The 56915-nt window shown below is 67.4% G+C and carries 51 protein-coding genes (1 of these 51 running past the window's edge); 18 read left to right on the top strand and 33 right to left on the bottom strand.

From position 1 onward, the window contains the following. Both R1L06_RS10565 and R1L06_RS10560 read left to right on the top strand, forming a co-directional pair. A protein-coding gene (locus tag R1L06_RS10565) for a methyl-accepting chemotaxis protein (RefSeq protein ID WP_317217671.1) crosses the window boundary here: on the top strand, positions 1 to 1650 show its 3' portion. It extends 573 nt beyond the left edge of the window; the window shows 1650 of its 2223 coding nt (coding positions 574–2223); its start codon lies beyond the left edge, outside the window; the stop codon is at positions 1648 to 1650. Positions 1651 to 1816: 166 nt separating this feature from the next. Further along, positions 1817 to 2185, top strand: coding sequence for a glycine zipper 2TM domain-containing protein (locus tag R1L06_RS10560; protein WP_032127541.1), 369 nt, complete (start codon positions 1817 to 1819; stop codon positions 2183 to 2185). A gap of 125 nt (positions 2186 to 2310) precedes the next feature. On the opposite strand, the gene R1L06_RS10555 is transcribed toward R1L06_RS10560, so the two are convergent. From R1L06_RS10555 to R1L06_RS10535, 5 genes are all read right to left on the bottom strand, one after another. Further along, the gene (locus R1L06_RS10555; protein WP_317217670.1) at positions 2311 to 3438 is read right to left on the bottom strand and encodes an ABC transporter permease; all 1128 of its coding nucleotides are present in this window, start codon (positions 3436 to 3438) and stop codon (positions 2311 to 2313) included. Beyond that, entirely contained in the window at positions 3435 to 4622 is a 1188-nt protein-coding gene (locus R1L06_RS10550) for an ABC transporter permease (protein WP_317217669.1), read from the bottom strand. Before R1L06_RS10550 ends, R1L06_RS10555 begins: the two co-directional genes overlap by 4 nt. Continuing rightward, positions 4607 to 5620, bottom strand: coding sequence for an HlyD family secretion protein (locus R1L06_RS10545; RefSeq protein WP_317217668.1), 1014 nt, complete (start codon positions 5618 to 5620; stop codon positions 4607 to 4609). The genes R1L06_RS10550 and R1L06_RS10545 overlap by 16 nt, the downstream gene beginning before the upstream one ends. Beyond that, positions 5613 to 7013 carry a TolC family protein gene (locus R1L06_RS10540; RefSeq protein WP_317217667.1) on the bottom strand — a complete coding sequence of 467 codons (1401 nt, stop codon included), beginning with the start codon at positions 7011 to 7013 and terminating at the stop codon, positions 5613 to 5615. The genes R1L06_RS10545 and R1L06_RS10540 overlap by 8 nt, the downstream gene beginning before the upstream one ends. Positions 7014 to 7091: 78 nt before the next feature. Next, positions 7092 to 7985 carry a LysR family transcriptional regulator ArgP gene (locus R1L06_RS10535; protein WP_317217666.1) on the bottom strand — a complete coding sequence of 298 codons (894 nt, stop codon included), beginning with the start codon at positions 7983 to 7985 and terminating at the stop codon, positions 7092 to 7094. A 106-nt stretch (positions 7986 to 8091) separates the two neighbouring features. Between R1L06_RS10535 and R1L06_RS10530 the strand changes: the two genes are divergently transcribed. Further along, positions 8092 to 8712: a LysE/ArgO family amino acid transporter gene (locus R1L06_RS10530; RefSeq protein ID WP_317217665.1), complete on the top strand. Its 621-nt coding sequence runs from the start codon at positions 8092 to 8094 to the stop codon at positions 8710 to 8712. 175 nt (positions 8713 to 8887) lie between these two features. Further along, positions 8888 to 9556, top strand: a complete 669-nt coding sequence (locus R1L06_RS10525; RefSeq protein WP_032127534.1) for a hypothetical protein — start codon at positions 8888 to 8890, stop codon at positions 9554 to 9556. Here the strand turns inward: R1L06_RS10525 and map are convergent. The 15 genes from map to R1L06_RS10450 form a co-directional block, all read right to left on the bottom strand. Then, positions 9553 to 10335 (bottom strand): type I methionyl aminopeptidase, encoded by a 783-nt coding sequence (gene map / locus R1L06_RS10520; protein WP_317217679.1) that lies wholly within the window; start codon positions 10333 to 10335, stop codon positions 9553 to 9555. The genes R1L06_RS10525 and map overlap by 4 nt on opposite strands. A gap of 10 nt (positions 10336 to 10345) precedes the next feature. Continuing rightward, positions 10346 to 10558 carry a ParD-like family protein gene (locus R1L06_RS10515; protein WP_012510456.1) on the bottom strand — a complete coding sequence of 71 codons (213 nt, stop codon included), beginning with the start codon at positions 10556 to 10558 and terminating at the stop codon, positions 10346 to 10348. 68 nt (positions 10559 to 10626) lie between these two features. After that, a complete protein-coding gene (locus R1L06_RS10510; protein ID WP_317217664.1) occupies positions 10627 to 10986 on the bottom strand; it encodes a bleomycin resistance protein in 360 nt (119 codons plus the stop codon). 174 nt (positions 10987 to 11160) lie between these two features. Continuing rightward, positions 11161 to 12045: an arginase family protein gene (locus tag R1L06_RS10505; RefSeq protein ID WP_253143358.1), complete on the bottom strand. Its 885-nt coding sequence runs from the start codon at positions 12043 to 12045 to the stop codon at positions 11161 to 11163. 3 nt (positions 12046 to 12048) lie between these two features. Next, positions 12049 to 13113 (bottom strand): GNAT family N-acetyltransferase, encoded by a 1065-nt coding sequence (locus R1L06_RS10500; RefSeq protein ID WP_317217663.1) that lies wholly within the window; start codon positions 13111 to 13113, stop codon positions 12049 to 12051. Between the two features lie 29 nt (positions 13114 to 13142). Further along, positions 13143 to 14543 carry an aspartate aminotransferase family protein gene (locus R1L06_RS10495; protein ID WP_032127529.1) on the bottom strand — a complete coding sequence of 467 codons (1401 nt, stop codon included), beginning with the start codon at positions 14541 to 14543 and terminating at the stop codon, positions 13143 to 13145. Between the two features lie 62 nt (positions 14544 to 14605). Beyond that, positions 14606 to 15322 (bottom strand): MtnX-like HAD-IB family phosphatase, encoded by a 717-nt coding sequence (locus tag R1L06_RS10490; protein WP_032127528.1) that lies wholly within the window; start codon positions 15320 to 15322, stop codon positions 14606 to 14608. 174 nt (positions 15323 to 15496) lie between these two features. Then, a complete protein-coding gene (locus tag R1L06_RS10485; RefSeq protein WP_317217662.1) occupies positions 15497 to 16699 on the bottom strand; it encodes a DegT/DnrJ/EryC1/StrS family aminotransferase in 1203 nt (400 codons plus the stop codon). 10 nt (positions 16700 to 16709) lie between these two features. After that, positions 16710 to 17108: a DMT family transporter gene (locus R1L06_RS10480; protein WP_317217661.1), complete on the bottom strand. Its 399-nt coding sequence runs from the start codon at positions 17106 to 17108 to the stop codon at positions 16710 to 16712. Continuing rightward, entirely contained in the window at positions 17105 to 17464 is a 360-nt protein-coding gene (locus tag R1L06_RS10475) for an EamA family transporter (RefSeq protein ID WP_012479558.1), read from the bottom strand. The genes R1L06_RS10480 and R1L06_RS10475 overlap by 4 nt, the downstream gene beginning before the upstream one ends. A gap of 1 nt (position 17465) precedes the next feature. Continuing rightward, complete coding sequence (locus R1L06_RS10470) at positions 17466 to 18302, bottom strand: alpha/beta hydrolase (RefSeq protein WP_317217660.1); 837 nt, start codon at positions 18300 to 18302, stop codon at positions 17466 to 17468. A gap of 79 nt (positions 18303 to 18381) precedes the next feature. Next, on the bottom strand, positions 18382 to 19761 hold the full coding sequence (locus R1L06_RS10465; protein WP_005412674.1) for a sensor histidine kinase: 1380 nt from the start codon (positions 19759 to 19761) through the stop codon (positions 18382 to 18384). Then, positions 19758 to 20441 carry a response regulator gene (locus tag R1L06_RS10460; protein WP_317217659.1) on the bottom strand — a complete coding sequence of 228 codons (684 nt, stop codon included), beginning with the start codon at positions 20439 to 20441 and terminating at the stop codon, positions 19758 to 19760. Before R1L06_RS10460 ends, R1L06_RS10465 begins: the two co-directional genes overlap by 4 nt. A 134-nt stretch (positions 20442 to 20575) precedes the next feature. Then, positions 20576 to 21703 carry a metallophosphoesterase gene (locus R1L06_RS10455; protein ID WP_317217658.1) on the bottom strand — a complete coding sequence of 376 codons (1128 nt, stop codon included), beginning with the start codon at positions 21701 to 21703 and terminating at the stop codon, positions 20576 to 20578. A 73-nt stretch (positions 21704 to 21776) separates the two neighbouring features. Beyond that, on the bottom strand, positions 21777 to 22226 hold the full coding sequence (locus R1L06_RS10450) for a winged helix-turn-helix transcriptional regulator (RefSeq protein WP_317217657.1): 450 nt from the start codon (positions 22224 to 22226) through the stop codon (positions 21777 to 21779). Between the two features lie 77 nt (positions 22227 to 22303). Between R1L06_RS10450 and R1L06_RS10445 the strand changes: the two genes are divergently transcribed. After that, entirely contained in the window at positions 22304 to 23521 is a 1218-nt protein-coding gene (locus tag R1L06_RS10445) for an MFS transporter (protein ID WP_317217656.1), read from the top strand. Positions 23522 to 23616: 95 nt separating this feature from the next. Here R1L06_RS10445 and R1L06_RS10440 read toward each other — a convergent pair whose 3' ends face one another. Further along, positions 23617 to 25032, bottom strand: coding sequence for a GGDEF domain-containing protein (locus R1L06_RS10440; RefSeq protein WP_049399641.1), 1416 nt, complete (start codon positions 25030 to 25032; stop codon positions 23617 to 23619). Between the two features lie 289 nt (positions 25033 to 25321). On the opposite strand from R1L06_RS10440, the gene R1L06_RS10435 reads away from it, so the two are divergent. Both R1L06_RS10435 and R1L06_RS10430 read left to right on the top strand, forming a co-directional pair. Continuing rightward, positions 25322 to 27571 (top strand): TonB-dependent siderophore receptor, encoded by a 2250-nt coding sequence (locus R1L06_RS10435; protein ID WP_032127522.1) that lies wholly within the window; start codon positions 25322 to 25324, stop codon positions 27569 to 27571. 180 nt (positions 27572 to 27751) lie between these two features. After that, entirely contained in the window at positions 27752 to 28732 is a 981-nt protein-coding gene (locus tag R1L06_RS10430; RefSeq protein WP_107432646.1) for a cation diffusion facilitator family transporter, read from the top strand. Positions 28733 to 28770: 38 nt separating this feature from the next. Here R1L06_RS10430 and nfi read toward each other — a convergent pair whose 3' ends face one another. Beyond that, the gene (nfi, locus tag R1L06_RS10425; RefSeq protein ID WP_153856864.1) at positions 28771 to 29445 is read right to left on the bottom strand and encodes a deoxyribonuclease V; all 675 of its coding nucleotides are present in this window, start codon (positions 29443 to 29445) and stop codon (positions 28771 to 28773) included. Positions 29446 to 29539: 94 nt separating this feature from the next. Between nfi and gpmA the strand changes: the two genes are divergently transcribed. Together gpmA and R1L06_RS10415 are read left to right on the top strand one after the other, a co-directional pair. Then, a complete protein-coding gene (gene gpmA, locus R1L06_RS10420; RefSeq protein WP_004150217.1) occupies positions 29540 to 30289 on the top strand; it encodes a 2,3-diphosphoglycerate-dependent phosphoglycerate mutase in 750 nt (249 codons plus the stop codon). Between the two features lie 208 nt (positions 30290 to 30497). Next, positions 30498 to 32591, top strand: a complete 2094-nt coding sequence (locus R1L06_RS10415) for a M13 family metallopeptidase (RefSeq protein ID WP_317217655.1) — start codon at positions 30498 to 30500, stop codon at positions 32589 to 32591. 99 nt (positions 32592 to 32690) lie between these two features. On the opposite strand, the gene R1L06_RS10410 is transcribed toward R1L06_RS10415, so the two are convergent. The 4 genes from R1L06_RS10410 to R1L06_RS10395 form a co-directional block, all read right to left on the bottom strand. Continuing rightward, positions 32691 to 33308, bottom strand: a complete 618-nt coding sequence (locus R1L06_RS10410) for an HD-GYP domain-containing protein (protein ID WP_094000233.1) — start codon at positions 33306 to 33308, stop codon at positions 32691 to 32693. Positions 33309 to 33354: 46 nt separating this feature from the next. After that, positions 33355 to 36819, bottom strand: a complete 3465-nt coding sequence (gene mfd / locus R1L06_RS10405) for a transcription-repair coupling factor (RefSeq protein WP_110711665.1) — start codon at positions 36817 to 36819, stop codon at positions 33355 to 33357. Positions 36820 to 36967: 148 nt separating this feature from the next. Next, positions 36968 to 37513, bottom strand: a complete 546-nt coding sequence (locus tag R1L06_RS10400) for a GNAT family N-acetyltransferase (protein WP_004150340.1) — start codon at positions 37511 to 37513, stop codon at positions 36968 to 36970. Positions 37514 to 37608: 95 nt separating this feature from the next. After that, positions 37609 to 38466: a 23S rRNA (adenine(2030)-N(6))-methyltransferase RlmJ gene (locus R1L06_RS10395; protein ID WP_014036453.1), complete on the bottom strand. Its 858-nt coding sequence runs from the start codon at positions 38464 to 38466 to the stop codon at positions 37609 to 37611. A 35-nt stretch (positions 38467 to 38501) separates the two neighbouring features. Here R1L06_RS10395 and creB point away from each other — a divergent pair, with 35 nt between their 5' ends. The 7 genes from creB (at position 38502) to R1L06_RS10360 (ending at position 46316) form a co-directional block, all read left to right on the top strand. Further along, positions 38502 to 39227, top strand: a complete 726-nt coding sequence (gene creB / locus R1L06_RS10390; RefSeq protein WP_317217654.1) for a two-component system response regulator CreB — start codon at positions 38502 to 38504, stop codon at positions 39225 to 39227. A 3-nt stretch (positions 39228 to 39230) separates the two neighbouring features. Continuing rightward, positions 39231 to 40691, top strand: coding sequence for a two-component system sensor histidine kinase CreC (gene creC, locus R1L06_RS10385; RefSeq protein WP_317217653.1), 1461 nt, complete (start codon positions 39231 to 39233; stop codon positions 40689 to 40691). A gap of 81 nt (positions 40692 to 40772) precedes the next feature. Next, a complete protein-coding gene (gene creD, locus R1L06_RS10380) occupies positions 40773 to 42092 on the top strand; it encodes a cell envelope integrity protein CreD (protein WP_317217652.1) in 1320 nt (439 codons plus the stop codon). Positions 42093 to 42102: 10 nt separating this feature from the next. Then, the gene (locus tag R1L06_RS10375) at positions 42103 to 42513 is read left to right on the top strand and encodes a hypothetical protein (RefSeq protein ID WP_317217651.1); all 411 of its coding nucleotides are present in this window, start codon (positions 42103 to 42105) and stop codon (positions 42511 to 42513) included. Between the two features lie 142 nt (positions 42514 to 42655). Next, the gene (locus R1L06_RS10370) at positions 42656 to 44233 is read left to right on the top strand and encodes a M20/M25/M40 family metallo-hydrolase (protein WP_317217678.1); all 1578 of its coding nucleotides are present in this window, start codon (positions 42656 to 42658) and stop codon (positions 44231 to 44233) included. Positions 44234 to 44386: 153 nt separating this feature from the next. Further along, positions 44387 to 45790, top strand: coding sequence for a glutamate--tRNA ligase (gltX, locus tag R1L06_RS10365; RefSeq protein ID WP_317217650.1), 1404 nt, complete (start codon positions 44387 to 44389; stop codon positions 45788 to 45790). Positions 45791 to 45824: 34 nt separating this feature from the next. After that, the gene (locus tag R1L06_RS10360) at positions 45825 to 46316 is read left to right on the top strand and encodes a Fur family transcriptional regulator (RefSeq protein WP_004150412.1); all 492 of its coding nucleotides are present in this window, start codon (positions 45825 to 45827) and stop codon (positions 46314 to 46316) included. Positions 46317 to 46425: 109 nt separating this feature from the next. Here the strand turns inward: R1L06_RS10360 and R1L06_RS10355 are convergent, their stop codons facing one another. The 4 genes from R1L06_RS10355 to R1L06_RS10340 form a co-directional block, all read right to left on the bottom strand. Further along, positions 46426 to 47586 (bottom strand): HlyD family secretion protein, encoded by a 1161-nt coding sequence (locus R1L06_RS10355; RefSeq protein ID WP_317217649.1) that lies wholly within the window; start codon positions 47584 to 47586, stop codon positions 46426 to 46428. A gap of 10 nt (positions 47587 to 47596) precedes the next feature. Continuing rightward, positions 47597 to 49270 (bottom strand): MFS transporter, encoded by a 1674-nt coding sequence (locus R1L06_RS10350; protein ID WP_004150416.1) that lies wholly within the window; start codon positions 49268 to 49270, stop codon positions 47597 to 47599. After that, a complete protein-coding gene (locus R1L06_RS10345) occupies positions 49270 to 49836 on the bottom strand; it encodes a TetR/AcrR family transcriptional regulator (RefSeq protein ID WP_317217648.1) in 567 nt (188 codons plus the stop codon). The genes R1L06_RS10350 and R1L06_RS10345 overlap by 1 nt, the downstream gene beginning before the upstream one ends. A gap of 229 nt (positions 49837 to 50065) precedes the next feature. After that, positions 50066 to 52270: a TonB-dependent receptor gene (locus tag R1L06_RS10340; protein ID WP_317217647.1), complete on the bottom strand. Its 2205-nt coding sequence runs from the start codon at positions 52268 to 52270 to the stop codon at positions 50066 to 50068. 136 nt (positions 52271 to 52406) lie between these two features. Here R1L06_RS10340 and R1L06_RS10335 point away from each other — a divergent pair, with 136 nt between their 5' ends. Together R1L06_RS10335 and R1L06_RS10330 are read left to right on the top strand one after the other, a co-directional pair. Next, positions 52407 to 52820: a MerC domain-containing protein gene (locus R1L06_RS10335; protein ID WP_008264835.1), complete on the top strand. Its 414-nt coding sequence runs from the start codon at positions 52407 to 52409 to the stop codon at positions 52818 to 52820. Between the two features lie 110 nt (positions 52821 to 52930). Beyond that, a complete protein-coding gene (locus R1L06_RS10330; RefSeq protein WP_004150462.1) occupies positions 52931 to 53110 on the top strand; it encodes a 30S ribosomal protein THX in 180 nt (59 codons plus the stop codon). A 98-nt stretch (positions 53111 to 53208) separates the two neighbouring features. Here R1L06_RS10330 and R1L06_RS10325 read toward each other — a convergent pair whose 3' ends face one another. From R1L06_RS10325 to R1L06_RS10315, 3 genes are all read right to left on the bottom strand, one after another. Further along, entirely contained in the window at positions 53209 to 54462 is a 1254-nt protein-coding gene (locus tag R1L06_RS10325; RefSeq protein ID WP_317217646.1) for an alkaline phosphatase family protein, read from the bottom strand. A 291-nt stretch (positions 54463 to 54753) separates the two neighbouring features. Continuing rightward, positions 54754 to 55245: a methylated-DNA--[protein]-cysteine S-methyltransferase gene (locus tag R1L06_RS10320; RefSeq protein ID WP_317217645.1), complete on the bottom strand. Its 492-nt coding sequence runs from the start codon at positions 55243 to 55245 to the stop codon at positions 54754 to 54756. Beyond that, on the bottom strand, positions 55242 to 56720 hold the full coding sequence (locus tag R1L06_RS10315; protein ID WP_317217644.1) for an AlkA N-terminal domain-containing protein: 1479 nt from the start codon (positions 56718 to 56720) through the stop codon (positions 55242 to 55244). The genes R1L06_RS10320 and R1L06_RS10315 overlap by 4 nt, the downstream gene beginning before the upstream one ends. Positions 56721 to 56915 lie beyond the last annotated feature (195 nt).

Raw genomic sequence — 56915 nt, 5'->3', positions numbered from 1 at the left:
ATCGCGTTCGGGGCACTGAGCCTGTTGCTGGGGACGTTGGCGGCCTGGGCGATCACCCGCAGCCTGACCCGCCCGCTGGAAGGAGCGGTGAAGCTGGCCGACGGCATCGCCAGTGGCCGCCTGGACAGCAGCATCGACGCCACCGGCAACGATGAGGTGACCCAGCTGCTGAAGTCGATGCAGCGCATGCAGGCACAGCTGCAGTCGGTGATGGCGGCACAGGGGGAGCTGGCCCGCCAGCACGATGCCGGCAGCCTCAGCTACCGCATGGACGAGAGCGCGTTCCCCGGTGACTACGGGCGCATGGTGCATGAGACCAATGCGCTGGTTGGATCGCACGTGCAGGTACAGAACCGGCTGATCGAGGTGATGAAACACTACGCACGCGGCGATCTGTCGGTGGACATGGACCCGCTGCCCGGCGAGAAGGCGGCGATCACCCAGGCGATGGACGAAACCAAGTCCAGCCTGTCGGCGATCAACAGCGAGATCCGCCGGTTGGCGACAGCGGCTGCGGCAGGCGACTTCAGCCTGCGCGGCGACGAAGATCGCTTCGCCTATGATTTCCGCGACATGGTGGCCGGGCTCAATCGCCTGATGCAGACCACCGACGAGAACCTGGTGCAGGTCTCGACCCTGCTGCAGGCCATCTCGCGCGGCGACCTGACCGTGCGCATGCAGGGTGATTTCCATGGCGTGTTCGCGCGCATGCGTGATGACTGCAATGCCACCGTCGACCAGCTCAAGCAGATCGTCGGCCGCATCCAGTCCAGCGCCTCCAGCATCAATCTGGCCGCAGGTGAAATCGCTTCGGGCAACACCGACCTGTCGCGGCGTACCGAACAGCAGGCGGCAAACCTGGAAGAAACGGCAGCATCGATGGAGGAACTGACCTCCACCGTGAAGCAGAATGCCGAGCATGCACGGCAGGCCAACCAATTGGCCATCGGCGCGCATGGTGTTGCTTCCCAGGGCGGTGAAGTGGTGGGCCAGGTGGTCACCACGATGTCGGCCATCGAGGCATCGTCGAAGAAGATCGCCGAGATCATCAGCGTCATCGACGGCATCGCCTTCCAGACCAATATCCTCGCGCTGAACGCGGCGGTCGAAGCTGCGCGTGCCGGCGAGCAGGGCAGGGGCTTTGCAGTGGTGGCCAGCGAAGTGCGTACGCTGGCGCAGCGCTCGGCGGGTGCGGCCAAGGAGATCAAGGGGCTGATCGAGGATTCGGTCGGCAAGGTCGCCGACGGCTCGGCGCTGGTCCGCCAGGCGGGCACCACGATGGGCGAGATCGTGGCCTCGGTGCAGCGCGTGACCGACATCATGGCCGATATCTCTGCTGCCTCCCAGGAGCAGAGCTCGGGCATCGAACAGGTCAACCAGGCGGTGGTGCAGATGGATGAGACCACGCAGCAGAATGCGGCGCTGGTCGAAGAAGCCAGTGCTGGAGCGCGCTCGATGGAGGAGCAGGCCAACCTGCTGGCCGAGGCGGTTTCGGTATTCCGCACGGGGGCGGTGACCGCCGCCGCCGCGGTGCGCCCGGCGCTGGCTGCCGTGGCGGCATCGGTTGCGCCGGTACGCCGGCCCGCGGTGCTGTCGCCGCGGATCGAGCCGACGCTGGCCGCCAATGCGGGTGGTTGGGAAGAGTTCTAGAAGAGGGCAAGGCCGGCAGGGAGACGGCGCCCATCGCGACGGTTGGTCGCGATGGGCGCGGATTTTCTTCCTGAACGTGCGATGGCCGATGAAGTGGCGGACACGCGCATTTCACTTCCGGTTGCCAACCGCGGGAGGACACTGGCGCCATACCGGAACTCAGGAGATGGCCATGAAGACCTCGACCCGATTGCTTGTGCTGGGCACCCTGCTGGCAGCTTCGTCGGTGGCCGGCGCGCAGACCTATGGCCCGCGCGATGAGGGACGCAAGTTCAACGACGGCAGCCGCGTGGTCTGCAAGAACGTGGAAGTGCAGCGCAACTCGCGCGATCCGAACCGCATCACGGGTACCGCTACCGGCGCCGTGATCGGTGGCCTGCTCGGCAACCAGGTCGGTGGCGGCAACGGCAAGAAGCTGGCCACCGTGGCAGGCGCCGTTGCAGGTGGTGCGGCCGGCCGCCAGATCCAGGGCAACAGCCAGCAGAAGAACGGGGACCGCGTGGTGGAACGTCGCTGCGAACGCGTCTACCGCTGATCGATCGCAGCCAGACCCCGCTTCCCCTTCCAGACCGCAGTACTCGAACGCCGGCCCAGCGCCGGCGTTCGTCGTTACGGAAAAAGGGACGGAGGGGATTAAGTCGCAATCCCCCAATCTGCCGTTTACGACTTAATCCCCTCCGTCCCCTTTTTTGCGAGGAGGCGCCAGGCGGCGAGGCTGCCGTAGAGCAGCAGCAGGGCGCTGAGGGTGATCAGCTCGTGGCTGACTTCGGCCAGGCGGGCGTCCATCTGGTTCAGGCGCACCATCAGGTTGATGCCGGAGGTGGTCGGCAACAGCTGCGCCAGCCAGACCAGCGGTTTTGGCGTCATCACTGCCGGCCACGACAGGTTGGCCAGAAAGAACAGTGGGATCGAGGTGGCGATGATGTACTGGAAGGCGCGTTCGCGGGTGCGGAAGAAGCTGCCGACGAACAGGCCGAAGGCCACGGTGGCGGCGATGAACAAGGTGCCGCCGAGCAGCTGGCCCAGTGGGTTGCCGCCGCGCGGATAATCCTGCACCCAGGCGGTGAAGCCGGCGTAGTAGAACAGCCCGAACAGGCCGATCAGGCCGAAGCCCAGTGCCATGCCGGCCAGCGTCGGCAGGTCGAAGCGCAGGCGGCGGCCGAGTGCGAGGCGGCGGCCGCCGAGCAGGACGCCGATGCCCATCAGCAGCGTCTGGTGCACGATCAGCTCGGCCACGCCGGGCACGATGGCGCTGCCGTAGCCTTCCTGGGTGTTGTACAGCGGGCGCTGCACCAGGGTGACCGGTGGTGCCTGTGGCGCGCCCATGAAGGCCGCCTGGCCGACCACCGCCTCCCGTCCGAACGCACCCAGTGCATCGGCCACGCTGCCCAGCACCCAGCTGGCGCGGCCCAGGTAGGCGCCGTTGCCGAGCAGCACCAGCTTGGCCGGGTGGCCGCGCAGGATGTCGCGCTCCAGGTTGGCCGGGATCAGCACGATGCCTTCGGCATGACCGGCTTCCAGCTGCTGGCGCGCGCTGTCGATGTCCGCAGGCTGCCCGACCACGCGTGCGACCCGCAACGCGTCGAGCTTCCGCAGCAGCTCGCGGCTGGTGGCACTGTGGTCTTCATCCACCACCAGTACCGGCAGGTTGCCGGCCACCTGGTGGCGATACGCGGCCGGGTAGAAGAACGAGTACAGGATTACCGCGCCGACCATCACTACGATCGCATAGCGGTCGCACAGTACCGCCATCAGGGTCTGCCGCAGGCTGCGCCACAGTGCGCTCATGCGTCGGCCCCCGCCGGTTGCGCGGCTTCGGGCGTACGCGCGAAGGCGATCAGGCGCAGCCCACCGATGCCGCCAGCCACCACTGACATCAGCAGCAACGTGGCCAGCGGCCATACCGAAACCTGCAGCGGCGAACCGATGAACTGTTGCTGGGTCTGCAGCTTGATATAGGCGCTGAGCGGCAGCAGCTGATGCCAGACGCGGGTGAATAACGGCCCGTCCAGCACCGGGAAGGTGGCGCTGGAAAATGCCAGTGCAGTACCGATGCTTAGGCCGACCGCGGACAGCGCGGTACCCATGTCGCGGGTGACGCCGACGAAGAACAACGCGTAGGCGGCAGTAGCCAGGTAGAACAGGGGTTGTGCGAGCAGCAGCAGGAGCACGCTGCCGGCCACACCGTCGCCGCGCAGCCAGGCCAGGTAACCGATGCCGAGCGCGCCATACAGCGAGAACAGCAGGACGTACGGCGCGATCTTGCCGGCAATCGCCGGCCACGGTGTGCGGCCGAGCCAGGCGGGCAGGCTGCCGTCGCGGATCTCGCGGCCGAGGCTGCCGGCCACCGCAAGTGCCAGCACCAGCGACAACACCGCCGGGAAGATCAGCGGCAGCAGGAACAGCTCGTAGCTGCGCGCCGGGTTGTACAGGATTTCCGACTGCACCGCGATCGGTGCCGCACGCAGCTTGCCCGGGCCGACCTGCAGGCCGATGCGCTCGCGCAGCAGGCGTGCGTTCCAGGCCGAGACCGCGTCGCCGATATCGCGCGCCGCGGACTGGCCGGTGGTCATGTAGGTGGCGTTGTAATAGGCGAACACCGTGCCCTGGCGCCCACGCAACGCCTGCCGGGTGACATCGCGCGGCACCAGTACGATGGCGAATACATCCAGCCGACGCAGCTGCGAACGTGCATCTTGCATGTCCGCAGGCTGGCTGGCGATGCGCACGCCGGGGCTGGCATCGAGCATGCGCAGCAGCAGGCGGCTGTCGCTGCTGTGGTCGAGGTCGACCACGGCGATCGGGATGTCGCGCATCACCGAGGGGGTGAACATCCACGCCATCACGGCCAGCATCAGCAGCGGCAGCAGGGTGACCAGCAGCAGGTCGGCGCGGTTGCCGCGCAGCGACCGCAGCTCGCGCCGCCAGCCGGCGGCGAAGCTGCTGCCGTCGGGGCTCAGTGCTGGGGCCATGCGAACAGCACGCTCATGCCGGGGCGGAAGCCCTCGATGCGGCGTACCGGGCGCACCCGCACCTCGAAGCTGCGGACGTCGTAGCCGGACGACTGGCGGGTGGTCCGCCAGGTCGCATAGTCACCGGCCGGATTGATGAAATAAACCTCGAACTCGCCGTCCTGGCCAAGCGCCGGCACGCTGCCCTGCAGCTTGCTGCCGACCTTCAGGCCCTGCATCTGCGATTCGCGCAGGTTCATCGCCACCCACATGCGGTCGATGTCGACCAGGGTGAACACCGGGTAGCCGGCCGGCACCAGTTCACCCGGGTCGGCCATGCGCTTGTTGATCTCGCCGGCCACCGGCGCGCGCCCTTCCACCTCGACACGCGCGGCGTTGACTTCGGCCACCGCGCCCTGTGCCTGCTGCACCTGGCCCTGCGCGGCACGCTTGTCCTGCTCGCGTGCGCCGGCCAAGGCCATGTCGTACTGCGCGCGGGCGGCACGCGCCAGTTCGCGCGAACTGGTGGCCTGGGCATGCGCTTCATCGCGCTTCTGCCGGGTCATCACCCCTTCGTTGAACAGGTTCTGCACGCGCTGGTTGGTGGCTTCAGCCAGCGTCGCACCGGCTTCAGCCCGCTTCCAGTTGGCTTCGGCGGCGCGGATGTCTTCGCTGCGCGCACCTTCGTCGGCCTTGTCGGCCACCGCTTGCGCCGCGGCCAATGCGCCGTGCGCCTGCTGTTCCTTGGCGGCCACTTCGGGGCTGTCGAGCAGGAACAGCACCTGCCCGGGCTGCACGCGGTCGCCCTCGTGCACCTTCAGTTCGGCCACGCGCGCGGTGATCTTGGCGGCCACGTTGATGGTGTCGGCATCGGCCATGCCCTGGATCTGGTCGGCCGGGCTGCGCCAGGCCAGCCACAGGCCGAGCACCACCACGACCAGCAGCACCACTATCAGGATCGGGCCCAGACGGCGCTTGGCCGGGGGCGTCGTTGCATCGTCGTGCAGCACATCACTCATGGTCGATCACCTCGTCCGCACGGCGCCGGAACTCTTCGAAACGGTCCATCTGTCCACTGACCTCCAGCAACTGTGCCAGCGCAATATCGTATTGGTAGGCGGCCTGTGCGCGCTCGACGCGGGCGCCGCCGAGGCCGAGCCGCGCGTCGATCACATCCAGCGAAGTCGCCTGGCCTTCGCGGAACGCCAGCTCCTGCAGGCGCAGGTTTTCCTGTGCCTGGGCGATGCTGCTGTCGAGCAGCACGTACTGCTGGCGCGCGGTTTCCAGCTCGTTCCAGGCCTTGCGCACGCCCAGCGCGACCTGGTTCTCGGCTTCGCGCAGGCCTGCTTCGGCCTGTTCCTGCTGCGCACGCGCGGCGCTGATCTGCGCCGGCCGCGAGTTCGGCGACAGGAAGGTGTACTTAAGGCCGATACCGAAGGCCCAGTCCGGATCGGTCAACATCTCGTCACGGCGGCGGAAGTCGTACTGGCCGAAGGCGAAGATCTGTGGCTTCAGCTTGGCCTGCTGCACGCGCACGCCCTGTTCGGCCTGTGCCACCATCGCCCGCAGGCGTGCGATCTGCGGCTGGCGTGCCTGCGCAGTACGCTCGAAGCTGGCCACCGGTTCCAGCGGCACGCGCTGCACGAACAACGGCGACACCGGCTGTACCTCGCCACCACTGCGCAGCAGCGTGGCCAGCGCCGCCTTCAGCGTGGCCAGGTCGTTCACCGTTTTCTGGTATTCGCGCTCGGCCTTGTCGCGGGCCACGGTGGCCTGCAGGCGCTGGGCGCGGGTGGCGAAGCCCTCGCGTTCCAGCTTCTCTGCGTCGGACAGGTGGCGGTTCAGGCCATCGCGTACGTCGCGCCGCACATCCACTGCCTGCTCGGCCAGGCGCTGGCCGAAATAGGCCTGGGCCAGCTGCACGGTCAGCGATTGGCGCTGAGCCTCGCGCTCGGCGCTGGCCTGCTCGTGGGCAGCGCTGGCGGCACGTTGCGCGGCCGGAATCACGCCGCCGGTGTACAACGGCAGCACCGCGGTAACCACGGGCCGGGTACGCCAGTCGCGTTCGGTGAATGACAGCGGTGAGTCGATGCCATAGGCCTCGGCCACCGGTGCCAGCGAACCCAGTGGCAGGGTGAGGGTCTTCTGGAACTGCAGGCGGCGCACTTCGCCGGTGATCTCCGGCAGGCGCAGCAGGCGGGTGGCGTCCTGCAGGTCCTGCTTGTTGCGTACCGCTGCATCGGCGGCGGCCAGTGCATCGGAGACCTGCTCCAGGCGCTGCCGTGCCTGCTCCCAGTCCAATGCGGGTGCATCGGTGAGGGTCTGCGCCGGCGCAGCCAGTGGCAGGCAGGCTGCCAGCGCCAGCGCGGCCCTCGCGCCGTGCATCCTTGTACGTCGGCCGATCACGCCCATGCCGTCCCAGTGGTGAAGAAGTGCGCAAACGGTAGTGCGCGCGGCGTGAAGCCCGGGTCTGCGGTCATTGGATTGTCCTCAACGAAGGGTGCCGCTGGCTGCAGTGCGCAGCGCCTGGGTGATGTGCTGCAGCGTGCTTGAACGCACGGCGGCATGCTGCCAGTACAGCGGCACGTCGAGCCAGCGGCGGGGTTCCAGTACCACCACGCGGCCGGCGCGCACGGCGGGCGCGACCAGGGTTTCCGGGGCCATGCCCCAGCCGAGTCCGCACGCGGCGGCTTCGACGAAACCGGTGGAGGAGGGCAGGTAGTGTAGCGGCGGCTGCAGTCGCGCGCGGGTCAGGCGCCGCACGAAGCGCCACTGCAGTTCATCCTTGCGGTTGAACACCAGCATCGGTGCGCGCGCCAGGGCCGTGGCCTGCATGCCGTCGCGGAAGTACTGGCGGGCGAAGCTGGGCGAGGCGATGGCGTGGTAACGCATGGCGCCGAGCGGATGCACGTTGCAGCCCTTCACCGGTTGGCTTTCGGCAGTGACCGCGCCGAGCACGCTGCCATCGCGCAGCAGCTGCAGGGTATGGTCCTGGTCATCCATGCGCAGGTCGAACAGGTAGCCATGGCGCTGGTGCAGTTCGGCGATGGCCGGTACGAACCAGGTATCGAGCGAGTCATCGTTGACCGCCAGGGGGATCGGCGTGCGCGCAGCGTCGCTGCCACGCTCGGGCAGCAGCTCGGCCAATGCTTCGGCCTCCAGCGCCTGCATCGGCCGGACCCGGCGCAGCAGCGCTTCGCCTGCGGCGGTGGGCCGGCACGGTGCCTGACGTACCACCAGTACCTGGCCAAGCCGGTCCTCCAGCGCCTTGATCCGTTGCGACAGGGCCGATGGGCTGATCGACAGGCGGCGTGCCGCGGCCTCGAAGCTGCCTTCTTCCAGCACCGCAGCAAACGCGGCCAGTTGTGGATGTACCAGATCCATGCCGGTGCCTCTTCAGTTTTCCTGCACAGGATAAAGAAAAATCAGATTGTCTAAACAGGGTCGGCGGCCGCACCCTGCGCGTCCCCTCGCTGCCTGGCCTGTCCTGATGTGGATCGCCGCTACCGCCGCCGGCCTGTTCGCAGGTGCCGGCCTGATCATCGCCATCGGTGCGCAGAACGCCTTCGTGCTGCGCCAGGGCCTGCAGCAGCGCCATGTGGGCAGGGTGGTGCTGGCCTGTGCCGGCGCGGACATCGTGCTGATCCTGGCCGGCGTCGGCGGCATGGGCGCGCTGGTGCTGCAGTGGCCGCTGCTGCTGCAGGTGCTGCGCTTCGGTGGTGCGGGCTTCCTGCTCTGGTATGGCCTGCACGCGGGGCTGCGCGCATGGCGCGGTGGCAGTGCGCTGGCCGCCGCCGAGGCGCAGGGCGGCAGCGGACGGCAGGTACTGCTGACCTGCCTGGCCTTCACCCTGCTCAACCCGCACGTCTATCTGGATACCGTGGTGCTGCTGGGCAGTCTGTCCACGCGTTACCCGGGCGATCTGCGCTGGGCCTTCGCCGCCGGTGCCTGCATTGCCAGTGTGGTCTGGTTCTGCACGCTGGGCTATGGCGCGCGCCTGTTGCAGCCGGTGTTCCGCAGGCCGGGCGCCTGGCGTGTGCTGGATGCAGGCGTGGCGATCTTCATGTTCTGCCTGGCGACGTTGTTGCTGCTGCGTCCTTTATCGCCATGAGTGCGTGACGTACGCCGGTGTTGCGTATGTGTTCCACCGGTACGGTTCACGTGGCCGGATACAGCGCGGATAATGCGCGCCTGGTCGCGACCCCGCCGCGCATGCCGTCGTTCGGCAGCCCCCCGGTCGCCTGTGTTCTCGTTGTACGACCGCCACGGCGCGGCATCGGTGTTGCATGAAAGACAATCTACAGCTGCTCCTGTCCCACCTGGGGCGCACCTTCCTGTTCGGCCTGATGATGGCGCTTCCGCCTGCGTTGGCCTGGCTCGACATCCATTGGCTGGGCAATGCAGTCGGCGAGTGGTCGCTGGTCGAACTGACCCAGGAAGGCTTCCTGGTCGCCAGCGTGGCTGCCTTCGTCCGGCTTGCATTGCGACGTGCCGATGATCGGGCCTTTGCCGTTCTGGCGGCCGCGCTGTTCGCCTGCATGCTCCTGCGTGAAATGGATGAGGCGCTGGACCTGATCGCACACGGCTTCTGGAAGTACCCGGTGGCCGTGCTGATCATCGGCTCACTGGCCTGGGCCAGTCGCGACTGGCGCCGGGCCATGCCGGCGCTGGTGCGTTTTCTCGTATCCCGGCCGGGTACCGTGATGACGATCGGCCTGGTTCTGCTGCTGTTCTATTCGCGTCTGATCGGCATGACGTCGTTGTGGACCGGACTGCTGGGTGACCAGTACATCCGCGTGTTCAAGAACACCATCGAGGAGACCACCGAACTCCTTGGTTACACCTTCATTCTCGCAGCCAGCGTCGGCTATGTGGCACAGCGGGTACGCGAACCGCTGACGGCACGGAAGCGCGCCGTGCACGAGGGTGCCGGGATGCAGCAACGGCCACTCTAGGCGGCATCCACCGCGCATAACGGCGTCTCGCCGGGGCGCAGGGTCAGTACGCGTACGCCGTTGCGGGTGACCGCCACCGTATGCTCGAACTGCGCCGACAGCTTGCCGTCGCGGGTGTACACCGGCCATTCGTCCGGTTGCTGGCGGATGGCCGGCTTGCCCTGGTTGAGCATCGGTTCGATGGTGAACACCATGCCTTCCTCCAGCACCATGCCGGTGTTGGGATGGCCGTAGTGCAGGATCTGCGGTTCCTCGTGCATCTCCTGGCCGATGCCGTGGCCGCAGTATTCCTTCACCACGCTGTAGCCGTGGCTGCGCGCGTGGCGGGCGATGGCGTGGCCGATGTCGCCCAGGCGCGCACCAGGACGCACGGCGGCAATGCCTTTCCACATCGCCTGGTAGGTGGTCTGCACCAGCCTGCGCGCGGCGTAGTCGACCTCACCGACCCGGTAGGTGGTGCTGGAGTCGGCGATGTAGCCGTTCTTCTCCAGGGTGATGTCGAGGTTGACGATCTGGCCGTTGCGCAGCACGTCGGTGGTGCTGGGCACGCCGTGACAGATCACGTTGTCGATCGAGGTATTGAGCACGTACGGGAAGCCATACTGGCCCTTGCTGGCCGGCCGCGCCTGCAGTTCATCGACGATCATGCGTTCGACGAAATCGTTGATCTCCATGGTGCTACGGCCCTGCAGCGGCAGCCGGTCGAGTGCGGCGAACACCTGCGTCAGCAGGCGGCCGGATTCGGCCATCAGTGCGATCTCGTCGGGACGCTTGATGATCGCCATTGGCTCAGGCCTGGCCCGGCGGCAACAGCGGCGGCTGCACGCCCGCCGCCCGCAGCTCGCTGGCGACGATGTCCTGGAAGCTGAGCGTGGGGTTCAGCTCGCACAGCATGCCGACCCGGATCCAGAAATTGGCCTGGGCATTGATCGAGCGGCTGGAAACGGTGCAGGCACGACGCAGCTGGTCGTGCAGGGTGTCATCGATGTTGACGATGCCCATGGGCGGTCCTGAAGGAGTGGATATACGAAGCGTATATGTTTCGTATATTCGACTCAAGGCCGCCCGGTTCAGCTCGCGTCGGTGGCGAAGCGCAGGCGGTTGCCGTCGGGGTCACGCAGCAGCATCTCGCGGCTGCCCCATTCGGTGTCATGCGGCGGTTGCTCGATCGGCACGTTGGCGGCGCTGAAGGCGCGGTGCAGGGCGTCGACGTCCTCGACGATGAAGTACACCGCGCCGCCGACCTCGCAGTCGCCGCTGTGTTCGGTGAGGAAGATCGTCTGGCCGTCGCGGGTGAGCTGGGCGAACAGCGGGAAGCCGGGTTCGAAGCGGTGTTCCCAGTCAACCACGAAGCCTAGTCCCTGCACGTAGAACGGCAGGGTGGTGTCGGCGTGGCGCATGCGCAGCTGCGGGATGACGGTCTGGGCCATGGTGGCGGCTCCTGGGGCGGGAACCCAGTGTAGTGCCGAGCCATGCTCGGCCATCGCCCCCTGTAGAGTCGAGCCATGCTCGACTGCTGTTTGCCGTCCGCTGAGTCGAGCATGGCTCGACTCTACAGAAAGCGATAGCGATAGCCGAGCATGGGCCCGGCACTACCGAGGCGCTCAACAGGCGGTCGGCACTGCGGCCATCGCCGCCAGCAGCTCGCGGTTCACCTGCTGGTGCCGCGCCTGCCACAGCGGTAGATCCCCGGCGCTGACGTCAGGCTGGCCATCCAGCGACGACAGCCAGCGCTTGAAGCGGCTCTGGTAGTTGGCCAGCGACACTTCGCCGGTGATGTCACTGCCGACCAGGCCGCCGGCGCGCAGCGCTTCGATCACCACCAGTGCGTGTTCCAGCTGGAAGCGGCCCTGGTCCCAGTTGCTGCGGGCGACGTCCTCGGCAAACACATCCTTGTCGATCGACAGGTAGGTCGGCTGCGGCGACTTGGCCTGCTCGGCAGCGAACGCAGCCACCAGCGCTTCGGGATGCTCGAAACGGCGGAAGGCGTGGCCCATGCCGAGACGATGCCCCCAGCCCACGTCCACATCCATGCACCAGTAGGTCAGGCGACTGCCGATCAGCGGGCGCCAGTGGTTCTCCCAGGCATGGCCGAGGCCGATGTCGCTGGAGGTGATGCCGAGCACGTGGATGTGCGAGATCTGCGGCAGCTTGCTGGCGGCGTTCACCCACGACCCGCAGTGCATGCCGAACGGGAAGCGCATGTTGTCCGGATGGTTGTCCAGCACCACCAGCTGGAACGGCGCCTGCGTGCGCATGCGCTGCAGCAGCGGCAGGCTGAGGTGGTGGAAGTCGCCACTGCCGAGCATTACCGTGCCGAGCTGGGCCGGCAACGGTGCCAGCACTTCAGTGGCGAAACGGTTCAGGGTGGCATTGCGGCAGGCGAAGCGCAGTGGATCATGCCATTGCGGCAGCGCCAGGGTCTGCGCCTCTGGCAGCGGCAGCACGCCACCGTCCAGGTCCAGGATCAGCGGGGAACGCAATGGCATCGCTCAGCCGCCTCCGTCCGGTTCGCCCTGCAGGTACGGGGCCAGCCTGCGCAGGGCTGCACGCAGCAGCGGGGAACGGGCGTGGATCGCATGCCGGGTGGAGGTGAAGCTGGCACCCAGTTCGGCCTTGATCCGCGAATCGGTCCAGCCGGCCACGTAGTGGCTCAGGCTGTGCTGCAGCGCGTATTCGAGGTTGTGCATCCAGCTCACCGCGTACAGGTTGTGCTCGCGCGACTGCGGGTAGGCCAGGCCGATGTACTTGTCCACCAGCTTGCCCGCATGCACGTAACACAGGTTCCAGCCGATCAGCTGGCCGTGGTGGCGGTACAGGAACATCCGTCCCTGGCCCTGGCTGTCGGCCAGAAGATGCTGGAAGTAGGGCAGGTCGAGCTGGTCGAAATGCACCGCGCTCTGCGCGTACACGCCCAGGTACAAGGCATACAGTTCGGCCTGGAGCTGCGGGTCGGCCAGGGCCGGATCGCCGGTGGCGATGCAGTCGATCTGCAGGTCGTCGCGCGAGCGCAGCTTGCGCCGGATGTTCTTGCGGCGCGAAGACGACAGGCGGCCGAGATAGCCATCGATCGAATCGAAATCGATCGCCACCCAGGCCAGCGGCATGCCTTCCAGTTCGACGAAGCCGCGTGCCAGCAATGCCTGCAGGAAGGCACCGCTGTGTGCGTTGGCCGCGTCGTCCAGCAGCGGCGAATCGATCGCCAGGTCCTTGACCACCAGAAGGCGCGTATCGCCGATCGCGTGACGCGTCACGTCCTCGGCCAATGCCTCTGGTGCGACGTGCGCGGGCAGCGGGGTGTACTCGGTGCTGGTGGCGCCGACGAAGCGGGTCTTCCAGGTGATCCATGGCCGCCACAGGCGCGACAGTGGCAGGCCAAGCAGCTTGCCGCGCAGGTCGTCATCCATCGTGGTGGTCAGGTCCAGCGGCGCACGGAAGGTCGGCAGGCCGCTGGGAAGGCGGCCTGCCTCGAACCCGAGCGGCGGGTGGGCCAGGAAGCCCTCCAGCAGCGCGGCCGGTTCCAGCGCGGTGCTGGATGCGCGTGACGTCATTTCCATCGGCACGGGAACCGGCAGCGCATCGGACCTCAGCCCTTGGCCTTGGTCAGCGCCTGGTCAAGCAGGGTGATCGCCAGGTCAATCTCTTCGTAGCTGATGTCCAGCGACGGCGCGAAGGTGATCACGTTCTTGTACCAGCCACCCACGTCGAGCACGAGGCCCATGCGCTTGCCGTCGTGCAGCAGGTCACCGGCCAGGCCGATGTCGACCATGCGGTCCAGCAGTTCCTTGTTCGGCGTGTAGCCGTCGGTCTGGCAGATTTCCGCGCGCAGGGCCAGGCCCAGGCCGTCGACGTCGCCGATTTCCGGGTGGCGCTTCTGCAGGCCACGCAGGCCATCGAGGAAGTACGCGCCCTTTTCCGGCACGGTGCGCTCGTAATCCATTTCCTTGCCCAGCTTCAGCACTTCCAGGCCCAGGCGGGTGCCCAGCGGGTTGGAGTTGAAGGTGGAGTGGGTGGAGCCCGGCGGGAACACGGTCGGGTTGATCAGCTCTTCGCGCGCCCACAGGCCCGACAGCGGGTTCAGGCCGTTGGTCAGCGCCTTGCCGAACACCAGCACGTCCGGGGTCACGCCGAAGTGCTCGATCGCCCACAGCTTGCCGGTGCGCCAGAAGCCCATCTGGATTTCATCGACGACCATCAGGATGCCGTACTTGTCCAGCACGCGCTTGAGGCCGGTGAAGAAGTTGCGCGGCGGGATGACGTAGCCGCCGGTGCCCTGGATCGGTTCGACATAGAACGCGGCGTACTCCGCCTGGCCGACCTTGGGATCCCACACGCCGTTGTATTCGCTTTCGAACAGGCGCTCGAACTGCCACACGCAATGGTCGGAATACTCTTCCGGGGTCATGCCCTTCGGGCGACGGAAGGGGTACGGGAACGGAATGAACATCGCGCGCTCGCCGAAGTGGCCGTAGCGGCGGCGGTAGCGGTAGCTGGAGGTGATCGACGACGCACCCAGGGTACGGCCGTGGTAACCACCCTCGAAGGCGAACATCAGGCTCTTGCCGCCACGCGCGTTGCGCACGATCTTCAGCGAGTCTTCAATGGCCTGCGCGCCGCCGACGTTGAAATGCACGCGGCCGTCGAGGCCGAACTTCTCGTGCATGTCCACGGCAATGGTCTTGGCCAGCTGCACGCGGGTCGGGTGCAGGTACTGGCTGGCGACCTGCGGCAGGGTGTCGATCTGGTCCTTCAGCGCATCGTTCAGACGCTTGTTGCTGTAGCCGAAGTTGCAGGCCGAGTACCACATCTGCAGGTCGAGGTAGGGCACGCCCGCACCGTCGAACATGTAGCTGCCTTCGCCGCGCTGGAAGATCTTCGGCGGGTCGACGTAGTGGACGGTATCGCCGAAGGAACTGTAGCGGGCTTCGTCGGCCAGCAGCTGCGCGTCGGAGGCGGCGGCGTCGGCGTTCTTGTCAAAAATGTTCATGCAGTTCGGTTCCGTGAAGGACGTTCGAAAGAGGTAGCGGGGGCGTGCTTGGAAGGGAGTGCTCAGGCGGTGGCCAGCAGCAGGGGCAGTACGGCGGGCTGCGGGCTGGCGTCGATACGACGTGGCTGCAGCAGGCTGCCATCGAGCAAGCGCGGCAGCAGTGCGATTGCATCGTGGAAGGTATCGATGGCGGCATGCTCGATGCCGGCATGGGTGCAATGGGTGATCAGGCGACGCTTGGCGAACACGAAGTCGGCATCTTCGGAGACGCAGAAATCCGAACTGCCATCGCCGATCATCAGCACACGCGGTGCTTCGTTGGCGCGCGCCTGCGCGGCGCAGGTGCACTTGCAGGTGCCGCTGCGGCAGCCTTCGGCCTGGTAGGGCGATTCCAGTTCCCAGTGGTCATCGCACCAGCGCAGGTGGTTGGCCACCACCGGCAGTCGCGACAGGCCGTGGTTGGCGAGGATGCGGTGGATCGCATGGTCCAGGCCGTCACTGACGATGCGCAGCGGCACGCCCAGCTGTTCGGCACGGCTGACAAAGGCGGCAAAGCCTGGATCGATCTGCACCTGGTCCAGGTGGGCGTCGAGCGTGGCCGGGTCCAGCTTCAGCAGCCTGACCTGGCCCTGCATGCATTCGCGCGAGCCGATCTTTCCCGCTTTCCACTGGTCTTCCAGTTCCTGCCAGCCCGGCTGGCCGTATTTCTCCAGCAGCGAGTCGATGACATCTTCGAGGCTGATGGTGCCGTCGAAGTCACACAGGATGCTCCAGTGCATGGGCAGGTCCGTCGATGAAAGGAACGTCCGGCGCGATGCCGGGGCAGGCTCAATGTAGGCAGGCAGCCTTTCTCGTTCCTTTCCTGTTGAAAGCCTGCATTGCAGGGCGCGGAAAGCGTTCAGGAAGGTGCATGGATGAATGCGTGGGGCGCACTCCATCCGTGCGTCCTGGCGTCACGCGCGGGCCAGTGCCCGCAGTATTTCGGCGGTCTCTTCACGGGTCTGCCAGGCGCTGTTGCCGAGGGTCAGCATGCGTGCAGCGAAGTCGCGTGCGTTGGGCATGTCGTCCTGCGGCACGATGCCGCGCAGGTAGGCATAGCCGGGCAGGGCATGGATGAACATGCGGCTGGCGCCAAGCCCGCGTGGCCACAAGTCCTTCAGTACCGCATCGCGGGCGCGTTGGCTGGGCAGCAGCAGCATCAACAGTGGCCAGGTGCCACCGCTACCGGCCAGCCCATCGACCACCTCAACGGCAGGCAGCTGTGCCAGCTGCACCCGCAGCTGCAACGCACGCAGCCGACCGGCCTGAAGGAATGCCGGTAAGCGCCGCGCGGCATGCGCGCCGATGTTCTGCCGCCACTGGCTGACCCGGTGCTGCGGGATATCCAGCGGGAAAATGTCACCGACCGCATCTTCCAGATCGTCACGCTGAAGCGCATTGCGCAGTGGATTGCCATACACCAGTGACAGCAGCGAAGGGCGATAGCAGGTAGCAAGGCCCAGCAACTGCACGCTGCGCAGCAGCTCCCAGCGCAGGCTGGAGCGAACGTGCTGGACGGCATGTTCGGCCAGCGCAGCACGCAGTTCGTCATCGCGGCTGACCAGCAGGCCGCCTTCATGCAGGCTCAGGCCCTTGCCGGCGGCCAGGCTGAAGAATCCGATATCGCCGCGCATGCCGACACTGCTGTTGCCGACCCGTGCGCCGAGTGCCTGCGCGGCATCTTCGATTGCCCAGGCGCCGGCGTTGCGGGCGACTTCGCAGGCCAGCTCGACATCGGCAATGCGCCCGCCCAGGTGGGTGGGCAGGATCGCCAGCGTGCGCGCATCGGCCAGCCGCTTGAGCTGGCCGGGGTCGAAGTCGAAATGACCGCGCCGGGTATCGCACAACTGCACGCGCAGGCCCAGGCTGTGCACCGCGATCGGCACCAGCGGGCAGGTATAGGCCGGCATGATCACGGTGTCGCGCTTTGGCGCACGCTTCCGCAGCGTGCGCAGGGCGATCAGCAGCGCGTGCGTGCCGGAACAGGTCAGCTGCAGCGGCGGTGTGCCGAGCTGGCTGGCCAGGATGTCACGCAGGTCGCCGCCTCCGGGAAGGAAATCGCTGGCCTGCATCGGCAGGCCGGCGGTTGGTGGCAGTTCGCGCGCGAACAGGCTCATCGCAGCGCGCTCACGGGGTGCTTTCGGCAGGGCTGTGCGGGTCGTGCGCCTCGGCGCGGCCGAGGCAGACGATGCCGGCCACGATCAGTACCACACCGAGCAGATGGTGCAGGGTCAGCGGCTCGTTCAACAGCCACGCCGACAGCAGCAGCACGCTGATCACTTCCAGGTGCGAGGCAGCAAAGGCGGGACCGATCGGCGCATGGCGCAGCAGGCTCATCCAGGTGAAGAATGCACCCACGTAGCCGAGGATGGCGCCGTAAACCCACGGCTGCGACAGCACGCGCAGCAGCCAGGCGGTGTTGGCCTCGACCGGCAACGCGGCGTCACCGGCGTACTTGAAGCACAGCTGGGCCAGCGTGTCGAAAGCCATCAGCAGCGGGAAGCCGATCACATACAGGCGCCTCATGAGCCGGCCCCCACCACGGCTACGCCGGCGGTGACCAGCAGCATGCCGGTCACCCGCAGCGGCGTGAGTTTCTCGCGGAACAGGAAACGGCCGGCGATCATCAGCGCGACGATGTTGATCGAGCCCAGCAGCACGCCCTTGGACAGCGGCACCAGCGACAGGAACGCGATCCAGGCGACGAACTCAAGCACGTAGCAGGCGATGCCGATCCACAGCCAGGGACGGCTGAGCATGTGTTTCCAGCGCTGCAGTCCTTCGCCCTCCTGCGGGTCGCTGGCGGCGGCTTTGAAGGCGAGCTGGCCACCGGTATCGAGCACGACATTGGCCAGCCACAGCAGCGTGGCAAGTGCCCCCATGTCAGGCCACCGCCTTGAGCGCGCCCGTGCGTTCACCGATTTCGGTGAAGAAGCGCGCGCTGCGGCGGATCACATCGCGGCGTTCGCGGTCGATGGTGATCATGTGGTAACTGTCTTCCAGCACCACCAGTTCCTTCGGGCCGCTGACCCGCGACATCACCAGCTCGGCGTTGCCCATGCTGGCCACGTCGTCCTCGCGGGCGTGCATCACCAGGCACGGCGCGGTGACCTGGTGCAGGTGGCGGCGGGTCCAGTTGCTCAGGGCGCGCATTTCGGCCAGGGCGTGCCAGGGGTTGCCCGGCAGGCCGGCGGCGGCGCTGTCGCCGGACAGCATGGCGGCACTGACTTGTGCACGCAGGCGCTCGTCACGCAGGCCGTACGGCGGTTCTTCCATGAACATGCGGTCGCGGCCGATGTTGAAGCGCTTGAACCACGGCAGCAGGAACGAGAAGCGGGCCACGGCGGGGATGTTCCAGCCGTCATAGCGGAAGGTGGCGCCGTATACGCCGACCCCGGACACCCACTCGGGGCGACGTGCAGCCAGTGCCAGCGACAGCACCGCGCCCATCGACAGGCCGCCGACGAACAGCTGGTCGACCTTGCCGCGCAGGGTTGCCGCCGCATCTTCCACGCCCTGGTACCACTGTTCCCAGGTGGTCGCCAGCAGGTCATCCACGCTGCCGCAATGGCCGGGCAGCTGCACGCCGTGCACGGTGAAACCGGCGTTGTTCAGCCCTTTGCCCAGCATGCGCATTTCCGCCGGGGTGCCGGTCAGGCCATGGACCAGCAGCACGCCCTGTGGGCCACCGGGGAGGAAGAAGTCGTGCGATTCGGTCACCTGGCGGCTCCGGGACGGCAGTGGGGATGGCAGGATCGCAAGCGCGATTTTCGCCAGCCTTTCAGCGCCCCGGGCCGGGTCAGGGCGCCTTCAGCAGCGGCAGCGTGATGGCGACTTTCAGTCCGCCACCTGGGCGGTTCAGGAAGCTCAGGCGGCCGCCGAAGTGCTCCACCGCCTCGTGCGCGATGGCCAGGCCGAGGCCGGTGCCGCTGGCAGCGGTGCCCGGCGCCCGGAAGAAGCGCTCGCCCAGCCGTGGCATGACGTCGTCGGGCACGCCAGGGCCGTTGTCTTCCACATACAGTTCGACATCATTGTCGTCCAGCGCGTGCACGCCCACCGTGACGGTTGCATTGCGGCCGGCATAACGCAGGGCGTTGTCGATCAGGTTGTCCAGCGCTTCCTGCAGCATGGCGCCGTTGCCGAGTACACGCAGCGGATGGGGACTGCCGCGGTAGCCCAGATCGATGCCATCGCGGATCGCCTCCGGTACGCGCATGCCGACCCACTGCGGTACCAGCTCGCACAGGTCCAGTGCCTCCACGGTATCGGGCACGGTCTGCGCCCGGCTCAGTGCCAGCAGCTGGGTGCTGACCCGGGCGGTGCGCTGGTTGAGCCGGCGGATGTGCTGCAGCGCCTCGCGCACTGTATCGGGGTCGCCATGTGCCAGTGCCTGGTCCACATGCAGGGCCATGCCCGCCAGCGGCGAACGCAGCTGGTGCGCGGCATCGGCGATGAAACGGTTCTGCAGGGTGATCATTTCCGCCTGGCGGGCAAACAGATCATCGATGGTGCTGATCAGTGGCTGGATCTCCTCTGGCACGTCGGCATCGGAGATCGGCGCCAGTTCGCCGCGGCGCTGGGCCAGGCGGGTCCTCAGCGGGGTCAGGATACGCAGGCCATAGGTCACGCCGAACCAGACCAGCGCTGCGGTACCCAGCGCCAGCATGGTCATCAGCGGGATGATGATCATCAGGATCTCGCGCGCACGCTGCCGGCGGTCGGCCATGCTCTCGGCCACGGTCACCGCCAGCTGGTCCTGCGGATCGTTCATCGCCTGCGTGCAGACGGTGGCCATGCGCACCTGCTGGCCATTGAGGTTGCCGTCGTACAGCGCCGGATGCACGCCGGTGCAGTCCTGCGAAGGGGCGTACGGGCTGAAGTCTGCATTGCCGCTGAGCGTACCCATGCGGCTGCTGTCGACGTTGAAGTAGCGATGGCCGTCGGGGTCGTACTCGATCAGGAAGCGCGCCTGCGGAGACAGGTCGCTGGTCACCGGCATGGTGCTCAGCATCTGCGCGAACGAATGCGTGTCGTCGATCAGGTTGCGGTCGTGGATGCGGTTGGAATAGTCCAGCGCAACGTAGTAGGCCAGGATCGTGTTGAAGGTGAGCAGGCCCAGCATCGGCAACGCCAGAAAGGCGAGCAGGCGCCGGCGCAGGCTGGGCGGGCCACTGATCACGGCGTGCTTTCGTCCTGCGCGTCTTCCAGCATGTAGCCCAGCCCGCGCACGGTGCGGATGCCCATGCCGCCGGGCTGCAGCTTGCGGCGCAGGCGGTGCAGGGCGATGTCCAGGCCGTTGTCGGTGAGGTCCTGGCCCCAGTCGCACAGCGCCTCCACCAGTTGCGCGCGCGACACGATGCGCTCGGCGCGTACCGCCAGTGCCGACAGCAGGCCGAGCTCGCGCGCGGTCAGTTCCAGCGACTGGTCGTCGATCCACACCCGGTGCCCGGCCAGATCGATACGCAGGCGGCCGATGCGCAGGTCCGGGTTGCCATTGCTGGTGACCCGCCGCAGCTGCGCACGCACGCGTGCTTCGAACTCGTCCAGCGCGAACGGCTTGACCAGGTAGTCATCGGCGCCCAGGTCGAGCACGCGCACGCGCTCGGCCAGGCCGTCGCGGGCGGTCACCACCAGCACGGCCAGGCCATCGCCGCGCTGACGCAGGCGCTGCAGCACATCGCGGCCATCCAGCTGAGGCAGGCCCAGGTCCAGCACCAGCAATGCGTACTGGGTCGAGCCCAGTGCCGCGTCGGCGTGCGCGCCGTTGTCGACGTGGTCAACCACGTGCCCCTGCCGGCGCAGCGAGGCGCACAGGCCGGAGGCGATATCCGGGTCGTCTTCAGCAATCAGAACGCGCATGCGCGGGGGCTCCTGTAACGGTCAGGCCCACCGGATGGACGGGGTGGGCCTCTCTCGGCTGCCGAGGGTAGCCGCAAACCGGGTGAAGGTGGAGCGCGCCGCCGCCGCCCGGTGCCGTCGCGCTGTCCCTTCATTCAGTCCTGCAGGCCCGGCTCACCCGGCGCCAACGGCACCCGCGAGCCATCCAGCAGGCCACGGCTGAGCCTGCCATTTTCGATGAACAGCAGTTCGCCGTTCTCGCCGTTCTTGATGCTGCTGTCGATGGCGATCACGCGGTCGCCATGGAAGCTGCTGACGTGTGGCATCGAGGTGTGGCCGACCACGATGCGTTTGAGCTGCAGGCGGTCGAGTACGGTCTGCACCCCCGCGGTGTCGAGGCGGCCATCGAAGTAGCCGCGGTACCAGATCGGGCTGGTCTTGCCGTCATACAGCGGTGCGGTGGCCGGGTCGGCCTTTACTTCGGCCTTTGGCAGGCCCAGTGACGCCTGGTAGGCCGCATTGGTGCGCGCCGGGTCCAGCGCCAGCTGCACTGCCTCGGGCGAAATACCGCCGTGCAGGAACAGGGTGTCGCCGATCTTCAGCAGCACCGGGCGGGTGCGCAGCCACTGCCCGATCACCGAATCGGCACCGTACAGCTGCGGGTAGCTGCGGCCGAGCAGCTGGGCGCTGCGCAGGTACTTCGGGTTGACGTAGCGCAGGTCGTCGTACAGCACCATGGTTTCGTGGTTGCCGAGCACGAAGTGCACCGCGCCGCCGGCGGCGGCCGCCTGCTGCTGCAGGCCATACAGCAGCCAGAAGGCCTCGGTCACCTGCGGGCCGCGGTCGAACACATCGCCGGCGATGACCAGCGTGTCCTTGCCCAGCGCCCAGCGATCCTGGGCATCGATGACCTGGTGGGCGCGCAGCAGGCGCACCAGCAGCCCGTACTGGCCATGGATGTCGGACAGCGCAACGATGCGTGGCACGGCCGGCAGCACGGAAACCGAAGGCGCATTCGGGGCAGCCACGTGCACCGAGTGCTCGTAGCCGCAGCGCGGGGCGATGTCGGTACCTGCGGCCTGCGTGGCAAGCGTGTGCGACTCGACCTTGTCGTCGCAGATCCACTTGGCCTGCAGCTGGTCGCCCTGGCGGAACACATAGGGGCCATCGGCCCGCACGTGGTCGGCGGGCGCGGCAACCTCGCGGGCCTGCGTGGTTGCTGTGGCGCAGGCCAGCAGCGGCAACAGAAGGGCGGTCAGCAGGGAAGGGCGATCGCGCGACATCGGCGGCATCCAGTGGCGGAAAGACCCGATGCTAACCGGCGCGGGTGTTCGTCGTTGTGCGCGAATGGGCGGATCAGGTGTCGCGCCCGTCGTCCCTGAGCTTGCGCACGCGGGTGGCGCTGGGCTGAAGTGGCTGGCCGTCGCGCCCGCGCGGCTGCATGTAGGGCAGCGGCCGCCGCGTCGCCGATTCGATCAGCTGTGAATGGGCTTCACCGGCCTCGAAGCGATGGCGTTCACCCCATTGGCGCAGCGCGACCAGCAGCGGGAACAGTTCCTGGCCAGCGGCGGTGAGCACGTATTCCTGGTAGGCCGATCCATCGGAGGCCGGCTGCAGCTGCAGGACGCCGGCCTCTACCAGCCGGCGCAGGCGGTCGCTGAGGATGTTGCGGGCCGCGCCGAGGCTGCGCTGGAAATCACCGAAACGGGTGACGCCATCGAAGGCATCACGGATGACCAGCAGCGCCCAACGATCACCGAGCAGATCGGCGCTGCGGGCGACGGGGCAGGGGCTGTCGGCGTGCATGGTGGACCTCTCTGATGTGGTTGCAGTTTAAAACCAATGGCAGTAGCCTGCATCAAGTTTCAAATTGCAACCACATCATGAGTGCCATATCGCTTCCCCGCCCGCTGCTGGTCCTGCTCGCGGTTGCCGCAGGTGCCAGCGTTGCCAACGTCTATTACGCGCAGCCGCTGCTGGATCAGCTTGCACGCGCCTTTGCGCTGGACCGGGCCGTGGCTGGCGCGGTGCTGGCTGCTACCCAGGCCGGTAGCGTGCTGGCGTTGCTTGGCCTGCTGCCGCTGGCGGACCGTGGTGACCGGCGACGCCTGCTGCGGCTGCAGTTGATCGCATTGGTGCTGGCGCTGCTGTGGCTGGCAGCGTCACGCACGGCGGGCTGGCTGTTGTCGGGCATGCTGCTGGCCGGCTTGCTGGGCACGGCGCTGACCCAGGGCCTGATCGCCTATACCGCCATGCTGGCACCGCCCGAGCAGCGCGGTCGCGTGGTCGGTGTGGTGCAGGGCGGCGTGTTCATCGGCCTGCTGCTGGCGCGCGTGGTGTCCGGTACGGTGGCGGCGGCCTTTGGCTGGCAGATGGTCTACCTGTTGTCAGCGATGGTGATGGCGGGGTTGGCGGCGCTGCTGTGGCGGCGCCTGCCCCCAGTACCGGTGCCGTCGGTTCCCCCACGCTGGCGCGAGCTGCTGGGCTCGATGCTGGCCATGCTGCGCCGCGATCGAACGCTGCGCGAGCGTGGGCTGCTGGCACTGCTGCTGTTTGCCGGCCTCAATGTGTTCTGGGCGGCGGCACCCTTGCCGCTCTCGGCGCCACCGCTGCATTGGTCGACCGCCGCCATCGGTGCACTGGGCCTGGCCGGGGTGATCGGTGCGCTGCTGGCAGCGCGGGTAGGGCACTGGATGGACCGTGGTTTCGCGCATCCGGTCAGCGTCGGTGCGCTGTTGTTGATGCTGGTTGCGTGGTGGCCCTTGCTGGGCCTGCCGCAGTCGCTGTCGTTGCTGCTGTTGGGCGTGATTGTGCTCGACCTGGGTGGGCAGGCACTGCACGTATCAAACCAGGCATTGCTGCTGCGCGCGCCGGCTGAACAGCATGGACGCCTGGTGGCTTTGTACATGCTGTTCTATGCGGTGGGCAGTGGTGCCGGTGCAGCGGCCGGGCCGTGGATGCAGGCGCGCCATGGCTGGCCGGCGGTATGCCTGTTGGGGGCGGGCATCGCGTTGCTGGCGCTGCTCTGGTGGGCAGCGTGGCGGGTGGTGGCGGTGAAAGCAGCGGCCGGCGGCCGTATCGGTAGTGCCGGCTGTCAGTAGAGTCGACTGTCAGTCGACTGCTCTTCGCCCTGCGTGCGAAAAACCCCGCGGTGCGCGCGATAGTCGACCCGCGGTCGACTCTACCTGTCCTGCCGTCATCGCTGCAGTGCGCGCCGTCCCGGCGCTTCCTGCAGGTCCGCACTGGCCACCACCACGCGGTTGCGACCGCTGCGCTTGGCCTCGTACATTGCCGCGTCGGCACGGGCCATCAGCCGCTCGTAGTCCGGATGGCCGTCGTGGCCGGCCACGCCGATGCTGGCGGTCAGTGCCAGCACCTGGCCGTTGGCCAGTGCCACCGGCGACTGTGCGATCTGCCGCCGCAGGCTCTCGGCGATCACGGTCGCCTGCGATTCGCTGGCAGCCACCAGTACCACCACGAATTCTTCGCCGCCATAGCGGAACAGGTAGTCGCTGCCGCGCGTGAGCTGGCCGAGCAGGCCGGCGACGTGCTGCAACGCGCGGTCGCCGGCATCGTGGCCGTGGCCATCGTTGATCGCCTTGAAATGATCCAGGTCGAGCAGCAGCAGCGAGAACGGTGTGCGGTTGCGTGTGGCCAGCTCGATCTCCCGGCGCAGCACGGTAGGCAGGAAGCGACGGTTGAGCAGGTTGGTCAGCGCGTCGCTGCCGGCATCCAGTTCGCCGATGCGCTCGAACAGCAGTGTCATCAGGGTGCGGATGGCGGCCAGGTCCTCGCGGATGGCCGGCAGCACCGCCAGTCGCTGCGCCGGAGCATCGCCGCTCGCGCGCTGCAGGTGGCCATCAATGCGGGCCATCAACTGGCCCACCTGCTGCGTTTCGCTGCTTTCGCCGAAGCTGGGGATGCCCTTGTGGGTGAACCACAGGCCGAACTCCGAGGTGGCCAGGCTGGCGTTGTCGCTGGCCTGCACGTGGCCGGCCAACGCGTAGAGCAGGGCGTTTTCCCAGTCCAGCAGCAGTGCGCGCTGACGCTCGCGTTCGGTACCGACGTTCTGTACCAGCGAGAACAGCCGGTAGGCGGCGTCGGCACGGGTGGAGCGCTCGCGCGCGTGGGTGTAGGCCAGGGTCATGCCTTCCATGGCGATATCCATGATCGCGCTGAGGCAGTCGATGGCGGCAAATGCGGTGTCGCTGTCCGGTGCATCGTCGCGCAGGCGCACGAACAGTTCGTGCTTGAGCACGCGCGCACCGCGGGTAACCAGGTCGACCGGAATGCCGACGCGGGCGTGCACGTCGCCGATGATCCGCTGCGAGGCCACGGTGTTGGCGATGCCGCTGGCATCAGTGGTCAGCAGCTGCGCCAGCCAGCGCTGCATGGCCGGCTGCAGGCGCTGCTTGACCTGGTCGTGGGACAGGAAACGGCGCGCACGGGTGTCCTGCAGCAGTACTTCGTAAAAGCGCTGGGCCAGCGCGGGTGGGGCATCGGTAGCAGCGGCCTTGAGCAGCGCGGTGGCGGCAGGGCCGGCCTGCAGCAGGCACTGCTGCCAGGCCTCGGCCAGCGGCTGGCTGGCATCGTCCAATTGGGGTGGTTCCACGTCGATCTCTGACTGCGTACGGCAAACCACGGGTATCGGCCGCGGCGGCATACGGTTGATGGCGGGTTAGCCGGCCAGTTTACGCGCGGTGCAGGGTTGCACGGTGCGCAAACCACATCGGCGCCGCTGCGGCAATGAGTGAACGCATTTGAGAATCAATCGCATTGATGGGAGAATGCGCGCACGGAACGGGCTGCAGGTGCCTGCTGCAGGACTGCTCCGCCTCCCCCTCGTCGTTGCCTCAAGCCCTTTGCCAGAGGCCCCGTAGCCCTGCCAGAAGGTCCTGATCATGTCCCCTGCCGTTGTCCTTTCGCCGCGCCCGCTGGCGCTTGCCGTTGCCGCCCTGCTGGCCGGCAGCGCTCTGACCGCCCACGCCGAAACCGACGCCACCGATATCGACACGGTGCACGTCACCGCCTCGCAGATCGCGCGCCAGGCCCTGGGTACCTCGACCATCACCGCAGAGGACATCGCCAGGCGCCCGCCGGCCAATGACATCGCCGAGCTGCTGCGGACCATGCCCGGCGTCAACCTGACCGGCAACAGTGCCTCGGGCCAGTACGGCAACAACCGCCAGATCGATCTGCGTGGCATGGGCCCGGAAAACACCCTGATCCTGGTCGACGGCAAGCGCATCGGTGCGCGTGATGCCGTGCGCATGGGCCGCAGCGGTGAGCGCAATACCCGCGGCGATACCAACTGGGTGCCGGCGGAAATGATCGAGCGCATCGAAGTGCTGCGTGGCCCTGCAGCGGCACGTTATGGCTCGGGTGCTTCCGGTGGCGTGGTCAACATCATCACCAAGCGCCCGACCGGCGACCTGACCGGCGCGGTCGACCTGTATGGCCTGGTGCCCGAGCACAGCGCCGAAGGCGGCAGCGAGCGCGTCGGCCTGCAGCTGAGCGGGCCGATGACCGACACCCTGTCGTTCCGCCTGTACGGCAATCTCAACAAGACCGACGCCGATTCGCTGGAACTCAACCGTGACTTCGCGGCGAATCCGAACGCGGTGCCGCCGGCCGGTCGCGAGGGCGTCAAGAACCGCGATGTCAACGCGCTGCTGCGCTGGGACGTGACCGCCAACCAGGTGGTCGAATTCGAAGCCGGCACCAGTCGCCAGGGCAACATCTATGCTGGCGATCGCGCGGTCAGCACCACCGGTACCTCGACACCGATCGATCTGGGGGCGTTGGCCGAGCAGCAGGCCGAGACCAACCGCATGTACCGCAACACCGGCGCGATCACCCATCGCGGCCGCTGGGGCGATGTGACCTCTCGGGTGACCGCGGCAGTGGAAGCGGTGAACAACTCACGCATCAACGAAGGCCTGGCCGGTGGCCCGGAGGGCAGCTTCAACGGCACCGACTGGTCGACCTCGCGCCTGCGCAACTACCAGCTGGACGGCGAAGTCAGTTTCCCGACCACTCTGGGTGGTGCCGAGAACATCTGGACGCTGGGCTTTGAGTACCTGGACAGCCGCCTGACCGACCCGTACTCGATGAGCCAGTCCAGCAGCAGCGGCGGCGGCATCCCGGGGCTGTCGGCCGATCGCGCACGCGGCAAGTCCGACGCGCAGACCACCGCCGTGTTCGTGGAAGACAACATCTACCTGGGCGAGCGCTGGATCGTCACCCCGGGCCTGCGCTTCGACCACCACAGTCAGTTCGGCAACAACACCAGCCCCAGCCTCAACGCGCAGTTCCGCATCAACAGCGACTGGGTGGTGAAGGGCGGTATCGCCCGTGCATTCAAGGCGCCGAACCTGTACCAGTCGAATCCGGACTATCTGTATTACACCCGGGGCAATGGCTGCCCGAATGCACTGCCGAGCCTGGGCGCCGGCTGCTACATGCGCGGCAACTCGGACCTGAAGGCGGAAACCAGCCTGAACAAGGAACTGGGTATCGAGTGGGCACCGCAGAGCGGCTGGCAAGCGTCGTTGACCTACTTCCACAACGACTACAAGGACAAGATCCAGGCCGGGTACAACCAGATCGGGCTGACCGCCGACACCAAGGGCCGCATCTTCCGCTGGGAGAACGCACCCAAGGCGATCGTGCAGGGTCTGGAAGGCAACCTGGTGGTCCCGCTGCTGGGCGAGCAGGGCAACCGCCTGAAGTGGAGCAACAACTTCACCTACATGGTGGAGAACGAGAACAAGAGCACCGGCCAGCCGCTGTCGGTAATTCCGAAGTACACCGTCAACACGATGCTGGACTGGCAGGCCACCGACAAGCTGTCGGTGCTGCTGACCGGCACCTTCTACGGCAAGCAGAAGCCGGCCACCACCAACATCAACAATGATCCGCGCTGCACCGGCACCTGCGATCCGTCGATCGCGCTGCAGGACCGTGGTGCGTACAACATCTGGGGCGTGAGCGCGCGCTACAAGGTGACCGAGACGGTCAGCTTCGGTTTCGGCGTCAACAACCTGGCCGACAAGCGCCTGTTCCGCGAGGCCAACAGCAGCGATGCCGGCGCGGCGACCTACAACGAGCCGGGCCGCGCGTACTGGGCCAGCCTGCGCTTCGGGTTCTGACCGCAGGCGGACGTCGGTCCGCTGCGTCCGCCAGGCGTGGCCTGGCGTTGCCGGCCGCGCTCCGGTAGCGCCGGGCCATGCCCGGTGAGGGACCGCGTGGCCTGCAATGTTATAAACACCGTGATAGTTTCCCAACGCCCTCCGGCGTAGCCTGCCTCCCATCGCAAAGGAGCTGTTGCCATGGGCCACGACCACGATCACCTGCCATCCGAGATCCGCCACGAGAAACCCTTGTGGTGGGCGCTCGGCCTGACCTCCACCTTCCTCGTCGTCGAGGTGGTAGGCGCGTTCTGGACCAACAGCCTGGCGCTGCTGTCCGACGCGGCGCACATGGCTACCGACGCTTTAGCGCTGATGATCGCGCTGGTCGCGGTGCGGCTGAGCCGGCGCCCGCCGGACGCGCGCCGCACCTACGGCTATGCACGCCTGGAAGCGCTGGGCGCGATGATCAATGGCGCGATGCTGTTCGTGGTCGCCGGCTATATCCTGTGGGAGGCCATTGGCCGTTTCCGCGAGCCGCAGGAGATTGCCTCGTCGGGCATGCTGGTGATTGCCGCGGCGGGCCTGGTCATCAACCTGATCTCGATGCGCCTGCTGCAGGCCGGCAGCGGCGAGAGCCTCAACGTGAAGGGTGCCTACCTGGAAGTGTGGGCAGACATGCTCGGCTCGGTGGCCGTGATTGCTGGCGCGCTGTTGATCAAGTGGACCGGCTGGAAGCCGATCGACCCGATCCTGGCGGTGCTGATCGGCCTGTGGGTACTGCCGCGCACCTATGTGCTGATGCGCGAAGCGATCAACGTGCTGCTGGAAGGCGTGCCCAAGGGCATGGACGTGGCCAAGGTGCGCGACAGCCTGTCCGGCCACGCTGCGGTACTGGACGTGCATGACCTGCATGTGTGGGCGCTGGCCTCCAGCACCCCGGCGCTGACCGCGCACATCGTGATGCGCGACGGCACCGATGCCGATGCGCTGCGTCGTGATCTGGGCGGGCGCCTGCACGATGACTTCGGTATCGAGCACGTGACACTGCAGATCGAAGCGGACCACTGCGGCGAAGCCTGTGGTGAGCCGGCGCCGGCCAAGGCCGGCGAGCACGAGGGCCATGAAGGCCATGACCACGGCGAGGACGCGCAGGGCCATCGCGGTCACGTGCATCGTTGATTGAAATTGAGGGCCGTGCCGGGTGGTGCCCGGGGTGGCTATTCGTCCCGCCGCGAGGCCAGCCGATCCGCCAGCCGGGTCGGTTCCGGCAGCCGGTACCCGCGCAGGGTGCGCTGTACCCAGTCCAGCGCGGTATCCGCACTGACCCGATGGCCGCCGGCCACGAACAGCGGCTTGCAGCGAATCTTGCTGCGCAGCACCCAACCCAGTTGCTCATCGCCATCCAGCAGCGGCGTATGCGCACCGGCCTCGGCGCCCGGTTCGACGAACCGGCCCACCAGTTTCGACTTGGCGACGCCGATGCTTGGCAGGTCGGTGACCACACCGAGGTGAGCGGCCACCCCCAGCCGGCGCGGGTGGCTGATGCCATGGCCATCGACGAACACCAAGTCCGGCGTGCGCGGCAGCAGCGCCAGCGCGGCCAGCAGTGCCGGCAGCTCGCGGAAGCTGAGCAGGCCGGGGATATAGGGCATCACCGTGGGGATGCGCGCGATCTCCTGCGCCACGGGCTGCAGCGTCTCTGCGTCCAGCAGTACCGCCGCGGCGCGGGTGATGGCGCCATCGTCCTCGAAGCCGACATCCAGCCCGGCCAGCCAGCGCACGTTGCGTGGCAGGCGGTCCTGGCGCTCCACGCGGCCGGCCAGCTGGAGCTGCTGCGCGCGTGCAGCGGCGACGCTGCCTTCCCAGCGCCCGGGGTCGATCACCGTATTCATTGGTCACAGCATCGCATGCGCGGTGCCACGGCCCGGTGAGCGGCGCCCGGGGCTACAATGGCGGCCTGCCTTTCCTCGCGTTGGAGACCCTGCAGTGACCCGTAAACTCGTACTGTTGCGCCATGGCCAGAGCCAGTGGAACCTGGACAACCGCTTCACCGGCTGGGTCGATGTCGACCTGACCGAGCAGGGGCGCCGGGAAGCGGCCGCCGCGGGTCGCCTGATGCGCGAGGAAGGCCTGCAGTTCGACGTTGCCCACACTTCCGTGCTCAAGCGTGCCATCCACACCCTGCAGGGTGCACTGGCCGAGCTGGAACAGGATTGGCTGCCGGTGAACAAGTCCTGGCGCCTCAACGAACGCCATTACGGCGGTCTGCAGGGCTTGGACAAGGCCGAGACCGCCGCCAAGCACGGCGAGGACCAGGTCAAGGTGTGGCGTCGTTCGTACGACATCCCGCCGCCGGCCATGGACCTGGAAGATCCGGGCCACCCGATCCATGACCGCCGCTACGCTGGCCTGGACCGCAACGCGCTGCCGGGCACCGAATCGCTGGCCACCACGCTGGACCGCGTGCTGCCGTACTGGCACGACGCCATCGCGCCGCAGCTGAAGGACGGCAAGACCGTGCTGGTCACCGCCCATGGCAATTCGCTGCGCGCACTCTACAAGTACCTCAACAACGTCTCGCGCGAGGAAATCCTCGAGCTGAACATCCCGACCGGCATCCCGCTGCTGTTCGAGTTGAACGACGACCTGACGGTGAAGTCGTTCCGCTACCTGGGCGACCCGGAAGCAGCGCGCAAGGCCGCTGAAGCCGTGGCCAACCAGGGCAAGGCGAAATAAAACAGAAGGCCGGCGCAAGCCGGCCTTCGCTTTTTGTAGAGTCGAGCCATGCTCGACTGCTGTTGGCCTCTTGCCGCAAGGACAATAAACCCGGAACGGAGAGCAGTCGAGCATGGCTCGACTCTACATAAGCGCGTCCTGTGACCTTTGGCCGGTCCCACCGCAGGCCTCCCCGGCTACCCTGTGAAATTACCCGCAGGAGAGCCTCATGAACGTCCGCAACCTGGTCCCGCTGGGCCTGACCATCGCCATCGCTGCCTCGCTGGCGGCCTGTGGCAAGAATGAAACCGCGCCGGCGGCCAGCGCCGACGCCAAGCCGGCCTTCGACCTGTCGCAGATCAAGACGCCGCTGATCTCGCTCAACAGCGCCGACCTGGATCCGGCCATTTCGGCCTGTACCGACCTCAATGGCTTCGTCAACAGCAAGTGGCTGAAGGCCAACCCGGTGCCGGGCGACCAGACCACCTGGGGCAGCTTCGAGATCCTGCGCGAGCGCTCGTTGGAAGTGCAGCACGCACTGGTGCAGCAGGCCGCGGCCAGCCAGGCCAAGGCCGGCTCGGTGGAAGCCAAGATCGGCGATATCTGGAAGACCGGCAACGATGAAGCCAAGATCGAAGCCGCCGGCCTGGCGCCGCTGCAGCCGCAGCTGGACAAGATCACCGCGCTGAACGATACCGCCGCCATCACCCAGTACCTGCGCGACAGCCAGGCCGAGGGCAAGGGCGTGCTGTTCTCGCTGTTCGCCAATGCTGACTACAAGGATTCGGCCAACGTCATCGCCTATGTCGGCCAGGGCGGCCTGGGCCTGCCGGAGAAGGGCTACTACTTCGATGACGCGCAGGCCAAGATCCGCGACGCATACGTGGCCTACATCGCGCAGGTGCTGACGCTGTCCGGCGTGGACGCGGCGCAGGCTGCCGAGCAGGCCAAGGCCGTGATGGCCTTCGAAACCCGTCTGGCCAAGGCCTCGATGTCGAGCATCGAAATGCGTGACCCGGCCAAGCGCTACAACCCGCTCAGCGCGGCTGACGCCGACAAGCTGACCCCGAACTTCAGCTGGACCGCGCTGTTCGACACCCTGAAGGTGCCGGCCGCGCAGAAGTTCTCGCTGGCGCAGCCGGGCTTCTTCGGTGAAATGGACAAGATGCTCGCCGACGTGCCGGCCAGCACATGGCAGGCCTACCTGCGCTTCCACACCATCGATGACGCCTCGCCGTACCTGAGCAGCCAGTTCGAGAAGGCCAACTTCGATTTCTATGGCACCACCCTGCGTGGCCAGAAGGAAATGCAGCCGCGCTGGAAGCGCGTGCTGGAGTCGGTCAACGGCGGCATGGGTGAAGCCTTGGGCCAGCTGTACGTCGACGCCGTGTTCCCGGCCGAGTCCAAGGTGGCCATGCAGCACCTGGTGGAGAACCTCTCGGTGGCGCTGAAGGCGCGCCTGGAGCAGCTGCCGTGGATGGGCGAAGAGACCAGGAAGAAGGCGCTGGAGAAGTGGGCCAGCTTCACCCCGAAGATCGGCTACCCGGACAAGTGGCGTGAGTGGACGGGCCTGCAGACCAACGGTGACAGCTACCTGGGCAACATGCAGGCTGCGCGCGCGTTCAACTATCGCTACATGCTGGACAAGATCGGCAAGCCGGTGGACAAGACCGAGTGGGGCATGACCCCGCAGACCGTCAACGCCTACTACAACGCCACCAAGAACGAGATCGTATTCCCGGCCGCCATCCTGCAGGCGCCGTTCTTCGACGCCAAGGCCGATCCGGCGCTGAACTACGGCGGCATCGGTGCGGTCATCGGCCACGAGATGATGCACGGCTACGACGACTCGGGCAGCCAGTTCGCTGCCAACGGCAACTTCGACAACTGGTGGACCGACGCCGACCGCAAGGCCTTCACCGAACGTACCGACCAGCTGGTCGCGCAGTTCGATGGCTATGAATCGGTGCCGGGCGTGTTCGTGAAGGGCAAGCTGACCCTGGGCGAGAATATCGGCGACCTGGGCGGCTTGACCGTGGCCTACGACGCGTTGCAGATGGCGCTGAAGGAAGATCCGAAGGCGAATGTCGAAGTCGATGGTCACAGCCAGGACCAGCGCTTCTTCATGAACTGGGCCACCGTGTGGCGCCGCAACTTCACCGACGGTGAGCTGCGCGTCCGCCTGAACACCGACCCGCACGCGCCGGCCAACTTCCGTGCCAACGGCGCGCCGTCGAACATGCCGTCGTATGCCGCTGCGTTCCAGTGCAAGGCCGGCGACGCGATGGTGCGTGCCGACGACAAGCGCGTGGTGATCTGGTAATCGATCGCACGTGATGCGTGTTGCGTGATGCAGAAGGTCCGGCGAAAGCCGGGCCTTTTGTTTGTCCGCTCGGGAGCGCTGGGCCGTGCCCGGCGGATCTCAGGCCAGCTCCGGCTCCCGCGCCAACATGCGATGAAAGCGCTGCAGAACGTAGGGATCGATCAGGCCGCCGGACTGCTCGTCGATGATGCGCAACGCAGTCTCGCGTTCCATCGCTGCGCGGTAGGGGCGCACGCTGGTCATGGCATCGTAGGCATCAGCAACGGTGACGATGCGTGAGCCCAGCGGAATGCTTTCGCCACGCAGGCCGTCGGGATAACCGCTGCCATCGAACGCTTCGTGATGGGCGCGGATCAGCCGCGCGACCGGTGCTGCATCGCTGCGGCCGGTGGCCAGGAAGATGTGTTCGCCGCGCACCGGATGCTCGCGCATGATCGCGCGTTCCTCGTCGGTGTGCCGGCGCGGTGTCAGCAGTACATCGTCGGGGATGCCGATCTTGCCGATGTCATGGAAGCGCGCGGCCAGGCCGATCTGCGAACAGGCATCGTCATCGAGATCGCAGTGCGTGGCCAGGCGCTGCGCGAGCAGGCCAACGCGGTCGCAGTGGTGGCGGGTGTAGGCGTCGCGCATCTGCAGCGACATCGAGAGGGCATCGATCAGGCAGGCCTGTGCGTGCAGCAGGTCGGGGGCGGGTACGGCGTCAGGAAACATGGTCATCCGCCCGCACCGGGTGGGGACCGGTGCGGGGTGTTCGGGGGGGCGATCAACCCGGGGCGAGGGTGGTCAGAAGGGCGCGGGCCGCATTGAAGCGGTCTTCCGGCAGCGGCAGCGGGTGCTTGATGCGCAGCTTGTCAGGCCCTTCCATGGCGTAGAGATTGGGTTGTTTCTGGATCAGCTGGATCACCGCCATCGGGTCGATGTTCGGCTTGGACTCAAACACGATGCGGCCACCGTTCTCGCCCAGGTCCAGCTTGCGGATGCCGAGGGTGTTGGCCTTCAGCTTCAGCTCGGCGATGGCGAACAGGTGCTTGGCCGCATCCGGCAGCAGGCCGAAGCGGTCGATCATCTCCACCTGCAGTTCGCGCAGCGCATCACTGTCGCGCGCGCTGGAAATGCGCTTGTACAGGGTCAGGCGGGTGTGCACGTCCGGCAGGTAGTCTTCCGGAATCAGCGCCGGCACATGCAGCTCGACCTCGGCACCGCGCACTTCCTCGCCGGCATCCAGGTCGGGCAGTTTGCCCTGCTTGATGCTGCGCACCGCGCGCTCCAGCAGCTCGGTGTAGAGGCTGAAGCCGACCTCGGCCATCTGCCCGCTCTGGTCCTCGCCCAGCAGTTCACCGGCACCGCGGATTTCCAGATCGTGCGTGGCCAGGGTGAAGCCGGCACCGAGCTCGTCCATCGACGCGATCGCTTCCAGGCGCTTTTCCGCATCCGGGGTGATCGAGCGGCGGTCGGGCGCCACCAGGTAGGCGTAGGCGCGGTGGTGCGAACGACCGACGCGGCCACGCAGCTGGTGCAGCTGGGCCAGGCCGAAGCGGTCGGCGCGGTTGATGATGATGGTGTTGGCGTTGGGGATGTCGATGCCCGACTCGATGATCGTGGTCGACAGCAGCACGTTGAAGCGCTGCTTCTGGAAATCCAGCATCACCTTTTCCAGCTCGCGCTCCGGCATCTGTCCGTGGGCAATACCGATGCGCGCCTCCGGCACCAGCTCGGACAGCTCGCGCTGCATGCGGCCGATGCTTTCCACGTCGTTGTGCAGGAAGTACAGCTGGCCACCGCGTGCCAGCTCGCGCTGGAAGGCTTCGCGCAGCAGCGCATTGTCCCACTGGGTGATGAAGGTCTGCACCGCCAGCCGGTTCGGCGGCGGCGTTGCGATGATCGACAGGTCGCGCAGGCCGGCCATGGCCATGTTGAGCGTGCGCGGAATCGGCGTGGCGGTCAGGGTCAGCAGGTGCACGTTGGCGCGAAGCGCCTTCAGCGCTTCCTTCTGGCGTACGCCGAAACGCTGCTCCTCGTCGACGATGACCATGCCCAGGTCCTTGAACTTCACGTCCGGCTGCAGCAGGCGATGGGTACCGACGATGACGTCGATGGTGCCGGCGGCGACCTTTTCCAGCTCGGCCTTGATTTCCTTGGTGGTCTTGAAGCGCGACAGCACCTCGACCTTCAGAGGGTAATCGGCGAAGCGATCGCGGAAGTTGCGGTAATGCTGTTCGGCCAGCAGCGTGGTCGGCACCAGCACGGCCACCTGCTTGCCGGCACTGGCGGCGGCGAATGCCGCACGCACCGCCACCTCGGTCTTGCCGAAGCCGACGTCGCCGCAGACCACGCGGTCCATCGGCTGGCTGCTGGCCAGGTCGCGCAGGGTGGCGTCGATCGCGGCCAGCTGGTCCGGGGTTTCCTCGAACGGGAAACCGGCCGCGAACGGTTCGTACATCGCGCGGTCTACCTGCAGCGCCAGGCCAGCACGGGCCTGGCGGCGGGCCTGGATCTCCAGCAGCTCTGCAGCCACGTCGCGCACCTTCTCGGCGGCCTTGCGCTTGGCCTTGCTCCACTGTTCGCCGCCCAGCGAATGCAGCGGCGCGGTTTCCGCCGACGCACCGGAGTAGCGGCTGATCAGGTGCAGCTGGGCGACCGGCACATACAGGCGGTCGCCCTTGGCATATTCGATTTCCAGGAACTCGCCGGGCATGCCGCCGACGTCCATCGCGATCAGGCCGCGGTAGCGGCCGACGCCATGGTCCTCGTGCACGATCGGCGCACCCTCGGTCAGTTCGCCGAGGTCGCGGATGATCGCTTCCGGCTCGCGGCCGGCACGGCGCGTGCGGCGGGTGCTGCCGGCGCGCTCGGGGAACAGCTGGCGCTCGGTCAGCACCGCGATGCGCGGATCGTCCAGTGCGAAGCCATCCTCCAGCGGCGCCACCGCGATCGCGAAGCGCGCATCGTCGGCGAGGAAGCTGGGCAGGTCGGCCACCACCGGCGGCTTCAGCTCGGCGGCCTGCAGCACTTCCAGCAGGGCCTCGCGACGCCCGGGCGAATCGGCGGCGATCAGCACCCGGCCCGGATAATGGCCGAGGAAGGATTTCAGCGCGTCGCCAGCGGGGGCCTCGCGCGCGGCCACCGGCAGCGGCGGCAGCGGCTGGTCGCCCAACGCATGGGCATCGGCGATGCGCGCGTGGTCAGCCGACCATACCTCGATGCGCGGGGCATCGTTCAGTCGCTCGCGCAGCAGCTCCGGCGACAGGTACAGCGCCGACGGCGGCAGCAGCGGCCGTTCCACATCGTGGCGGCGCTGTTCGTAGCGCTCGCCGGTCTGCGCCCAGAACGCCTCGGCGGCTTCGCCGGCACCGGCGCAGACCACCGGCAGGCTGCCGTCGGGCAGGTAGTCGAACAGGGTCGCGGTGCGTTCGAAGAACAGCGGCAGGTAGTACTCGACGCCGGCCGGGGCCAGCCCGGACTTCAGATCCTGGTACAGCGCGCTGCGCCGGGTATCGACATCGAAGCGTTCGCGCAGCGTGGCCAGCACGCGGGCGATGCTGGCTTCGTCCATCGGTACTTCGCGGCCCGGCAGCATGTGCACCGCCTCGACCTTGTCCAGCGAGCGCTGGCTTTCCGGGTCGAAGGCACGGATCGAGTCGATGTCCTCGTCCAGCAGCTCCACCCGCAGCGGCTCGTCGGCGCCCATCGGGAACACATCGAGCAGGCCGCCGCGCACGGCAAAGTCACCCGGGTCCATCACCTGCGGGACGTTGCGGTAACCAGCACTTTCCAGGCGACGCTTCTCGGCTTCCAGATCCAGGCGCTGGCCGACCTTCAGGTCGAAGCTGCCACCGATCACGTAGCTGCGCGGGGCCAGCTGCTGCAGCAGGGTCTGCACCGGCACGATCACCAGGCCGCGCTTCAGCGTGGGCAGGCGGTGCAGGGCGGACAGTCGCTGCGAAATGATGTCCGGATGCGGGCTGAAGCGGTCGTAGGGCAGGGTTTCCCAGTCCGGGAAGGCCACCACCGGCAGGGCCGGGTCACCGCCGAGCAGGGTCTGCAGGTCGGCTTCGAGCTGGTTGGCACCGTGGTTGTCACGGGCGATCACCAGCAGCGGGGCGTCGTGCGCACGCGCGGCCTGGGCCAGGTACCAGGCCAGGGCGGTCGGCGATGCGGGGGCGCGCCACCAGGCGCGGAGCTGGCCGGCGCGCGGCAGCGGCGGGGCGGGGTATGAGGTACGCGACATGGACCCCGGATTTTAGCAGAAGCCCGATCGAAGCCCGGCGAGTCGTGCCTGCCGTTGGCCGGCCGCCTCATGTGCGGTTGGGGTATCGGAATGTCGGCCAGCGGCCGGCACTACCGGGAGGCGTCGCCGGGCACGCCCGGCGAATCCTTCAGTTGTCCAGCTCCAGCACCATCCGCACCAGGCCTTCGGCACCGGTCGGGTGCGGGACCGGCTTGAAGCCCAGCGAGGCGGCCAGCTGCTTCATCGGCTCGTTCTCGGCGGCAACGTCGCCGTACAGACGGTCCAGGTACTTGCCGCGGCCCCACTTCACCAGCTTGCGCATCAGCTGCCGGCCGAGGCCCTGGCCAATGAGGAAGCGGCTGATCAGGATCGCGTACTCGGCTTCACGGGTGCCGGGGATGATCGAGGCCCGGGCGACCGCGCCGACCACCGCTTCGCCAGCGGGCAGGGATTCGGCAGCGACCAGGGTGATCTCGGTCTTGGGATTCGGGTGGGTCAGGCGCTGGGTGGTTTCCGGCGACAGCTCGGTCACCGCCTGCAGGAAACGATCACGGATTTCTTCCGGCCCGAACAGGCTGAACGCCGCTTGCAGCGGTGCCCCATCTTCCGGGCGGATGGGGCGGATCAGCAGCTCGTGGCCGCTGGGAGCCTTGAAGATCTCATGCCAGGGCGGCATGCGGTTGCGAGTGGCCATACCGGGTGATTCCTTGGTGGTCCATCGATTGTGGCATCACCGGGGCTGCATTCCGTGAACGAAAGGCTCACGGCGGTACAGCCTCGTGAAGGCCGTTATTCGGGTGCTTTGAGCCAATCCAGGCGGGTGCTGGCCCCGGGTTCACCCAGGTGCTGGCGCAGCGCCGGCAGGGCCGGGCCGACCACCCGGTCGAACTGCCAGGGCGGGTTGAGCAGCAGCATGCCGCTGCCGTTGAGGCGCAGCGGTGAGTCGTCCGGGCGCACCAGGAACTCGATCGTCATCGCCGATTTCACCGGCAGGGCGGTGGCCTTGCGCAGGAAGTGCAGGATGGTGCGGCGCTGCTTGATCGGGAACCAGACGGCACACGTGGCCTGCGGCCAGCGCGCCAGGGTCTCGCCCAGCGCGGCCAGGACAGCCTGGTATTCGGCGTCCTGGGCCTCGTAGGGCGGGTCGATCAGCACCAGGCCACGGCCGATCTTGCTGCCGTTGAACTTCGGCGGCAGCAGCGAGCGCAGCAGCGCATAGCCATCGCCCGCCCGCACGTCGACGCGGCTGTCATGGGCGAACAGGGCCTTCAGCGTGGCCGTTTCGGCTTCCTGCAGCTCACAGACCGCCATGCGGTCCTGCGCGCGCATCGCCTGCGCGCTCAGCAGCGGCGAGCCCGGGTAGTTGGTCAGGGCGCCCACCGGATTATCGGCCTGCACCGCCTTCAGATAGCGCTCGACCACCTCCGGCAGCTTGGGCTGGGCCATCAGCCGCATGATCCCGGATTCAGCCTCGAGGGTCTTGCGGCTCTCTTCGCTGGCCAGCAGGTAGCGGCCGGCGCCGCCGTGGGTGTCGAGCACAAAGAACGGGCTGTCCTTGCGCTTGAAGCTGTCGATCAGGGCCAGCTGCACGATGTGCTTGAGCACATCGGCGTGGTTGCCGGCATGGAAGGCGTGGCGATAGTTCATGGGCGGCAGTGTACGGGGCGGCGGCCGCAGCGGCTATGCTGCGCGCCATGACAGTTCCCGTTGCCCATGTCCTGGTGGTCGAGGACGAAGCCGCCATCGCCGAAACCGTGCTCTATGCACTGCGCAGCGAGGGCTATTCCGCCAGCCACTGCCTGCTGGGCGGCGAGGCCCTGCAACGGCTGCAGGACGGCGATATCGACGTGGTGGTGCTGGACGTGGGCCTGCCGGACCTGGGCGGTTTCGAGGTCTGCCGGCGGCTGCGTGCGCAGGCCGGGCCGGCGGCGCAGCTGCCGGTGATCTTCCTGACCGCGCGCAACGACGAAGTGGACCGCGTGCTCGGCCTGGAACTGGGCGCCGACGACTACATGACCAAGCCGTTCTCGCCGCGCGAACTGGTGGCAAGGGTGCGTGCGCGCCTGCGCCGTGCGGCGCCGGTCGTCGCAGCGCCCAGCGCCGATGCGGGCTGGCAGGAGCATGGCGCGTTCGCCATTGACCGCGAGGGCCGGCGCATCCGCTTCCGCGGCCATGCGCTGGACCTGACCCGCTATGAGTACGCACTGCTGGAAGCGCTGCTGCAGCGCCCGGGTGCCATCCTCAGCCGCGCGCAGCTGATGGACCGGGGCTGGGACAGCAGTGCCGACAGTGCCGACCGCACCGTCGACACCCATGTAAAGACGTTGCGCGCCAAGCTGCGCGCGGCCGGTGCCAGCGACGACCCGATCCGCACCCACCGTGGCCTCGGCTACGCGCTGGAGGTCTAGCCGATGCGCCTGGTACTGAAGCTGTTCCTCGGCTTCTTCCTGATCACCGGCATCGCCGCGTTCTTCGTGATGCGCGTGTTCGTCAACGAGGTGAAGCCCGGTGTGCGCCAGGCGATGGAATCGACCCTGGTCGATGCGGCCAACGTGCTGGCCGAGATGGCCGCCGCCGACGTCAAGGACGGCACCATCCGCAGCGGCAGCTTCACCCGCAACCTGGCCAAGGCGCGGCAGCGCGACCTGAAGGCGATGGTCTGGCGTTTCCCCAAGCGCTCGCTGGATTACCGGGTGACCATCACCGACGCCAAGGGCATCGTCATCTACGATTCGCTGGGCCGTGATCTCGGCCGCGACAACTCGCGCTGGAATGATGTCTACCGCACCCTGCGCGGTGAGTACGGCGCACGTTCCAGCCCCGAGATTCCGGGCGAGGAAGGCGATACGGTGATGCATGTGGCGGCGCCGGTATATGACCCGGCCGATGGGCGCACGCTGATCGGCGTGCTCAGCCTGGCCCAGCCCAACCGCAGCATCGATCCGTTCATCGCCGCCAGCCAGCGCGCCATCATCGAGCGCGGTGCGTGGCTGATCGGGCTGTCGGCGCTGGTCGGCGTGCTGGTGACGATGTGGCTGACCACGGGCCTCGGTCAGCTCAGCCGCTATGCACGCGCGGTCAGCGCGGGCGAACCGGTGCCACCACCACGGCGCCGTCGCGACGAGATCGGCGATCTCGGCCAGGCGCTGGAAACGATGCGCCGCAAGCTGGAGGGCAAGGCCTACGTCGAGCAGTACGTGCAGTCGCTGACGCACGAGATGAAGAGCCCGCTGGCGGCGATCCGCGGTGCCGCCGAACTGCTGCAGGAGCCGCTGCCGGAAGCCGATCGCGTGCATTTCGCGCGCAGCATCGTCGACCAGCAGGAGCGGCTGACCGAGACCATCGACAAGCTGCTGGCGCTGGCCGAAGTGGAACAGCACGGCTGGCTGCAGACCCGCGATCCGATCGCGCTGCCGGCATTGCTGGCCGATGCGGCGGCCGCCGCGCAGGTGCGTGCGCAAGCGGCCGGCGTTCAGGTCCGCATCGGCAACGTGCCCGACCTGCGGGTGCAGGGCGACGGCTACCTGCTGCGGCAGGCACTGCACAACCTGATCGACAACGCGATTGCCTTCTCGCCAGCCGGCGCGGAGATCGCGCTGCAGACCGAGGTGGACGGGCAGGGCGTGCGCCTGCAGGTGGCCGACCGTGGCGCCGGCATTCCCGACTACGCGCGTGAGCGGGTGTTCGAACGCTTCTATTCGTTGGCCCGCCCCGGCAGCGGGCGGCGCAGCTCCGGCCTGGGCCTGCCCTTCGTGCAGGAGGTCGCGCGCCTGCATGATGGGCGTGCCAGCGTGGATATCCGCGAGGGCGGCGGCACCGTGGCCAGCCTGTGGCTGCCGTTGAGTGCGCCGGGCCAGCGCCAGCGCCGCTGACTTCACACTCGCTTCAAATTCGCCACAAACCCTGCTCACTGCGGCGGTCCATCCTGCAGCCCTCTCCAACGAGGATGGACCATGAAATCCCTGAAGATGCTGCTGCGGTTCGCCATTGTCGGCGGGCTGATCCTGCTGCTGCTGGTGCCGCTGACGATGATCCGCGGGGTCATCAACGAACGCAGCGCGTACCGCGACGAGGCCTTCTCACGGGTGGCCGACAGCCGCGCCGGTGCACAGCAGCTGGTGGGCCCGGTGCGGGTGGTGCCGTGGGTGGAACGCAAGCAGGTTGAACTGGTCGACCCGCTGGGCGTCAAGAAGACCGAGGTGCAGGTCACCGAGGGGCACTGGCTGCAGATGCCGGCGTCGCTGGAGGTGGGCGGCGAGATGCTGCCGAGCCAGCGTGAGGTCGGCCTGTTCAAGGTGCCGGTGTACAGCTGGAACGGCCAGATGAAGGCGACGTTCGCTGCAGACGACTATCCGGTGAAGGCCGGCCGCAGCTATGGCCAGCCGTATGTGGCGGTGGGCATTTCCGATGTGCGTGGCCTGGTCGGTACGCCGAACCTGCGCGTGGATGGCAAGCAGCTGCGCCTGCTGCCGGGGGTTGGTGCGGCCAGCGAGGTGGGGCGAGGCCTGCATGCGCCGGTGGCCGGTTTCGCCGCGGAACAGGGCGGTACGCTGGCTGCCAGCACCGTCGAACTCGAGCTGCGCCTGGATGGCAGCCGCATGCTGTCGGTGGTGCCGGTGGGCGATGACACCCACATCGCGCTGCGTTCGAGCTGGCCGCATCCGTCGTTCAGCGGTGCGTTCCTGCCCAACGAACGTCGCGTCGACGCACAGGGCTTCGATGCGCGCTGGGCGGTGTCCTCGCTGGCCTCCGACGCACAGCGACAGCTGCGCAATGATGGTTCGGTCGACTCGCAGGCGGTGACGGTTTCGCTGGTTGATCCGGTCGATGCCTACACCCAGGCCGACCGTGCCTCGAAATACGGCGTGCTGTTCGTGCTGCTCACCTTCGTCGGCTTCATCCTGTTCGAGCTGATCAGGTCGCTGCGCATCCACCCGCTGCAGTACCTCATGGTGGGCCTGGCGCTGGCGATCTTCTTCCTGCTGCTGATCAGCCTGTCCGAGCACATCGCGTTCTGGAAGGCCTACCTGGTTTCGGCCGTGGCCTGTATCGGCCTGCAGGCGGTGTACCTGGCCAACGTGCTGGGCCACTGGAAGCGCGGCCTCGGCTTCGCTGCGATGCTGACCGTGTTGTATGGCGCGCTGTATGGCCTGCTGGTGTCGGAGAACAACGCGCTGCTGATGGGTTCGCTGCTGCTGTTCGTGATCCTGGCGCTGGCGATGTGGGTGACCCGCCGGGTGGACTGGTACGCGCTCGGCGCGGACCTGAAGTAAGGAGCGGGCCATGGGCTGGCGCCAGGGATTGCGGCAACGGGCACGGCAGGGGATTCCGGCCCTGCTGGAAGTGGATGCACTGCTGCAGGCACATGGCGTGCTGGCGGCCCTGCCGGGGGCACGGATCGCCCCCGGCTTGGTCCGCTTCCAGCTGGCGGCGGTGACCTGCGAGGGATTGCGGGGGCAGGGATTGCGCTGGCTGCAGGGCGCGCGGCAGGGACGCGGCGCGGTGGCAGGCCGGGTGCCGCGCTACCGGCCATGGAAGGCCGGGGCGGAGGCGCTGGCCGAGATCGGTATCGGCGGCCTTCCGGATGGCTGGCCGGCACACGCGGCGGTGTACGGCTGCAGCAGCATCGACCGGCGGCACTGGTTGCTGCTGCTGCCCGAGCGGGCGCAGTTGTGGCTGGGATGGAGTGGATGATTCGGTTGTTCATCCACGCCTGGTGTGGATCTACTGTCGCTGTCCATGACCGATGGGACGGTATCGGCGCGCCCCTGCTGGCTAGACTCGATGGGTTGATGATCGAGCCGAAGGGCAGGGGTGCGATGTGTTGAAGTGGGGCATGCTGGCCGCAGCGCTGGCGATCGGTGGCAATGCAGGCGCGCAGCAGCGCGAGCCGGTGGACCTGGACATGGTCAGCCGCATCCGCCAGGAGGCCTTCCACCGTTCGCAGGTGATGGACACCTTCAGCTACCTCACCGAACGCATCGGCCCGCGACTGACCAACTCGCCGGCGATGGGCCGCGCCAATGCCTGGACCCGCGGCAAGTTCAACGAATGGAAGCTGGACAACGTCCACGACGAAGCCTTCGACGACTTCGGGCGCGGCTGGGAGTTCACCTCGGCCAGCGTGGAGATGCTGGGGGACCGTGTACAGCCGCTGCATGCACTGCCGAAGGCGTGGACGCCGGGCACCAAGGGACCGGTTGAAGGCGAACTGGTGCAGGTCGAGATCAAGAAGCCCGAGGATATCGAGAAGTACCGCGGCAAGCTGCGCGGCAAGATCCTGCTGCTGGGCGAGGCGCGCGAGTACAAGCGCGGCACCGAGGCGGATTCGCACCGCCACGACGCCACCTCGCTGGAGGGCCTGCAGGAGTTCACCCTGCCCAAGGACAAGGACGCCACCGCCGAGCGTGCGAAGCGGGTCAAGGAATACCAGGAACGCCAGCAGCTGGCGACCAAGGTCAATGCGTTCTTCGTGGAAGAAGGCGCGCTGGCCTCGATCAGCATCAGCAGCTGGGACAACGGCATCATCCGCGTTGCCGGTGGCGGCTCGCGCAAGGCCGGTGAATCGGTGGGCATCCCCGAACTGGCGATGATCAGCGAACACTTCAATCCGCTGGTGCGCGCGCTGGAGGCCAAGCAGACCGTGCGCCTGCGCGTGGATGTGGCCGCGCGCTTCACCGACGAGGCCGACCAGCCGGGTTACAACACGCTGGCCGAGATCCGTGGCAGCAGCAGGCCCGATGAAGTGGTGATGATCGGCGCGCACCTGGATTCCTGGCACAGTGGTACCGGTGCGGCCGACAACGCGGCCGGCGTGGCGGTGATGATGGAAGCCATGCGCATCCTCAAGGCCACCGGCGCCAAGCCCAGGCGCACCATCCGGGTGGCGCTGTGGAGCGGCGAGGAGCAGGGCCTGATCGGCTCGCAGGCCTATGTGGCCAAGCACTTCGGCCGTTTCCCGGAACCCACCGACCCGGCGCAGAAGGCGCTGCCGGCCTCGCTGCGCGAGCCGACCGGCGCGCTGCAGAAGACCCGCGACTACGGCAAGTTCCAGGTCTACTTCAACATGGACAACGGCTCGGGCCGCTTCCGTGGCATCTATGCACAGGAAAACCTGGCGGCGATGCCGATCTTCGAAGCCTGGCTGGCCCCGTTCCATGACGTCGGCGCCACCACCGTGGCCACCCGCAACACCGGCAGCACCGACCACATCAGCTTCGACCGCATCGGCCTGCCGGGCTTCCAGTTCATCCAGGACCGGCTGGACTACTTCACCAACGTCCACCACAGCCACCTGGACACCTGGGACCACGCCGAACCGGAAGACCTGAAGCAGGCCGCGGCCATCGTCGCCTCGTTCGCCTACAACGCCGCGATGCGCGAGCAGTCCTTCCCGCGCAAGGTAGAACCGTAAAAGGGGACGGAGGGGATTAAGTCGTTTCTCCCCTCCGTTTCCCGGTCGCAGCCCCAGGAGCTGGGCAATCGCGACTTAATCCCCTCCGTCCCCTTTTTCCGTAGGGGGCGGTGGGCTGGTAAAATCGGGGGATTCCCGTTCCTCGAGCCGTCCATGACCTGCCGCACCCGCTTCGCCCCCAGCCCCACCGGTTACCTGCACATCGGCGGTGCCCGCACCGCGCTGTACTGCTGGCTGGAGGCCCGCCACCGTGGCGGCGAGTTCGTGCTGCGCATCGAGGACACCGACCGTGAACGCAGCACCCAGGGCGCGATCGACGCGATCCTGGAGGCGATGGAGTGGCTGGGCCTGGACTATGACGAAGGCCCGATCTACCAGACCGACCGCGTCGCCCGTTACCTGGAAGTGGCCGAGCAGCTGGTGGCCGACGGCAAGGCGTACTACGCCTATGAGACCCGCGAAGAGCTGGACGCGATGCGCGAGGCCGCCATGGCCAAGCAGGAGAAGCCGCGCTACAACGGCGCTGCACGCGAACTGGGCCTGCCGCGCAAGGACGACCCGAACCGCGTCATCCGCTTCAAGAACCCGCTGGAAGGCACGGTGGTGTTCGACGACCTGATCAAGGGCCGCATCGAGATCGCCAACAGCGAGCTGGATGACATGGTCATCTTCCGCCCGGACGGCTACCCCACCTACAACTTCGCGGTGGTGGTGGACGACTGGGACATGGGCATCACCGAGGTCATCCGCGGCGACGACCACATCAACAACACCCCGCGCCAGATCAACCTGTACGAAGGCATCGGCGCGCCGGTGCCGAAGTTCGGCCACATGCCGATGATCCTCGACGAGCAGGGCGCCAAGCTGTCCAAGCGCACCGGCGCGGCCGACGTGATGCAGTACAAGGACGCCGGCTACCTGCCGGACGCGCTGCTGAGCTACCTGGCCCGCCTGGGCTGGTCGCACGGTGACCAGGAGCTGTTCAGCCGCCAGGAGCTGATCGACCTGTTCGACGTGAAGGACTGCAACTCCAAGGCCTCGCGCTTGGACATGGCCAAGCTGGGCTGGGTCAACCAGCACTTCCTGAAGACCGAGGATGTGGCCGCGATCGTGCCGCACCTGGTCTACCAGCTGCAGAAGCTGGGCCTGGACGTGGCCGCCGGCCCCGCCCCGGAGGACGTGGTGATCGCCCTGCGTGAACGCGTGCAGACCCTGAAGGAAATGGCCGAGAAGGCCGTGGTCTGGTACCAGCCGCTGACCGAGTACGACGAAGCGGCGGTGGCCAAGCACTTCAAGGCCGGTGCCGAGGTGGCGCTGGGCAAGGCCCGCGAGCTGCTGGCCGCCCTGCCGGAGTGGACCGCCGAATCGGTGGGTGTGGCCCTGCACGATGCGGCCGCCGCGCTGGAGATCGGCATGGGCAAGGTCGCCCAGCCGCTGCGCGTGGCCATCACCGGCACCCAGGTCAGTCCTGACATTTCCCATACCGTGTACCTGGCCGGCCGCAAGCAGGCCTTGAAACGCATTGATGTGGCCATCACCAAGGTAGCAACGGCCTGAGGCATCCTTGCCAGGCCCGAACCGGAGAACACGCATGCCCGCCAAGACCGCCACTGCCTGTACCGCCCCGCACCACCACGTCCACGACGCATCGGATTTCGTGGCGGTGGTCGAGCGCGTCTCGCGCGAACGCGGGCTGCGCCTGACCCCGATCCGCGCCAATGTGCTGAAGCTGATCGCCGAGGCCGGCAAGCCGGTCAAGGCCTACGAGCTGCTGGAATGGGTGCGTAACGGCAAGGGCGTGGGCGCTGATGCCCCGCCCACCGTGTACCGCGCGCTCGACTTCCTGATGGCCAATGGCTTCGTGCACAAGCTGGAGTCGGTGAATGCCTTCGTGGCCTGCCACCACCCCAGCAGCGCGGCGCACTCGGTGCCGTTCCTGATCTGCAACAGCTGCCACAGCGCGGTGGAACTGGAAGACCGCGAGATCGTCACCCAGCTGGAAAAGCGTGCCAAGGAGCTGGGCTTCCAGCCGCAGGCACAGACCCTGGAAGTGCACGGCCTCTGCGCGCGCTGCGCCGGGTAACGCAACGGTAGTGCCGGCCGCTGGCCGGCATGAGGAGCGGGGTCAGATCCCGTTGCCATTGGCAAAGGGATCTGACCCCGTTTCATATCGGCGCGACAGGGTCTGCGCCCTAGTCCATCGGCTTGGACCGGGTATCCACCCGCACGATCACCGACATGCCGGGCCGCAGCTGCGCGGCCAGCGTCTGACCTTCATTGATCGATATCCGCACCGGCAGCCGTTGCACCACCTTGGTGAAGTTGCCGCTGGCATTGTCCGGGCGCAGCACGCTGAACTCCGAACCTGTGGCGGGGGCGATTTCCTGCACGCGGCCGCGCAGTACCTGGCCGTGGAACGCGTCCACCGAGAACGTGGCCGGCTGGCCGACGGCCATGCCCCAGGTCTGGCCTTCCTTGTAGTTGGCCACCACCCATAGCGTGTCAGGCACCAGGAACAGCAGCTGCGAACCGGCGGCGACGTACTGGCCCACGCGCACGCTGGCTTCGCTGATCTGGCCGTCGCGCGGTGCGTGGATCACCGTGTTGGCCAGGTCGATGCGCGCCAGTTCCAGCTGCGCCTGTGCGCTTTCCACTTGTGCCTCCAGGCTCTTGCGCGCCACCTGGGTCGACACCAGCGTTTCCTCGGCGATGCGGATCTGCGCCTGCGACTGCTGCACGCTGGCCTGTGCCGAGGCCTGGGTGGTGCGGAACTTGTCGCGGTCGTTGACCGACACCAGTTGCTGCGCAGCCAGTTCCTCGTAGCGTTTCAATTCATTGCGCGAACGCTGCAGCTCGGCCTGGCCGGCCGACAGCGTGGCGTGCGCCGAAGCGATCTGCGCACGGTTCTGTGCCTGCGACTGATCCGAGTTGGCCAGTGCCGCACGTGCGCTGTCCAGCGTTGCCTGCGCCTGGGCGACACGCTGCGTATAGATGCGGTCATCGATGCGCAGCAGCGGCTCGCCCTCCCTTACGTGTTGGAAGTCCTTCACCAGCACTTCGGTCACGTAGCCGTTCACCTGTGGCGCCATCACCGTGATCTGCCCGCGCACATAGGCGTTGTCGGTCACCATCACTCTGCTGGTGAACGGCCACAGGTGCCAGGCGCGCAGGATCAGCGCAATCCCCAGCAAGGCCACCACCACCATCACCACCACGCTGCGCGCGCTGGGCTTGAGGTACTTCGGCGCGGCAGCCGGTGCCGCCGGCGTGGGCGCAGGTGCCGCATCGGTCGGCGGCGGTGGAGTGACGTTGTCGGCGTCGATGTCGTCGGGGCGGGGCGGTACGGGAGGCATGGAAGAGGACTCAGCGGGGTGCGGCCGGCGTGGCCGCAGCGAGGGAGGTGGGGTGGCGCTTGCGCCATTGCTTGAGCACGGCGGTGCGCAGTGACAGCAGCAGCAACCAGCACAGGAAGCCGATCGCCAGCCAACCGCTGAGGGTGAACACGTCGTTGAAGCCACGCACGTTGGCTTCGCGGCGCGTGGTCTGCGCCAGCTGCGCGCTGCCCTGCGCACTGCGCAGCACCGGGTCGGTGATCTGTGCGCTGTACAGTTGTTGCTGGATGCGCAGGCGCTGCGCCACCACCGGGTCGGCCGGGTCGAGCTGGCTGGTCAACGCGCTGGAGTACAGCTGCTCGCGGTGCAGCTGGAAGGTACCCAGCACCGCCGAACCGGCCAGGCCGCCCAGCGTCTGGGTGATCGACAGCGTCACCAGAAAGGTGATCATGTGGTCCACACCCTGCTTCAGCGCGGCGGAAATGCCGAGCATGATCAGAGGGCCCATGAACATGCCGGCACCCACCGAAGCCAGGAACTGGCTGACGTAGAAATCGTGCGGCCGATCCATGCTGGTGCGGTGCTGATCGAAGAAGGCGGCAGCGCCCAGCAGCAGGATCGCCATCAGCAGCTGCGGAATCAGCCGCTTCGGGCCGAAGGTCAGAGATGCACCCGCGATGCCCGTGACCACGCCCGCGAGGATCACCACGAACAGCGGGCGCATCTGGTCAGGCCCCATGCCCAGTGTGCGCATCAGGTTGACCACGCCGTAGGACTGTTCGGTGGTCAGGAAGCGGATCAGGAACGCGCCGACGATGAAGTGCAGTACCGGCAGCTTCGACAGCCAGCGGATCTGCAGCAGCGGATTGCGCCGGTAGTGTTCGATGATGAAGGCGGTGGTGGACAGCACGATCGCGGCGACCAGCGCCCAGCCCAGCCACGGTGTGTTGAGCCACCAGCGGGTGTAGCCCTGCGCCAGTACGATCACCAGCAGGGCGACGGCGGGGGCGAGCAGGGCGAAGGTGAGGAAGTCCAGCGGCTCGAAGGCTTTCACCTGGATGCCGGGCGGCAGCTTCAGCACCACCACCGCCGCGAACGCGCACAGCGCCAGCCCGGCTTCGAACGAATACAGCTGGTGCCACTGGCCGGTATCGACCAGGCCTGGCGAGACGATCCAGGCGATCGGCACCGCCAGCTGCGAGAGGCCCACGCCAACCACCAGCAGGTTGCCGGTGAACCGTCGTGGCAGCGCCTGCAGCATGTACAGCGTGCCCAGTGTCGAACAGGCGGCGCCAGCGAAGCCGCTGGCGGCACGGGTCAGCATCGTGGTCTCGAAGCTGCCAACGAACAGGTGCAGCACCGCCAGTGCTGCGTACAGGCCCAGGCCGATCTCGGCGAACAGGCGGATGCCGTACTGCTGGCGGAACTTGAAGGCCAGCAGGTTGGCCGTGACGTTGACCATTGCATAGGCCGCCACCAGCCAGCTGCCCTGGGTCGGCGTCAGTGCCAGCTGGCCCTGCAGGAAGGGCAGGTTGGCGGTGACCAGTGCATTGCCAAGGCCACCGGTGATCGCCACCAGCAGCGACACCAGTGCATAGGCCACGCGTCGATACGGTGGGTGCCAGGGCATCGACGCCGAACCGGGCATGGTCGGCTTCTCGTGCTCCTCCCAATCCGGAACCGGCTTCAGATACGGCTGGACCATCAGCGGGCCTCGCTGGCTGCTCCCTGGAGACCCCCGCGCAGCAGCTGCAGGGCACGCCCGGCCAGGTGGGCGCGCTCGTCGCGGGTCTTGCCGCGCAGGGCTGCGCCCAGCATGCCCGAGATCAGTGAAATGTCCGTCTTCTCCAGGTCGGCACGGCACAGTCCGGCGGCCTTGGCACGGGCGATCGGTGCTTCCAGCAGATCGCGCACGGTCTCGCGCGCGGTGCGCATGGCCGGCACGTCCGAATCGACCGCACGCCAGTAATCGGCCAGTGCCGGCGAATCGATGATGCGCTGGGCCATGCCTTCGAACACCTCGAACAGGGCATCGTCGCGGTCGCCGAGCTGCTCGACCTGGCGCCGGATACGGTCGACCGTACGTTGCAGCAGTGCCTGGATCAGCGCGGTGCGGTCGGGGAAGTTGCGGTACAGGGTGGCGCGGCCCACCTGGGCGCGTTCGACCACCAGGTCCAGCGGGGCGGTGACACCGTGTTGGCCGAACACATGATCGGCGGCGTCGAGGATGAGGGCACGGCGGGCAGCAGCATCGGCACGTTGGGCAGTCATGGAATTATTTTCGGACAAAAGTGTCCGATTGGCGAGACTTTGAGTGACGGGATTGTCCGCTTGTTGTGGTACGCACATCTTTGTGACGAATGCGTGATGGATGCTGCACAAAGAGATGGGGGCCAGAAGGCCCCCATCGGATCTGCTCGCATTGGATCCACGCCATGCGTGGGCTGAGGCTGGGGTCAGAACCCATTCCTCTGGAATGGGATCCGACTCCACTACGCGATCAGAAGAACGCGCGGATGCCGAATGCGACACCACGGCCCGGCAGCGGCGAGTAGTCGCGCAGCAGCGAGGTGTGCGGGCGCACTTCACGGTTGGTCAGGTTGCTGCCATCCAGGAACACTTCGTAGCTGTTGCTCGCGTTGCGATCCCAGCGGTAGGCCAGATGCGCGTCGACCAGGGTGTAGCCGTCGCTCGGCGCTTCGTTCTGGGCGACATCCTTCTGGCGGCTGTAGCGGACCGCACCGACCGAGGCGCGCCAGCCGTCCTTCGACCAGCGCAGGTCGGCGCCGACGCGGGCCGGGGCGATGCGCGGCAGGTAGCCGGTGTTGGCCAGCTCCACGCTGTAGTTGTGGTTGTGGTCGCCATGCGGCACGGCGATGTCGAGGTTGCGGCTGCCGTTGCCATCCAGCTTGGCCTTCACGTAGTCGCCGAACACGCGCAGGTCCCAGTCACCGGCGCCGCCTTCGAACAGGTGCACCAGCGCTTCGGCTTCGGCACCGCGGAACACCGCATCCTGCTGCGTCCAGGCGCGGACCGGCAGACCCTCGGTAACGCCGGTGTCGGCCAGGTAGATGAAGTCCTTGAATTTGGTCTGGTAGACCGACGCCGAGAAGTCCAGGCGTTCGCTGTGGGTGTGGATGCCCAGTTCCACGCGCTGGCCGCGCTCGGTCTTCAGGTTGGCGTCACCGATTTCCAGCGAGCGGGTGGCGATGTGTGTGCCGGCGGCATACAGCTCTTCGTTGGTCGGTGCACGCTCGGAGCTGTCCACGCCGATGCGAAGGTCAACGGCATCGTTGAGCTTCCAGATGCCGGCCGCAGACAGGTTGGTGGCGCCGAAGGTGCGGCGGCGATAGTCGCCGGTCGGGTCCAGCTTGACCTGGTCGTGGCGGCCGCCCAGTTCCAGCTTGAACGGGCCGAACTGCTTTTCCTGCAGTACGAACAGGCCGATGTTCTTCGTGCCGGTATCCGGAACGAACGCCTCTTCGCCCTTGGCACCGAAATCACTGTTGCCGAACTGCAGGCCGAAGGCGCCGTCCCAGCCGCCGATCTGCTGCTGCACGGCTTCCAGGCGCGCCTCGATGCCACGGTTGGTGAAGCGGGTGGACGGCGTGCCGGCTTCCAGCTCTACGTGTTCGTAGTCGGTGTAGGCCACGCGTGCATTGATGTTCTTCAGGAACGAGACCGGGTTGTAGATGCCGGCCTTGGTCTCGAAGCGGTTCTGCACCATGTCGATGCGCACGTCATGCTCGTCGCCGCCTTCCTCTTCATCGCCATGGTCGTGGCCGTGGTCATGGCCATGATCATCGCCATCGGCATGCACGTGCGCGCCATTGGGAATGCCGTAGTTGGTGCGATAGGTGCTGGCCGATACGCCGAAGTAGCCGCCGTCGCCCAGCCAGGTCGCGCCGACGCCGCCGGCGCGGGTGCGGATCGAGCTGTTGTCGAGGCGGCCGCGGCTCGGTTCTTCGCCTTCTTCGCCCGCGTGGTCATGGTCGTGATCGTGATGGTCTTCAAGGCTGTCGATCACTGCATAGCCGGGAATGCGGTAGTCGTCGCCATTGCGCACCAGGCCGTCCACATGCAGCACGACATTGCCGCTGACGCCATCGAGGCGGAACATGCCGCTGCGCTCGTTGTTCACCGAATTGCCGCGCAGCTCGGCGCGGCCGCTGAGCGGGCGCTCCGGCAGCTCGCGGGCGATGCGGCCATCCACCACATTGACCGCGCCACCGATGGCGCCACTGCCGAACAGCAGCGTGGCCGGGCCCTTCAGCACTTCGATCTGGTCGGCCAGGAACGGCTCGATGCTGGTGGCATGGTCGGCACTGACTGTGGACGCATCCATGTTGCCCATGCCGTTGGACAGCACGGCCACGCGCGGGCCTTCCTGGCCGCGGATGATCGGGCGGCCGACGCCAGGGCCGAAGAACGTGCTCTGCACGCCCGGCAGCTTGGCCACGGTATCGCCGAGGGTGCCGGCCTTCTGCTCGTCCAGGCGTTCGCCGGCCAGTACCTCCACCGGGCGCGCCAGCGATTCGGCATCGCCCTGCAGTGGCGACGCGGTGACCTGCACCGACGACAGTTCAGTCAGGTGGCGGTCACGCTGAGCGCTGTCATCGCCGGCGGCAAAGGCAACCGAAGGCAGCAGGGCGGCGAGGGCCAGAGCGAGGGAATGCGGCTTCAACCGCGGGGTGTGGGCGGGCATGGAGCGGGTCCTTTGTTACAGTGTATCAATCGCTGGGCGCACGTATCCCGTCAGCGGGACAGGGGGAGGGAAACCGTGCGGGTCGGGAACAGATGTTATATTATTCCATAACGATTCGCCGACCCTGCTGGAAGTCATGTCCCTGTCCTCACGCCTGCGCCACCTGCTAGACCGTTTCGGCGCCACCGGTTCGATGCTGTGCGCGGTGCACTGCGCGGTGATCCCCGTGCTGCTGGCCGCGGCGCCGTCGCTGGGCCTGTCGTTCTGGCTGAGCGATGGGGTGGAACAGGCGCTGGTGGTGTTCGTCACCCTGCTCGGATTGTTCAGCCTGGTCTGGGGCTACCGCCGGCACGGTGCGCTGCGTGCGCTGGGCTTCCTGATTCCCGGCCTGGTCGCGTTGTGGGCCGGCGTGCTGTACGACCCGCTGCACCACAATGCGGTGCCACACGCGGTGGTGATGACCATCGGCGGCCTGCTGGTGGGAGTCGCCCATCTGGTCAACCTGCGCCTCAACCACGGTCACGTGCACGACGCCAGCTGCGCGCACTAGGCGCTCCGTGATAGGATTTTCGATCGTGCGCGGGGGCGCCCAGCAAGGCGGCCCCGCCGAACCCGTGTCAGTACGGGGTAACCAGATTTCACATTTGAGGAGTTGAAGACATGGGTAAGGGTGACCGCAAGACCGCCAAGGGCAAGCGCTACAACGCCAGCTACGGCAACGCCCGTTCGCACACCGCGAGCAAGGTCGCCGTAGGCGCCGCCGCTCCGGTTGCCAAGAAGACCGTGGCCAAGGCTCCGGCGAAGAAGGCTGTGGCGAAGAAGGCCGTCGCCAAGGCCTGATCCGGCCTAGACCGGTTCAATGAAAAACGCGGCGCCTGGCGCCGCGTTTTTTTATGCCTGTCCGGCGAGCCGAGCGTGGGCTCGGCTCTACAACCGGATCAGCGCAGGGTTTTCTTCAGCGTTTCCGGATTGCCGTCGTTCGGTGCAGCCGGCACCTGCAGCAGGTGCGCCAGCAGCGGGTAGACGTCGACATTGTCGAAGCCATCGATCACCAGGCCCTGGCGGAACGACGGGCCGCTGGCCACGAATACCGCGCGCATGGAGGGCAGGGCATTGTCGTAGCCATGCGAGCCACGATCCTGATGGTCTCGCTTGGCGATCTTCTCCTGGTGCAGGGCATCCCAGCCTTCATCCATCATGCAGACAATGGCGGGAATGCGCGGGTGGGTGCCGTAGTGCAGGCGCGGCGGCAGGTTCTCTTTCTTCCAGCACTCGTAGTGCGCGTGACGACCGAGCAGGGCGCGCTCGGCTGCGGCTTCGTGACCGGCCAACGGCGCAAAACCCACCGACTGGCCCTGGCTGACGTTGCGAGCGATGGCCGGGGCGGCCATTGATTCGGTGGAGATCACCTGGCCGACCGGGACGCTGGCCATGCCATGGTCGGAGACCACGATCACGTTGGTGATCGCGGCCAGGCCGCGCTGCTGCAGTCCATCGAGCACCTGGCCGACGATCTGGTCGGCGCGCACGATGGCGTCGGCATACTGCTTCGATTCGGGGCCGTAGTTGTGGCCGGCCTTGTCCACGTGCTCCATGTACAACGTGGTCAGTTGCGGTGCGTCGGCATCGGTCTGTGCAAGCCAGTCCAGCACGGTGCCCGCGCGTTGTTCCAGCGGTTCCTTGCCGTCGTACACGCGCCATTGGCTTGGGCGCACACCACGGATTTCCGATTCACTGCCCGGCCACGAGGTGGTGGCCGAACGCACCCCGGCGTTCTCGGCGCCGACCCAGATCGGTTCGCCGCCCCACCAGCCGCTGGTGGTGACCGCCTCACGGTTGCTCAGCTCGAACCGGCCTAGGGCTTCATCGTCCATGCTGTTGTTGACGATGCCGTGGTGGTCCGGGCGCAGGCCGGTGACGATGGTGTAGTGGTTGGGGAAGGTCAGCGACGGATAGGACGGGGTCATCCAGCGTGCACGCACGCCGCCGTCGATCAGTCGCTGCAGATTCGGGGTCAGGCCGCGGTCCAGTGCATCGGCGCGCAGGCCGTCGATGGAGATCAGCAACAGCTTCGGCGGCGTGGCCGCAGCGACAGCGGTGGGAGCGGAGGCGGAAGGGGCGGGCGCGGTGGTGGTGCAGGCCGCCAATGGCAGCAGCAGCGCCAGCGCGCAGGTCAGGCGTACGGAAGTCATCCGCGCATGATAATCCGGTGCAATGACGCGCCCAAGACACGGCGCGCTATCGCGCGCCGTGTCCGCGCATTTTTCCTTATCCCCGCGCCTGTCGGCGCGCCCCCTTCAACAAGAAGGGGGTTTTTCTCCAGACATATTCCTGATGCTTCCATCCACGCATGGCGTGGATCTACCGTGTCGACCAAGGTCGACACCTACCAGCAACCGGACCCACCCCGCCTCCGCGCAGGAAGCTCGCTGTTGCTGTTGCTCTAGCCTCTGCGGGTGCCGGGCGCAGCCCGGCAAACCCTCTCAGGCGAACAGCGGTGCCTGGCGTTGTTCCAGTCGCAGCAGCGCGGCCTTGGTTTCCAGGCCACCGCCGAAGCCGGTCAGTGCCCCGTTGCTGCCGATTACACGATGGCAGGGCAGGATGATCGGCAGCGGATTGCGCCCATTGGCAGCGCCGACGGCGCGGGTCGCACTGGGCTGGTCCAGGTGCTGCGCCAGCTGCAGGTAGCTCCAGGTCTGGCCGAACGGGATCAACGCCAGCGCCTGCCACACACGCAGCTGGAACGGCGTGCCGCGTGGCGCCAGCTCCAGGTCGAAGCTGCTGCGTTCACCGTGCAGGAACTGCAGCAGCTGCTCGCGCGCTTCCGGCAGCGCATCCGGCGCGTAGTGCCAGTCGTCTCGGCCGCGTGCCGGGTGGCGGTTTTCCGGGAACAGCACATGGGACAGGCCACGCTCGTCGCCGGCGATGGTCAGCACGCCGATCGGGCTGTCGAAACGGTCGAACAACAGGGTCATGTCGGTTCTCCAACGAAAGTGCCGGACAGATGCCAAAGATGCAGCACGGCATAGGCGCGCCAAGGGCGCCACGGTTGCGAGCGTGCTTCGGTGGCGCGTTCGCTCAGGCGCTGGCCCTGCGCGTGGCCGAGCACCTGCTGCAGTACCAGGTCACCGGCGGGGAAGGCATCGGGCTGGCCGAGCCCGCGCAGGGCGATGTACTGCGCAGTCCACGGGCCGATGCCGGGTAGTGCCACGCAGCGCGCAACGAACTCTTCCAGTGCTTGACCGGGCCCGAAGTCGAGCGCGCCGCTGGCGCAGGCGGCGGCCAGTGCGCGAACGGTGGCGGCGCGGCTGCGCGGCAGGCCGATCGATTCCAGCGGCGCTTCGGCCAGCAGCTCGGGGGCCGGGAACTGGCGATCGAATTCCGATGGCATGCCCGGCAGGTGTGCGCCATAGGCATCCACCAGCCGCCGCGCGAAGGTCGTGGCCGCAGCGACGCTGACCTGTTGGCCGAGCACCGCGCGCACGCCCACTTCGAAGCCATCCCAGCCGCCCGGTACGCGCAGCCCGGGACGTTCGGCAATGCCGCGCGCCAGCAGCGGCTCTTCGCCGAGCGCGGCGTGTACCTGCTGCAGGTCGGCGTCCAGATCGAACACGCGACGTACGCGGCGCACGATGTCCGGGATCAGGCGCGGATCCACCGCACCCAGCTGCAGGCGCAGCTCCGGGCGCTTGGGGTCGGCAGTGACGCGCAGCAGGGTGGGGCGCTCCGGTGTGCCGAGTACGCGCTGGTAGCTGTCCTCGCCGATCAGCTCGATGCCGGGCAGGCTGCGCTTGCGCAGGAAGGCCAGCATGCGTGGGAAATCCAGTGGTGGCCGGTATGCCAGACGCAGTACCAGGCAGCCATCGTCGGCGGCCAGCGGCTGGTGCTGGCGACGCAGTGCCGTCGGTGCCATGCCACAGCCCTGTAGGAAGGCGGTATTGAAACGGCGCAGGCTGTTGTAGCCGGCGGCCAGCGCGACGTCGGTCACCGGCAGCGTGGTCTCGGTCAGCAGCTGCTTGGCCAGCAGCAGGCGATGGGTGGCGTGGATCTGCCCTGGCGTTGCGCCCAGATGTTCGACGAACAGGCGCTGCAGCTGGCGCGCGCTGAGTCCGATCTTCTCTGCGAGGTCGGCTACCGGCTGTTCCTGCAGGAAGCCACCATGGATCAGGGCCAGTGCGCGCTGCACGGTCTGCCCGGCCAGTGCCTGCTGCGCCTGCGGTGCCAGCTCGGGGCGGCAGCGCAGGCACGGGCGGTAACCGGCTGCCGCAGCAGCGGCCGCAGTCGGGTAGTAAGTGATGTTGCGTGGCTTCGGTGGCGGTGCCGGGCACACGGGGCGGCAATAGATGCCGGTGCTGCGCACGGCGGTGAAGAACGCGCCGTCGAAGCGTGCGTCGCGGGCCAGGCGGGCGCGGTCGCAGGCGGCGGTGTCGAGGGCAAGGGCGGTGTCCATGGCGTCAGTCTAGGCGCGTGCGGGCGGCGATACTCGCCGGATTCGGACATGGATGCTGGAGGGGGTACTGGCAGGGCTTGCAGCCCTGCACCCGCAACGTCACCGTCAACGTCTCAATCAAAAGCTGGCAGTCCGTGGGATGGCGGGGCGGTGTGGGCTGGCAGGACACGCCGTAAACCCGTCCATGGGGGCTCG

This window comes from Stenotrophomonas mexicanensis (genome assembly GCF_032911605.1).
In the GTDB taxonomy this organism is placed as follows: Bacteria; Pseudomonadota; Gammaproteobacteria; order Xanthomonadales; family Xanthomonadaceae; genus Stenotrophomonas; species Stenotrophomonas maltophilia_A.
The sequence above is the reverse complement of the archived record's forward strand: the minus strand, read 5'-3'. Positions and strand labels throughout refer to the sequence as shown.

Bases quoted from the DNA above. Each gene is read 5' to 3' on its own strand.
- R1L06_RS10550 (WP_317217669.1), bottom strand. From the start codon at position 4,622: ATGGCCCCAGCACTGAGCCCCGACGGCAGCAGCTTCGCCGCCGGCTGG.
- R1L06_RS10525 (WP_032127534.1), top strand. From the start codon at position 8,888: ATGAAAGACAATCTACAGCTGCTCCTGTCCCACCTGGGGCGCACCTTC.
- R1L06_RS10505 (WP_253143358.1), bottom strand. From the start codon at position 12,045: ATGCCATTGCGTTCCCCGCTGATCCTGGACCTGGACGGTGGCGTGCTG.
- nfi (WP_153856864.1), bottom strand. From the start codon at position 29,445: ATGAATACGGTGATCGACCCCGGGCGCTGGGAAGGCAGCGTCGCCGCT.
- R1L06_RS10530 (WP_317217665.1), top strand. From the start codon at position 8,092: ATGTGGATCGCCGCTACCGCCGCCGGCCTGTTCGCAGGTGCCGGCCTG.
- R1L06_RS10480 (WP_317217661.1), bottom strand. From the start codon at position 17,108: ATGAGGCGCCTGTATGTGATCGGCTTCCCGCTGCTGATGGCTTTCGAC.
- R1L06_RS10350 (WP_004150416.1), bottom strand. From the start codon at position 49,270: ATGGTCCAGCCGTATCTGAAGCCGGTTCCGGATTGGGAGGAGCACGAG.
- R1L06_RS10500 (WP_317217663.1), bottom strand. From the start codon at position 13,113: ATGGAAATGACGTCACGCGCATCCAGCACCGCGCTGGAACCGGCCGCG.
- R1L06_RS10490 (WP_032127528.1), bottom strand. From the start codon at position 15,322: ATGCACTGGAGCATCCTGTGTGACTTCGACGGCACCATCAGCCTCGAA.
- R1L06_RS10355 (WP_317217649.1), bottom strand. From the start codon at position 47,586: ATGCCTCCCGTACCGCCCCGCCCCGACGACATCGACGCCGACAACGTC.
- R1L06_RS10445 (WP_317217656.1), top strand. From the start codon at position 22,304: ATGAGTGCCATATCGCTTCCCCGCCCGCTGCTGGTCCTGCTCGCGGTT.
- R1L06_RS10395 (WP_014036453.1), bottom strand. From the start codon at position 38,466: ATGAACTATCGCCACGCCTTCCATGCCGGCAACCACGCCGATGTGCTC.
- R1L06_RS10435 (WP_032127522.1), top strand. From the start codon at position 25,322: ATGTCCCCTGCCGTTGTCCTTTCGCCGCGCCCGCTGGCGCTTGCCGTT.
- R1L06_RS10415 (WP_317217655.1), top strand. From the start codon at position 30,498: ATGAACGTCCGCAACCTGGTCCCGCTGGGCCTGACCATCGCCATCGCT.
- R1L06_RS10345 (WP_317217648.1), bottom strand. From the start codon at position 49,836: ATGACTGCCCAACGTGCCGATGCTGCTGCCCGCCGTGCCCTCATCCTC.
- R1L06_RS10540 (WP_317217667.1), bottom strand. From the start codon at position 7,013: ATGGGCGTGATCGGCCGACGTACAAGGATGCACGGCGCGAGGGCCGCG.
- creB (WP_317217654.1), top strand. From the start codon at position 38,502: ATGCTGCGCGCCATGACAGTTCCCGTTGCCCATGTCCTGGTGGTCGAG.
- mfd (WP_110711665.1), bottom strand. From the start codon at position 36,819: ATGTCGCGTACCTCATACCCCGCCCCGCCGCTGCCGCGCGCCGGCCAG.
- creC (WP_317217653.1), top strand. From the start codon at position 39,231: ATGCGCCTGGTACTGAAGCTGTTCCTCGGCTTCTTCCTGATCACCGGC.
- R1L06_RS10495 (WP_032127529.1), bottom strand. From the start codon at position 14,543: ATGAACATTTTTGACAAGAACGCCGACGCCGCCGCCTCCGACGCGCAG.
- R1L06_RS10545 (WP_317217668.1), bottom strand. From the start codon at position 5,620: ATGAGTGATGTGCTGCACGACGATGCAACGACGCCCCCGGCCAAGCGC.
- R1L06_RS10450 (WP_317217657.1), bottom strand. From the start codon at position 22,226: ATGCACGCCGACAGCCCCTGCCCCGTCGCCCGCAGCGCCGATCTGCTC.
- R1L06_RS10370 (WP_317217678.1), top strand. From the start codon at position 42,656: ATGCTGGCCGCAGCGCTGGCGATCGGTGGCAATGCAGGCGCGCAGCAG.
- R1L06_RS10335 (WP_008264835.1), top strand. From the start codon at position 52,407: ATGTCCCTGTCCTCACGCCTGCGCCACCTGCTAGACCGTTTCGGCGCC.
- R1L06_RS10325 (WP_317217646.1), bottom strand. From the start codon at position 54,462: ATGACTTCCGTACGCCTGACCTGCGCGCTGGCGCTGCTGCTGCCATTG.
- R1L06_RS10375 (WP_317217651.1), top strand. From the start codon at position 42,103: ATGGGCTGGCGCCAGGGATTGCGGCAACGGGCACGGCAGGGGATTCCG.
- R1L06_RS10430 (WP_107432646.1), top strand. From the start codon at position 27,752: ATGGGCCACGACCACGATCACCTGCCATCCGAGATCCGCCACGAGAAA.
- R1L06_RS10555 (WP_317217670.1), bottom strand. From the start codon at position 3,438: ATGAGCGCACTGTGGCGCAGCCTGCGGCAGACCCTGATGGCGGTACTG.
- R1L06_RS10330 (WP_004150462.1), top strand. From the start codon at position 52,931: ATGGGTAAGGGTGACCGCAAGACCGCCAAGGGCAAGCGCTACAACGCC.
- R1L06_RS10360 (WP_004150412.1), top strand. From the start codon at position 45,825: ATGCCCGCCAAGACCGCCACTGCCTGTACCGCCCCGCACCACCACGTC.
- R1L06_RS10535 (WP_317217666.1), bottom strand. From the start codon at position 7,985: ATGGATCTGGTACATCCACAACTGGCCGCGTTTGCTGCGGTGCTGGAA.
- R1L06_RS10320 (WP_317217645.1), bottom strand. From the start codon at position 55,245: ATGACCCTGTTGTTCGACCGTTTCGACAGCCCGATCGGCGTGCTGACC.
- R1L06_RS10340 (WP_317217647.1), bottom strand. From the start codon at position 52,270: ATGCCCGCCCACACCCCGCGGTTGAAGCCGCATTCCCTCGCTCTGGCC.
- R1L06_RS10475 (WP_012479558.1), bottom strand. From the start codon at position 17,464: ATGGGGGCACTTGCCACGCTGCTGTGGCTGGCCAATGTCGTGCTCGAT.
- R1L06_RS10460 (WP_317217659.1), bottom strand. From the start codon at position 20,441: ATGCGCGTTCTGATTGCTGAAGACGACCCGGATATCGCCTCCGGCCTG.
- R1L06_RS10485 (WP_317217662.1), bottom strand. From the start codon at position 16,699: ATGAGCCTGTTCGCGCGCGAACTGCCACCAACCGCCGGCCTGCCGATG.
- R1L06_RS10400 (WP_004150340.1), bottom strand. From the start codon at position 37,513: ATGGCCACTCGCAACCGCATGCCGCCCTGGCATGAGATCTTCAAGGCT.
- R1L06_RS10455 (WP_317217658.1), bottom strand. From the start codon at position 21,703: ATGTCGCGCGATCGCCCTTCCCTGCTGACCGCCCTTCTGTTGCCGCTG.
- R1L06_RS10510 (WP_317217664.1), bottom strand. From the start codon at position 10,986: ATGGCCCAGACCGTCATCCCGCAGCTGCGCATGCGCCACGCCGACACC.
- gltX (WP_317217650.1), top strand. From the start codon at position 44,387: ATGACCTGCCGCACCCGCTTCGCCCCCAGCCCCACCGGTTACCTGCAC.
- R1L06_RS10315 (WP_317217644.1), bottom strand. From the start codon at position 56,720: ATGGACACCGCCCTTGCCCTCGACACCGCCGCCTGCGACCGCGCCCGC.
- R1L06_RS10515 (WP_012510456.1), bottom strand. From the start codon at position 10,558: ATGGGCATCGTCAACATCGATGACACCCTGCACGACCAGCTGCGTCGT.
- R1L06_RS10410 (WP_094000233.1), bottom strand. From the start codon at position 33,308: ATGACCATGTTTCCTGACGCCGTACCCGCCCCCGACCTGCTGCACGCA.
- R1L06_RS10560 (WP_032127541.1), top strand. From the start codon at position 1,817: ATGGCCATGAAGACCTCGACCCGATTGCTTGTGCTGGGCACCCTGCTG.
- creD (WP_317217652.1), top strand. From the start codon at position 40,773: ATGAAATCCCTGAAGATGCTGCTGCGGTTCGCCATTGTCGGCGGGCTG.